This is a genomic window from bacterium SCSIO 12844, from assembly GCA_024397935.1.
Lineage (GTDB): Bacteria > Pseudomonadota > Gammaproteobacteria > Francisellales > Francisellaceae > M0027.
Window position 1 is genome coordinate 346029 of the sequence record CP073743.1, and the last position, 56573, is coordinate 402601.

The window sequence follows — 56573 nt, forward strand, 5'->3', positions numbered from 1 at the left end:
ATTATAAAAACCATACTAAAAGCTATCTTTTTCATCGTTATCAAACCGCTTATGAACAGAGTAGTGATTATAATTTATAATAAGAAGATTGATATTGTGTCATAAAACAGTCATATTTATTTGTTAAAATTTTTAGAAGTCACCAATTTAAAAAAACAAGGATGTAATCGATGAAGCTTAAAAGCTATTTAGGCATTTTTATTTTACTGTGTTTAGGAGTAATCAATTTAAATAACATTGCTTTTTCAAGTCAAACAAAACCCAATGTAATTATTTTTGTTTGGGATGGATTAAGGCCCGATGCTGTTAGTTTGCAAACAACGCCTAATTTATATAGCTTAGCAAAAGAAGGTGTTTGGTTTAATGATAATCATTCCAGTTATCCAACGTTTACAGTAATGAATGCTGCATCATTTGCAAGTGGTGATTTTGCAGGAAAGACTGGCTATTATGGTAATACCTTATGGCAGCCAACTGCGCATGGTAATGACGCATCAGGTAAGGTGGTTGATTTTCAACAGCCCGTTTTTACAGAAGACTATCAAATACTAGAAGACTTAAATCAAGATAAACCATTAGTTGAAGTTGAAACATTATTTCAATTAGCACACAAAAATGGTTTATCAACTGCAACCGTTGGTAAGTCGGGACCTGCTTTTTTTCAAGACTATAAAAAGCAAGGTGTTATCTTTGATGAAAATTATATTTATCCAGAATCGTTGGTAATGGCGCTCTCTAAAGAAAACTATCCATTACCGAAAAACATAATTTATGCTTATCCTGATATGAATTTAAATATAAATAATATGAATCCAACAGCATCTGGTGAAATAAAGCTGCTATCTGATGGTGTTACAAGTAATCCAACTTTAGCTCTTCAGTCGCCCTATAACAGAGATAACACTTATTTAATGAATAGTTACTTATTGAAAGTATTACCTTATGCTAAGCCACAGTTAAGTGTTATTTGGTTAAGAAACCCCGATACAACAGAGCATAATTATGGCGTCGGTGGTAAAGCTTATCTTAGTGCTTTAACGAATCAAGATCAGTTATTAGGAAAATTGATTCATACATTAAAACAAAATGGTAGTTGGGAAAATACAAATCTAATTATCGTTTCAGATCATGCGCATAGTAATGTTTCAGGGCCATTGGATGAATTTCCATTAAGAACTATCAATCAAAAAACAAATACGATTGGTAAAATTGACAATGAAAGTGGTTTTTCTGTTTCAGGTGATTTTCGTCCAGCTGATTTACTTAATCGAGCTGACTTTCAGGCCTATGATGGTGGTGGTTGTGAATATGATCCGGTCTTAACAGGTATCAAAGCAAATGCTAAGAGAGTCTATCCTGTCAAAATTGATACAGATGGCTCTGCTTGTGGTGATATGAAAGTTGTTGATAATAATGGCCATCGTGAAAACTCAATAGGAAAGAAATATACAACACAGGCCTACTATGTGCCTAAGGTATTACCTAAAAATGCAATTATTGTTGCAGCAAATGGCGGTAGTAGCTATTTTTATGTACCAAGTCATAATCAAAAATTAATTAAAAAATTGGTGCGCTTTATGCAATCACGCCAAGAATTTGGTGCTATTTTTATTAGTCAGCGCTATGGTAATATTGCAGGGACATTGCCTTTAACGCTTATAAAGCTTGAAAATAATAATCAAAGAAATCCTGATATTATTGCAGGTAATAGTTTTGATGTTAATGCAAGGATACAGGGTTATCATGGTATGGAATTTAATAGTAGTGGTTCATCGCGTGGTATGCATGGTTCCTTTAGTCCTGTTGATGTACATAATACATTAATTGCATATGGCCCAAGTTTTAAATCACACTTTATAGATACGCTGCCAACAGGTAATGTTGATATTGTGCCAACACTAGCTTATCTATTAGGCTTAAAAGCAACCAATACTGATGGTCGAATATTATTAGAGAGCTTAAAAGATGGTAAAAATATAGATGACTATCAAGTGGTATTAAAGCAGTATCAAGCAACAAAGCCTGCAACTGGGCTAACGTTTTATAAAGCAACTAATCCTGATAATATTGATGTGATTAAAAATAAATCTAACTATAGCATTTATCTTGATACAAAATCCTTAATTCAAGGTAGTCAAAAGTATGTTTATTTTGATCAAGCGAATGCTGTGAGATATTAGTTTAAATAATTCTTGCAAGTGGGGTTGATCTTTTGGCTAATTATCGTGTATAATTCGGCGTCATTTTATAAGTTGTTATTTAAAAATATTTAGCTTAATCAATTTATAAAAAAGATGTTGAATAATAGTAAACAAAAGTGGAGTCATCAATGGCAACAATCAATCAGCTTGTGCGCAAACCGCGCCAGCAAAAAACATCCAAGTCAAAAGTGCCTGCGTTAAAAGCATGCCCACAAAGACGTGGTGTTTGTACTCGTGTTTATACCACCACGCCTAAAAAACCAAACTCAGCTTTAAGAAAAGTTGCACGTGTGCGTTTAACCAGTGGTTTTGAAGTAAGTAGTTATATCGGTGGTGAAGGGCATAACCTTCAAGAGCACTCTGTCGTATTAATTCGCGGCGGTCGTGTTAAGGATTTACCAGGTGTTCGTTATCATACCGTTCGTGGTAGTTTAGATACATCGGGTGTCAGTGATCGTAAGAAAGGCCGTTCTAAGTACGGTACTAAGCGTCCTAAGTCCTAAGTTTAAATTGATTTAAAGAAGGTAGATTACTATGCCAAGAAGAAGAGAAGTTCCAAAACGTGAAGTTTTGCCTGATCCAAAATACAAAAATGTAACTGTAGCAAAATTCGTAAACCATATTATGAAAGATGGTAAAAAATCAATCGCTGAAAAAATCGTGTACCGTGCATTTGACACGATTAAAGATAAAACGGGTAAAGATGAGATTGATACTTTTGATAAAGCGCTTGAAAGTATTGCGCCAATGGTTGAAGTTAAATCTCGTCGTGTCGGTGGGGCAACTTATCAAGTGCCTGTTGAAGTGCGTCCTGAACGTCAGATGGCACTCGCTATGCGTTGGTTAATTGAGGCGGCTCGTTCACGTAAAGAAAAATCAATGGGTTTACGTGTGGCGCATGAGATGATGGATGCAGTAGATGGTCGTGGTGCAGCGGTTAAAAAGCGCGAAGATACACACCGTATGGCAGAGGCAAATAAAGCATTTGCACACTATCGTTGGTAATGGTTTAACAAGCAAATTAAAGAGGAATTAACCATGGCACGTAAAACACCAATTCGTAAATATCGTAATATTGGTATTGTTGCGCATGTGGATGCGGGTAAAACTACGACAACTGAGCGTGTTCTTTTTTATACAGGTGTAACCCATAAAATCGGTGAAGTGCATGAAGGTGCAGCAGTAATGGATTGGATGGAGCAGGAGCAAGAGCGTGGTATCACGATTACTTCTGCTGCGACAACTGTATTTTGGAAAGGGATGGATCGTCAATTTGATGAGCATCGAATTAATATCATTGATACACCGGGACACGTTGACTTTACTATTGAGGTTGAACGTTCATTGCGTGTATTAGATGGTGCAGTTGTTGTTTTCTGTGGTTCATCAGGTGTTGAGCCTCAGAGTGAGACAGTATGGCGTCAAGCAAATAAATATGGCGTGCCGCGTATTGTCTTTGTTAATAAAATGGACCGTGCTGGAGCTGATTTTGAGCGCGTAGTTGAGCAGATTCGTGAACGTTTAAAGGCGCGTGTTGTGCCTGTGCAGCTTAATATTGGTACTGAAGATGAATTTAAAGGTGTGATTGACTTAATTCGCATGAAAGCTATTTATTGGAATGAATCAGATAAAGGGCTTACTTATGACTTAAAAGATATTCCTGATGAACTTGTTGCAAGAGCAGAAGAGCTGCGTGAATACATGGTTGAGTCTGCAGCTGAAGCAAATGAAGAATTAATGGAAAAATATCTTGAAGATGGCGAATTAAGCGTTGAAGAAATTAAAGCTGGATTGCGCCAACAAGTCCTAGCAAATGAAGTAGTACTTGCTTTTTGTGGTAGTGCATTTAAAAACAAAGGTGTTCAAGCAGTATTAGATGGTGTTATTGAGTACTTGCCAGCGCCAGATGAAGTGCCAGCAATTAAAGGTGAGCTTGAAAATGGTGAAGTTGAAGAGCGCCCATCGTCAGATGATGCGCCGTTTTCTGCATTAGCATTTAAAATTGCTAATGACCCATTTGTAGGTAATTTGACTTTCGTGCGTGTTTATTCAGGTGTCTTAAGTTCTGGTGACTCAGTATTTAATCCAGTTAAAGATAAAAAAGAGCGTATCGGACGTCTGGTCCAAATGCATGCAAAATCTCGTGAAGAGATCAAGGAAGTGCGAGCAGGTGATATTGCGGCATGTATCGGGCTTAAGCAAGTAACAACAGGTGATACACTATGTGATACTAATAAACATATCACATTAGAGCGTATGGAATTTCCAGAGCCAGTTATATCTGTTGCTGTTGAGCCTAAGAGTAAGCCGGATCAGGAAAAAATGTCTTTGGCATTAGGTCGTTTGGCTGCTGAAGATCCTTCATTTAGAGTGCAGACTGATGAAGAGTCAGGTCAAACCATTATCTCTGGTATGGGTGAGCTTCATTTGGATATTATTGTTGATCGTATGCGTCGTGAATTTAATGTTGAGGCGAATGTCGGTAATCCACAGGTTGCTTATCGTGAAACTATTCGCTCTTCCATTGAAGAAGAAGGTAAGTTCGTACGTCAGTCAGGTGGGCGTGGTCAGTATGGTCATGTTTGGCTTAAAATTGAGCCTCGTGCATTAGGCGAAGGTTATGAATTTATCAATAAAATTGTTGGTGGTGTTGTTCCAAAAGAATATATTCCAGCAGTTGATAAAGGTATTCAAGAGCAGATGCAAAATGGTGTTATTGCAGGTTACCCTGTTATTGATGTCCAAGTAACACTTTATGATGGTTCATATCATGATGTTGACTCATCTGAGATGGCATTTAAAATTGCAGGTTCGATGGGCTTTAAATCAGGTGCACTAAAAGCTTCACCTGTGTTGTTAGAGCCAGTAATGAAAGTTGAAGTGGTAACACCTGAAGATTATATGGGTGATGTGATCGGAGACTTAAATCGCCGTCGTGGTATTATTCAGGGTATGGATGATGGCCTAGCAGGTAAAGTTGTTCGTGCTGAGGTTCCATTGGCTGAGATGTTTGGCTATGTGACGCATTTGCGTTCCTTAAGTCAAGGTCGTGCTTCATCTTCGATGGAGTTTGAAAAATATGCTGAAGTGCCAGATAATATCGCGCAAGAAGTTATTAAAAAACGAAACGCATAAGGTAATAAAAGAATGGCGAAATTAAATAACCAAAAAATTAGAATCCGCCTGAAGTCATTTGATCATGGTTTGATTGATGCTTCAACGAAAGAAATTGTTGAGACGGCGAAAAGAACAGGCGCGCATGTTCGTGGGCCTATTCCTTTGCCAACTCGCAAAGAACGTTTTACTGTTTTGATTTCACCGCATGTCGATAAAGATGCGCGTGATCAGTATGAAATTAGAACACATAAGCGTTTATTAGACATTGTCGATCCAACTGATAAAACAGTGGATGCATTGATGAAATTAGATTTAGCAGCAGGTGTTGATGTTCAAATCAGCGTAAGCTAAATCTCTAGCTTTTACGATATGCTTGACTATTGTTTATGAATAGTGTTAAATGGCGCATCGATCAATCGTAATCGATGCGTTAAGTATATAAAAAATAGAGGAAAACAGCTATGGCATTAGGTCTAGTAGGTCGCAAATGCGGCATGACGCGTGTTTTCGATGAGGACGGTGCGACAACACCAGTGAGTGTAATTCAAGTCGAACCTAACATTGTCACGCAAATAAAGACAGCTGAAACAGATGGATATGCTGCTATCCAGGTAACAACGGGTACCAAAAAGCGCTCACGTCTTACTAAGGCTATATCTGGTCACTTTGCAAATGCTAAAGCAGAGCCAGGTCGTGGTCTATGGGAGTTTCGCCTAGAAGAAAATGATGACGTTTCTGAAATGGAAATAGGCCATCAAATGGATGCAAGTCTTTTTGAGGTTGGTCAAATTGTTGATGTAGTTGGCATCAGTAAAGGTAAAGGTTTCCAGGGTCCTGTTAAGCGTCACAATTTTAGAACTCAGGATGCGACACATGGTAATTCATTATCTCATCGTGCTCATGGTTCTACTGGTCAAAACCAAACGCCGGGTCGTACATTTAAAAATAAAAAAATGGCAGGCCAAATGGGTAATGTTCGCAAGACAGTTCAAAACCTTGAAGTAGTTCGTGTGGATGCAGAAATGGGTGTTATTTTGATTAAAGGTGGTATCCCAGGTCATCAAAATGCTGATGTTATTATTAAGCCTGCTGTCAAAGCAGCTAAATAAAAAGGAGTAAGAACGTGGAATTGCAAATAAAAGCATTAGATACCGGTTCAGAATCTCCATTGGCAGTTTCTGATGTGGTATTTGGTAAAGAATTTAATGAAGCCTTAGTTCACCAGGTTGTTGTTGCTTATATGGCAGGAGCAAGAGCTGGTACTAAAGCTCAAAAAACTCGCTCTGAAGTCCGTGGTGGTGGTAAAAAACCATGGAAACAAAAAGGTACAGGACGTGCGCGTGCTGGAACAATTCGTAGCCCTATTTGGCGTTCTGGTGGTGTGACATTTGCTGCTAAACCAAGAGATTATAAGCAGAAAGTGAATCGTAAAATGTATCGTGGTGCGATTCAGTCAATTTTGTCTGAATTGATTCGCCAAGAACGTTTAACTGTAGTGAGTAGTTTTGATATTGAAGCACCTAAAACAAAACTGCTTCATGCAAAGTTAAAAGAAGCTAATTTAAATGATGTATTAATCGTTGCTGCTGAAGGTCAGTTAAGTGAAAATTTATATCTTGCTTCTCGTAACCTTAAAAATGTAGCAGTTTGTGATACAGCGATGATTGATCCTGCAAGCTTGATCGTTTTTAAACAAGTTGTAGTCACAGAGGCGGCAATTAAAGAGATAGAGGAGCAGTTGTCATGAATCAAGAAAGATTATATCAAGTAGTTCTTGGTCCTCACGTATCAGATAAAGCATTTCAATGTGCTGATGAATCTCGTCAAATTGCTTTTAAAGTGACAACTGATTCAAATAAGCTTGAAATTAAAAAAGCAGTTGAAAAGCTGTTTGAAGTTGAAGTGGAAGAGGTTAAAACCATTAATGTTAAAGGTAAGTCTCGTCGCTTTGGTAAAATTTCAGGTCGTACTAAAGATTGGAAAAAAGCCTACGTTAAGTTAAAAGAAGGCTTTGATATTAACTTTATGAATGCTGAATAGATGAGGTTTGAGATATGGCAATTGTAAAAGCAAAACCAACCTCTGCCGGACGTCGATTTGTTGTTCAGATTAAAAATTCTGAGCTTCATAAAGGTAAGCCGTTTCGTGGTTTGTTGGCAAAAAAGACAAAAACTGCTGGTCGTAATAATCGCGGCCGTATTACTGTTCGTCATCATGGTGGCGGACATAAACAACATTATCGTATCGTTGATTTTAAACGAAATAAGATAGATGTCGTAGGTAAGGTTGAACGTTTAGAGTATGACCCTAACCGCAGTGCACATCTTGCTTTAGTTTTATATGCTGACGGTGAGCGTAGTTATATTATCGCACCAAAAGGTGTTAAAGCTGGTGACAGTATTGTTGCCGGTGATCATGCACCTATTAGAGCCGGTAATGCGTTGCCAATTCGTAATATTCCAGTTGGTACAACGATTCACTGTATTGAGCTTAAGCCTGGTAAAGGTGCTCAAATTGCTCGTAGTGCTGGTACATCAGCTCAGTTAGTTGGTAAAGACTCAACTTATGCGATTGTTCGTTTGCGCTCGGGTGAAACACGTAAAATATTAGTTACTTGTCGTGCAGTTATTGGTGAAGTATCTAATTCTGAGCATAGCTTGAAGTCATTAGGTAAAGCTGGTGCAAAACGCTGGCTTGGTATTCGTCCAACTGTTCGTGGTGTTGCGATGAACCCTGTAGACCACCCACATGGTGGTGGTGAAGGCAAAACTTCTGGTGGCCGTCATCCGGTAACGCCATGGGGTGTGCCAACGAAAGGGTATAAGACACGCCATAATAAGCGTACAGATAAGCTGATCATGCAGCGTCGTCAACGTCGTAAATAACTAAAGAGGTATTAAGTTGTGGCACGTTCATTAAAAAAAGGTCCTTTTATAGACCATCATTTATTGGAAAAAGTGCTTAAAGCACAAGAAGAAAGCAGCAAAAAGCCAATTAAAACTTGGTCTCGTCGTTCGATGGTTGTACCTGATATGATTGGTTTAACAATTGCTGTACATAATGGTAAACAACATGTTCCTGTTTTTGTAACTGAGAATATGATTGGACATAAACTGGGTGAATTTGCGGTTACGCGTAACTATCGTGGTCATGCCGCTGATAAGAAATCTAAGAGGTAATAGAGATGGAAATACCTGCTCAATTAAAATATGCGCGTATTTCTGCGCAGAAATGTCGCCTCGTAGCTGATCAAGTTCGCGGTATGCCAGTAGAAAAGGCAATGGACTTATTAACATTTAGCCCTAAAAAAGCGGCGCATTTGGTCAAAGGTGTGTTAGCATCTGCTATTGCAAATGCAGAGCATAATGATGGGTTGGACATTGATGAATTATATGTTTCTTCTATCTATGTTGATGAAGGTCCAACAATGAAGCGATATCGTGCGCGTGCTAAAGGTCGCGGAAATCAAATTCTTAAAAGAACTGCTCACATAACTGTGAAAGTTAAAGAGCGAGAAGGGGCATAATTATGGGTCAAAAAGTAAGTCCTGTTGGGATTCGTTTAGGCTACATCAAAGATTGGAATTCAGTTTGGTATGCTGATAGCAAAGATTATGCCACTAAATTACATGAAGATATTAGAGTGCGTGAATATTTACATAAAAAATTAAAGCACGCGGCTTTATCACATGTGAAGATTGAACGCCCGGCACAAAATGCGAAAGTAACACTTTATACTGCTCGTCCTGGTATTGTGATTGGCAAAAAAGGTGAAGATGTAGAAATATTACGCGCTGAATTAAATAAATTTATGGGTGTACCAGTTCAGGTTAATATTGAAGAAATTAAAAAACCTGAAACTGATGCGCAGCTAGTTGCTGATGGTATTGCACAACAACTTGAAAAGCGTGTTATGTTTCGTCGCGCGATGAAACGTGCGATTCAAGCCGCTATGAAAGCTGGTGCGCAAGGTGTTAAAGTAATGGTCAGTGGTCGTTTAGGTGGTGCAGAAATTGCACGTTCTGAATGGGCGCGTGAAGGTCGTGTGCCTTTGCATACATTTCGTGCTGATATCGATTATGCAACATCTGAAGCTTTAACAACTTACGGTATTATTGGTGTTAAAGTTTGGATATTTAAAGGTGAAGTTATACCTGGTGAGAGAAATCAACAGCCAGAGCAGACTGAGAAGAAAGCGCCTAAAAGACGTAGTAGAAGAGGAGCTAACTAATGTTACAACCAAAGCGTACAAAATTCCGCAAGCAGATGAAACTGCGTAATCGCGGTATGGCGACTCGAGGCGATAAGGTTAGTTTTGGTGATTTCGGCTTGAAAGCAACAGGTCGTGGTCGTATTACTGCTCGTCAGATCGAGGCAGCTCGTCGTGCAATTAACCGTTACATCCGTCGTGGTGGTAAAATTTGGATTCGTATTTTTCCAGATAAACCGATTACTAATAAACCGTTGGGTGTTCGTATGGGTAGTGGTAAAGGGTCTGTTGAGTATTGGGTTGCACAAATCCAACCAGGCAGAGTACTTTATGAACTAAAAGGTGTGAATGAGGAAGTAGCAAGAGAGGCGTTTAGATTAGCCTCAGCTAAATTGCCTGTTTCTACAACCTTTGTAACTAAGACGGTGATGTAGTAATGAAAGTAAGTGAACTTAAAGAAAAATCAGTAGAAGAGCTTCAAGCTTATAGGCTTGAGCTTTTAAAAGAGCAGTTCAATTTGCGTATGCAAAAAGGAACCGGCCAATTGACTAAAAAACATTTGTTAACGCAAGTGCGTCGTAATGTCGCGCGCGTTAATACATTAATAACTGAAAAAGAAACAGTCTAGGTAGGTAATTTATGAGCGCTGAAGCAAAAATTAGAACGCTGGCAGGTAAAGTCATCAGTAATAAGATGGATAAGACCGTAACGGTACTTGTTGAGCGTCGTGTTAAGCATCCGATTTATGGTAAGTTTGTTAAAAAATCTACAAAATACCATGCACATGATCAAGATAATGCCGCGAATGAAGGTGATACTGTAACGATTACAGAAACAAAACCTTATTCTAAAACTAAAAAATGGCGTTTGGTTGAGATTGTAGAACGTGCAAAATAAAATGCATTTGTGTTTTTTGTATGTGTTGGTATAATAACGCGTCATTGCGGTATTAACGTAGAAAAATTTAGTTTTGTTTTTTGGAGATTTACAATGATTCAGATGCAGACTGAGCTTACTGTTGCTGATAACAGTGGAGCTCGCCGTGTAGAGTGCATTAAAGTGCTCGGCGGATCACATCGCCGTTATGCATCGATAGGTGATGTAATTAAAGTGTCCGTCAAAGAGGCGATCCCTCGTGGTCGTGCAAAAAAAGGTGATGTTTATAATGCTGTGGTTGTTAGAACGAGAAAAGGTGTTCGTCGTCGTGATGGTTCCGTTATTCGTTTTGATAGTAATGCAGCTGTGTTATTAAATGCAAACCTGCAGCCAATCGGTACTCGTATTTTCGGCCCTGTTACGCGTGAATTGCGTACAGAGCAGTTTATGAAGATCGTTTCATTGGCTCCTGAAGTGCTTTAAGAGTCAAGGAGATTTAGAAACATGAGTATGAGTAAAATTAAATCTGGTGATCAGGTAATTATTATTGCGGGTAAAAATAAAGGTGCTCGTGGTACAGTGTTACGCTCAATGCCTGAAAAAGAGCGTGTTGTGGTTGAAGGTGTTAATATGATTAAAAAACATATGAAACCAAATCCACAGCGTAATGTTGAAGGTGGTATTGTTGAAAAAGAAGCCCCAATTCACGTTTCAAATGTGGCATTGATTAATCCAGCAACTGATAAAGCTGATCGAGTTGGCTTTAAAACGCTAGAAGATGGTAAAAAAGTTCGCTTTTTTAAATCTAATGGTGAAGTGGTAGATATTTAAGGGCATTAAAATGATTAGATTAAAAGATAAATATCATGAAAAAGTCGTACCAGCTTTACTAGAGAAGTTTGGTTATGAAAATGTCATGCAAGTGCCTAAGATTGAAAAAATCACTTTAAATATGGGTGTTGGTGAGGCAACTCGTGATAAGAAAGTAATGGATCATGCAGTAAGAGATTTAGAGGCGATTGCCGGTCAAAAAGTGATTGTGACTAAATCACGTAAATCAATTGCTGGTTTTAAAATTCGTGATGGTTGGCCGATTGGTTGTAAAGTAACATTACGTGGTGAGAGAATGTATGAGTTTTTTGATCGCTTAATTGCAGTTGCAATTCCACGTGTTCGTGACTTCCGCGGTTTAAATAATAAATCATTCGATGGTCATGGTAATTACAGTATGGGAATGCGCGAGCAAATCGCTTTTCCAGAAATTGACTATGACAAAATAGATGCAATTCGTGGTTTGGATATTACGATTACGACATCAGCTAAAACTGATGACGAAGGCCGCGCATTGCTTGAAGCATTTAACTTCCCGCTGAAGTCGTAATAGGAGAATTGTTAAGATGGCAAAAGCATCTATGGTAGAGCGTGAAAAGAAAAGAATGCGCTTAGTCGCTCGTTACAGTCAGAAGCGTAGTGAGTTAAGAGCAATTATTAAAAGCCCAAATGCCTCTGATGAGGAGAAATGGGAAGCGCAAGTTAAGTTACAAAAACTGCCAGTTGATTCATCATCGTCAAGATTACAAAGACGTTGTGAATTAACAGGTCGTCCGCATGGCGTTTATCGTAAGTTCAAATTAGGACGTAATAAATTGCGTGAACATGCGATGGTGGGTAATATTCCAGGCCTTAAAAAGGCTAGCTGGTAATTTTAAAGAGGAATTACATTATGAGTATGCAAGATCCTGTAGCAGATATGTTAACGCGTATTAGAAATGCGCAGGCTGCTGGTAAAAAAGAGGTTTTAATTCCTTTGTCTAAGCATAAGGTTGCTTTGGCTGAATTATTGAAATCTGAAGGCTTTATCCGTGATGTGGTGGCTAATAATGAAGGCCATGGCAGTTTAACTGTTGTATTGAAATATCATCATGGAAAACCAGTGATTGAAATGTTAAAACGTATCAGTCGTCCTGGTCTTCGTATTTATAGAGCCGCTAATGAGTTACCTAAAGTTTATGGTGGCTTAGGTGTAGCAGTTGTATCTACATCAAAAGGGGTGATGAGTGACCGTGAGGCTCGTCGTTTAGGCTTAGGTGGCGAAGTAGTTTGCTACGTAGCGTAATTTAGGAGAATAATAAAAATGTCTAGAATCGCCAGAAGACCGGTTTCTATTCCAACAGGTACATCTGTTGAGATTAAAGGAAACGATCTAACCGTGAAAGGTGCTAAAGGTGTGTTATCACGCGCATTTAACCCTTTGGTTCGTATCGTTGAAAATGATAATCAGATCCAGGTTGAAGCAGTGAATAATAGCAAAGAAGCTAAAACACAGTCAGGTACTGCGCGTGCACTTCTAAACAACATGGTTGTCGGCGTAAGCCAAGGCTTTGAGAAAAAGTTGCAATTAGTTGGTGTTGGATATCGCGCAAAAGCACAAGGCAAACAAGTGAATTTAACATTGGGTTTTTCACATCCAATTAATCATTCACTGCCAGAAGGGGTAACAATTGAAACACCTTCGCAGACTGAAATTGTTCTAAAAAGTGCTGATAAGCAACTATTAGGTCAAGCTGCATCTGATATCCGTGGTTATCGTCCGCCAGAACCCTACAAAGGCAAGGGTGTTCGCTATGCGGATGAGAGAATTGTTACTAAAGAAGCTAAGAAAAAATAAGTGAGTTAACGATGGATAAAAAACAAACTCGTTTACGTCGTGCAAAGCGCTTCCGTATGAAAGTAAAAGAATTAGAACAAGTGCGTCTGTGCGTTCATCGTACACCACGTCATACTTACGCTCAGATTATTTCAGGCGATGGTTCTACTATATTAGCTGCAGCATCTACTTTAGAGAAAGACATTCGTTCTGCTTGTGATTACACAGGTAATGTGAATGCTTCTGTTGTTGTCGGTGAACATATTGCTAAGCGTGCACTTGAGAAAGGTATTACTGAAGTCGCTTTTGATCGTTCAGGCTTTAAATATCATGGTCGTGTTAAAGCGCTTGCAGATAGTGCAAGAAAACATGGTTTGAAATTTTAAGAAATTAAGAAGGTTTAAGCGAATATGAATAATACAACTGCACAAAAAACTGACGGTTTAATTGAGAAGCTAGTTACTGTTAATCGTCATGCTAAAACAGTCAAAGGTGGGCGTATTTTCAGCTTTGCTGCACTGACTGTTGTTGGTGATGGGAAAGGTAGAATTGGCATTGGTCGTGGTAAATCACGTGAAGTGCCTGTTGCTATTCAAAAAGCAATGGAAAACGCTCGTCGTAATATGGTAGAGATTGGTTTAAATGGAGATACATTATGGTATCCAATTAAATCAAAACATAGTGCTTCTAAAATTTATATGCAACCCGCTTCTAAAGGTACAGGTATTATTGCAGGTGGTGCAATGCGTGCTGTATTTGAAGTTATTGGTGTTCATAACGTTTTAGCTAAGGCTTATGGTTCAACTAATCCAGTTAATGTCGTACGTGCAACCGTTAAAGGTTTGCAAGCAATGAACTCTCCTGAAGAGATTGCTGATAAACGTGGCATATCGATTGAAGAAATTCAGGGGTAGGATAATGGCTGAAAAAACAATTCAAGTGACATTAAAGCGTAGCTTAATTGGGCGCTTAAAAAAGCACTTAGCGACAGCAAGAGGTTTAGGGTTAAGAAAAATTAATCAAACGGTTGAAGTGTTAGATACACCTGAAAATCGTGGAATGATTAATCAAATTAGTTATATGGTCGAGGTTAAGGAGTAGTCATGCATTTAAATACTTTAGCGCCTGCTCCTGGTTCAAAGACGACTGCAAAGCGTGTTGGTCGTGGCATTGGCTCAGGTTTAGGTAAAACATCAGGGCGTGGCCATAAAGGTCAAAAAGCGCGTTCAGGTGGTTATCATAAAGTTGGCTTTGAAGGCGGTCAGATGCCAATTCAGCGTCGTTTACCTAAATTTGGTTTTAAATCAAGAAAATCATTCACAGTAGCTGAAATTCGTTTATCTGAATTAGCACTTGTTGAAGGTGATGTTGTTGATTTAGACACTTTAAAGCAAGCAGGTTTAATTCGTAAAGATATGCTTAGTGCACGTGTGATTGCAAGTGGTGAAGTAACAAAAGCAGTTCATGTTGTTGGTCTTCATTGTACTAAAGGGGCAAAAGCACAAATTGAGGCTGCTGGCGGAAAAGTTGAATAAATAAGGCTTAAAATGTCTAGACAAAAAAAGATGATGAATAAAGGCGGTGGATTAACAGAGTTAAAACACCGCCTTCTGTTTGTATTAATAGGGATTATTGTGTTTCGGTTAGGGTCTTATATACCAGTTCCTGGTATTGATCCTCATCAGTTGTCACAGTTTTTTAGCGGGCAGGATAGCACTATTTTGGGCATGTTTAATATGTTCTCTGGTGGTGCACTATCTCGATTTACTATTTTTGCACTAGGCGTGATGCCTTATATTTCTGCATCAATTATTTTTCAACTATTAACACAAGTTGTACCATCACTTGAAGAAATAAAAAAAGAAGGTGAATCAGGCAAGCGTAAAATTACTCAATATACTCGCTATGCAACCTTTGCCTTGGCATTATTTCAATCATTAGGTATTGCTAAATTTTTAGCGGGAAAAGGCCTAATTTTAGCAGGTGTTTCACCGATTATGTTCTATATTTCTGCGGTAGTTACATTAACAACAGGTAGTATGTTTTTGATGTGGCTAGGTGAGCAAATGACAGAACGCGGTGTTGGTAATGGTATCTCTATGTTAATTTTCTCAGGTATTGTTGCAGGCTTACCAACGGCAATTGTTCATACCTTAGAGCAAACACAGCGTGGTGACTTATCTTTAATTGTATTACTGTTTATTGTCATTATTGTATTAGCAGTAACCGCTTTTGTTGTTTATATGGAGCGAGCTCAACGCAGAATTACGGTTAATTATGCCCGTAGACAACAAGGCCGTAAAATGTATGCACCACAAAGTAGCCATTTACCACTAAAAATTAATATGGCAGGTGTCATTCCGCCTATTTTTGCGTCATCAATTTTGCTATTTCCAGCAACAATTGGTCAATGGTTTGGTAGTGGAACTTCAGGATTAACATGGTTGGGTAAAATTGGACTGGCTTTAGCGCCAGGACAACCGTTATACTTAATCGTTTTTGCTATTGCAATTATATTTTTCTGCTTTTTTTATACGGCATTAGTCTTTAATCCTAAAGAAACAGCAGATAATTTAAAAAAATCTGGCGCATTTATACCAGGAATTAGACCTGGGGAGCAGACAGCGAAGTATATTGATGCTACAATGAGTCGCTTGACTCTTGTTGGGTCAATTTATATAACGGCAGTTTGTTTATTACCATTAATTTTAATGCAGTTTTGGAGTGTGCCGTTTTATTTTGGTGGAACATCACTTTTAATTGTTGTTGTTGTAATCATGGACTTTATTGCTCAGGTTCAATCGCATATGATGTCAACAAAGTATGATTCACTATTGAAAAAAGCTAATTTAACGAGCTTTGGTAGATAAAGAGGATTTGATAATGAAAGTAAGAGCATCTGTAAAAAAAATGTGCAGACATTGCCGTACGATTCGTAGAAATGGCGTTGTACGTGTAATTTGCAGTGACCCAAGACATAAGCAAAGACAAGGTTAATATTAATAATCTTGATTTTTTGATCAGTTTGTTATATCTTGAGTGATCTTTGCGTAGATGGGTAATAATTTTAACTAAAAAATAAACTAGGAGATTTGTGAATGGCCCGTATAGCTGGCGTTAATATCCCAGATCATAAACATGCAGATATTGCACTGACTGCAATATATGGCATCGGTCGTCCGAGAGCTATAGAGATTTGTCAAGCGGTTAGTATTGATCCGCAAACTAAAATAAAAGAATTATCGGAAGAGCAGCTCGATGCATTGCGTAACGAGATTGGAAATTATACGGTAGAGGGTGATTTACGCCGTGAAGTATCAATGAACATCAAACGTTTGATGGATTTAGGTACTTATCGTGGCCGTCGTCATCGTCGTAATTTGCCTGTTAGAGGACAGCGTACTAAAACGAATGCACGTACGCGTAAAGGGCCTCGTAAGCCGATTAGAGCGTAAGACAATAATAACGATAGGATAAATAGTGTTATGGCAAAAACATCCAAAACTACATCTTCTCGTAAGAAGGTAAAACGCACCGTAGTTGACGCTATGGCGCATGTTCAAGCTTCATTTAATAACACCATTGTGACCATTACTGATCGTCAAGGTAATGCGCTTGCATGGGCTACTGCTGGCGGCAGTGGCTTTCGTGGTTCGCGTAAGAGTACGCCGTTTGCAGCGCAGGTTGCTGCAGAACGTGCAGGTACTCAAGCACAGGAGTTTGGTGTTAAAAATATTGACGTATTTATTAAAGGCCCAGGCCCTGGTCGTGAATCAGCGGTTAGAGCACTTAATGCGAAAGGATTTAAAATCACCAGTATTACTGATGTGACACCTTTACCGCATAATGGTTGTCGTGCGCCTAAAAAGCGTCGTGTATAAGAATGAGGTTATAAAATTATGGCAAGATATTTAGGACCTAAGTGTAAACTTTCACGTCGCGAAGGCACTGATTTGTTTTTAAAAAGCGGCGTTAAACCATTTGAAGCAAAGTGTAGAGCTAATACAGCACCTGGTCAACACGGTGCTAGACGTGCTCGTTTGTCGGATTATGGTTTGCAATTAAGAGAGAAACAAAAAGTTCGTCGTATTTATGGCGTACTAGAAAATCAATTCAGACGTTATTATACTGAAGCGGCTCGCCGTAGAGGTAACACGGGTGAAAATTTATTAAAACTATTAGAAAACCGTCTTGATAATGTTGTTTATCGTATGGGATTTGGTGCGACTCGTGCTGAAGCTAGACAGCTTGTATCTCATCGTTCAATTTTAGTCAATGGTAAAAGCTGTAATATTCCTTCATACCAAGTAAATGTGGAGGATGTTATTGCAATTAGAGAAAAATCTAAGAAACAATTGCGTATTCAAAATGCTATGGAATTATCTAAGCAACGTGTACCTGTTTCTTGGATTGAGATTGATGAAACGAAGATGGAAGGTGTTTTTAAAAGTGAGCCTGATCGTTCAGAATTATCAGCTGATATTAATGAACAGCTAATCATCGAGTTGTATTCAAAGTAAACTATTAACTTAAAACATAATTAAAAGAGGTCAATCCATGTCAGAGTGTCCTACAGAGCTTTATAAACCAGAGCTGGGTGAAGCAGAGCTGATAGGTACCAATCGTTATCGTGTGGCTTTATCACCGATTGCCGCTGGATTTGCTCATGTGCTTGGGAATTCATTGCGACGAGTACTTTTATCATCAATTCCAGGTGCTGCAGTTGTTGAAGCTCAAATTGATGGTGTACTGCATGAATATTCAACATTAGATGGTGTTCAAGAAGATGTTGTTGAAATTCTATTGAATTTAAAGCAACTAGCTGTACGACTAGAGCCAGGTTATGATGAAGTCTATTTGACAATTAATAAACAGGGACCATGTACAATTACAGCGGGAGATATTGAAACTTCAGGTAAAGCTGAAATTATTAATCCTGACTTTGTAATTGCTCATGTAACTAGTGATCGTGAGTTTGCGATGACTTTACGTTTATTGCAGCGTCGCCGTGGGTTTAGTGTTAATCAAGATGTCAATTTAGCTGAAAGTGAAGTTCGTCCTATTGGTGTGATGACTTTAGAGGCTGGATTTAATCCATTGTCTCAGTGTGCTTTTGAAGTTGAAGCTATCGATGGTAATAGTGAACTATTATCATTGTCTATTTCAACAAATGGTACGATTGATCCACGTGAAGCTGTTGAGCTTGCAATGACTTACTTGTATGAGCAGGTATCTGTATTTGTTGATCTGAAAGCACCAATTGGTTTAGCAAAGCAAAGTGATACACCTGATGTTGATCCAGTGCTATTAAGACCAGTTGATGATTTAGAGTTAACAGTTCGTTCTGCTAATTGTTTGAAAGCAGAGAATGTAAGATTTTTAGGTGACTTAGTACAATATACTGAGTCCGACTTGCTTAAGATACCAAATCTTGGTCGCAAATCTTTGACTGAAATTAAAAGTATCTTATCTGAGCGAGGACTTTCTTTAGGCATGCGACTTGATAGTTGGCCACCTGAAGAGTTAATGGGTAAATAAATAAGTAATAATTTTAACAAGAAGGAATATTACCAATGCGTCATCAGAGAAAAAGCCGTAAGTTTGGACGTACTTCCAGCCATCGCCGTGCGATGTTTCGTAATATGACGGCATCTTTAATTAAACATGAGGTTATTAAAACAACCTTAGCTAAAGCTAAAGAATTACGTGGTGTTGTTGAGCCTTTAATTACATTAGCCAAACGTGAAACAGCTATTCGTCAGGATAAAGAGCTAACTGAACAACAGCGTAATGATAAAATTGTAGCACTTCGTCGCCTTGCATTTGCAAGAATTCGTAACAAAGAAGCGGTTAAGCAGTTATTTGAAACATTAGGCCCTCGTTATAGTGAGCGTCAAGGTGGTTATACACGTGTTTTAAAATGTGGTCATCGCTTTGGTGATTCAGCGCCTATGGCTTTTATTGAGTTAGTTGATCGCCCGATTGAAATTGAAGCTGACGAAGAATAATACTAAAATAAACTTTTCTTATTTAGAAAATTAATTAAAAGCTAAGTGTATTTTAATACATTTGGCTTTTTTTTTGCTTTTTACACTCTTTTTCATTTGATAGTTGAGTTGCATATAGGTATACTATACCTATAGAATACGTGTGCCTTAACTATGTGTATAAAATTTATTTATCTGCATGATAAATTACATATATTTGATTTATTATAATGTTATTATATCATCTATCAATTATAAAAATAAAATCGTTCAGGATTACATGAAATGAATATAAATAAAAATTCAAATACAGATGCAAAAAAGCAAAATACAATGTTTATAATTTTGTTATTATTTATGCCAGTTGTTGGTATGGCTGTTGATTTAGTCGCACCCTCATTACCGGCAATTAGTCAAAGCCTTAATTTATCAGATGCACTAGTAAAAGGAGTAATATCACTTTATTTACTTGGCTATGCATTAGGTAATTTCTTTATTGGGTTTTTAACTGATGCAATTGGTAGGCAGAAACTTCTTCGTATTTCAATGTTTGCATTTGCAATTTTTAGTTTATTACCCGTTCTTTGGCCTGATGTAACAGTATTATTAATTTCACGGTTAGCTCAAGGGCTAGCCGTTGGTGCGGTTGCTGTATTAATTCGTGCTATTTTTTCTGATTCACTAGAGCCAGAACGCTTGGTTAAATTAGGACCAGTAATGGGGGCTATGTGGGGATTAGGGCCTGTTATTGGCCCTGTTATTGGTGGTTACTTGCAATTTTATTTTAATTGGCAAGCAGGCTTTGTTTTTTTCTTACTGGTCGCTATTATGTTCTTTATAGCTATTTTTATGACTGTTCCAGAGACTATTGCTAAAAAGCAAACTTTAAGTCTTAAACAGATGAAAAGTAGCTTAAAAGAAGTATTAGGCCATGATCTTTTTATGGCGTTGGTTATTTCTATGGGCATTACTTATGCGATGATTATTACCTTTCAAACCTTAGGTCCTTTTTTAATTCAAAATGTCTTTGGTCATTCAGCTGCATATTTTGGTAAAATTGCCTTAATTATGGGGGCGGTATTTCTGCCATCTACTTTTCTATGCCGTTATTTATTAAAGCATTTCCAAGTAAAGATATTGTTCTTAAGCACAGTACATATTATTGCGATTGTATTAGTCACTTTATTATTAATTAACCTATTTTTCCCTAATAGCTATGCAATATTATTAATTGCTAGTGTTTTAGTATTTTTTGTTTGTGGTTTTATTTTTCCTTTATCAATGGGTAAGGGTATGTCATTATTTCGCCATATTTCAGGTGCTGCAGCTGCTGTAATGTATTTAGTGAATGTCTTAATTACAAGCTTAGTTTCATTTGTAGAGAGCTTTATCAATGCGGATGTGGTTATTGAAGTAGTGGTGATTTATAGTGCCTTGATGTTATTACTGGTGATCACCTATTGGTGGAAAATACATAAGAATTTGGAAAATTAAAACCAAATTGAATATAATGGTTTATTTGTTTGGGGAAATGCTTTAGTGCTTGAGACGTTATTTACTTTAGGGCTTTTAAATTTATTGGCTGCTATGGGACCTGGTCCTGATTTTGCTGTTGTGATGAAAAACACCTTATTATATGATCGTAAAGGTGGTATTTTTACAGCATTAGGTATAGCTTCTGCTATTTTAATTCACGTCAGCTACTGTTTGTTAGGTTTAGCTGCTTTAATTAGCCATTCTGTATGGCTTTTTGATGCGGTAGCTATATTAGGTGGGAGTTATTTGGTTTATTTAGGTATAGGCGCATTAAAAGAAAAAGTAATACCCATGAAAGCTGTAGAATCGAATCGGCCACAAGCGCGTTTATTCTCACGCTTTAGTCTATATAGAGAAGGCTTTTTAACAAATTTATTAAACCCAAAATGCATTTTATTTTTTATTGCCATGTTTACGCTTATACCTTATCAAGACTTTGGTGTGGGGTTTGGTTTTGCTATTTTAATCGAATTATTTTTAATCGTATTTTTATGGTTTTGTACTTTAAGCTTTATTCTATCTTATCCTAAATTAAAAGCAAAACTTGATAAATATACGATTTATATAGTTAAAGTAACAGGCGTGATTTTAATCATGCTAGGGTTATTTTTGTGGGTTGAGATTTTTTTATAATTTGCTTAAATGATTATTTAATTGCTTAAATGAGTTTAGCGCAATAATAATAAAAAATACTCCTAAAACACACACCATTGCCAATACTGGATTAATGGTTAAATAGCCCATAATAATAACGCCAATGGTTGCCGATACCATATTTAAGAATGACATCATACTAGATGCGCTGGCTTTATCTTTTGCTTTTAGGGTTGCAAAGTAAGAGGCAGAAGGAAAAATAAGTCCAAATGCGGCATATGCACACATAGCAGATATAAAATACCATAAGATGTTATGACTATTGGTTAAGGATAAAATTAATAATGATATAAGGCATGGTATGACTAACACAACGCTTAACTTTAATAAGCGTTGAGCGCCGAGATACTTCATTAAAAATGAACTTAAAATGCCACCTGAAAGCATACCAAATATGGTTAGTAAATTCCATAGACCATAAACACTAGGTGATAAATGCAATTCATTAATTGCAAAAAGTGGTGCGCTATAAGCATAGCCATAACTAAACATAGTCACACTACCAAGCATCAGTGAAAATATCACTAAAGATTTATTTTTTAAAGCAGTAAAATAATCACTAATAATGACGGCTAAATTAATTCTATGGTGAGTATTTTTTACTTTATCAAATATAAAGGTTGTCAGATACATAATGGCACCATGAATAAATAATACGATAAAGCAGTCTTGCCAGTTTAAATACTGTGTTACCATGCCGCCAATAAGTATCGATATGCCTAAGCCTATGGTAAATGAGACGATACAAAAAGATAGTATGCTTTTTGTTTGCTGGTCATTTAAATAAGCATGAATCAGCATAAAGGTGCAACTCAATCCACTTGCAGCCCCTAATGCGGTAATAAAACGACCGATTAAAAGTAGCGTATAGCTTGAAATAATGGTTGCGACTACACAAATGATAATACCCATTAAATTAATAATTAATCCAAACCTTAGTGATTGTAAGCTACCATAGCGGTTGGCTATTGGTCCATAGAGTAATTGTCCAAAAACATAGCCAATTAAAAAAATAGAGATAACCCACTGAATTTGATTGCTACTTAAGTGAAAGCTTTGTTGTATTTGTGTCAATGCTGGTGTAATTATTGTTGCTGAGATTGAAGCAATACAAATATAGCTTAGTAAAATGGTTTTTTTGCCAATATTCATAAGAAATAATCCTATTATTATGTTTTTAGCTCTAGAGGATAGTATGTTTTGATTTGATTGACAATATTGAATATAATTAACTATTGTTAAGAATAAATTTATAATTGATCACTATGAAGCACCAATTACATCATATTGAAACTTTTTTGCAAGTTGCCAAAAATCAGAGTATTACCCAAGCATCCAAGGTTTTAAATGTATCCAAAGCAGCGGTTAGTCAAAGTATTCGTTTATTAGAAGAGTCTTATCAGGTGCCACTATTTATTCGTACTACAAGATCAATTCAGTTAACTGAAGAGGGAAAATTATTATATCGAGAGGCTGTTCGATTAAAAGAGCAGCTTGATCGAATGAATAATTTAGTTTCTGGTTTTACTGATTATCCATCAGGTACACTTAGAGTTAGCTCTAATCCATATTTTGCAGAAGCTCATTTAGTATCTATATTACAAGAGTATTTATCTCAATTTCCCGAAGTGGATGTTGAACTATATACTGAAGAGCGAATGCCTGATTTAAATAAAGAAGCCATTGATATTGTCATTGGTGTTAACTTTCCAGCACCAGATGATATTGTAAGAAAAATTATTGGTAAAACACGTTATATACTTTGTGCATCACCTGACTATTTAGCTAGATATAGTATGCCAGAGACGGTTATGGCGCTTAAAGATCATCACTATATTCCACATTTAGGTAGAAAAATCACAACACCAATTGTTGATCTTAAAGATAATCGATTAATGCCACAATTAGGGGCAAGGCTAAAGTTAAATGATGCACATTTTATGAAACAATGTGCCTTAAAAGGACTAGGTATAATCCAGTTGCATGAGTATGTGATCAAAGATGAAATTGAGTCAGGAGCATTAGTTGAAATATTAAGAGATCAATTTAATTGTGAGATACCCTTATATGCCTATTTTCAAAGACATCGATTTGTACAGCCAAAGATACGTCAATTTATTAATTTATTAGAAAATCGTTAGCTAGAAGTAATATGCTTGATTAAGACATTTTTTATTTGATATAAATAAAGCTATATATAATATAAATTAAGCGATATATGATTATAAGATTTAAGTCATCTAAAACAATGATTATAATGCAATTTGTTTTTTATATTATTGGAATTTATGCAATTAGTGTATTAAATTTCAACTTATGGCTTAAATTGGTATTTATTGCTGTGATAACAGCAATGTTGATATTATTTTGGCTAAGAAGTTATTTAAAAATAGCTAACCATTCAATTCTGTCTTTGTCAGTGAAAAATCATCAGTATCAAATTGAATTAAAAAATGGTCAAATTTATTTGGTAAAGCCATTGCCTAGTACAATGGTAAGTCGTTTTTTTATTGCACTTGACTTAAAAGTTGTTGGTTTAAAAAAAGTATATCGGCTATTTGTTTTAAGAGATAATGTAGTTTCAGAGGCTCATTTTCGCCAGTTAGCAAGGCAGCTAAAAGAATGATATATTACTAATTCTACTTATCTTTTTTCATTTTTGCCTTTGTGTAGGTTTTGCCATGATTTTTGCCATAGCTCTAGATTTTTTTGTGCTAGATTTTGGAAGTAGTCAATTGGATTAAGTTCGTTACTACTTTGATTTAATGGGTTTGTTGCATCAAGCATGGTTGAAACTTTATCTTGAATATTTTTTTGATGTGATAGAAATAATTCAATCGATTCATCAAAATAATTAGTTAAAATATCCTGCATGCTATTACCATATGAACGAATAATTTGTTGTAAAAAATCATTATTAAACATTGGCTTGTCGCTTGTTTCTTCCTGTTCATTAATAATTTGCATTAATACAGTACGTGTAATATCTTCCTTGCTTTTGCTATCAACAATGGCGAAATCCTCACACTCTAGCACTAAAGCTTTTACATCATCTAAAGTGATATAACTAGAAATTGCCGTGTCATAGAGCCTACGATTTGGATATTTTTTAATAACCCTTGCTTTGCTTTGGCTATTTTTTTCAGCTGCTGATCCTGCCATGATAAAGCTCCTTAAAATTTAAATCTGCATTAAATATGATGCTGCAACGATTCTAACACATTACTAAATTTTGTGCAAAGCGATCATATAGCAATTATACGGGATTATCTATGTCGATAAACTTATGTTCTAAATTGAAAAATTGTGCAATATGTTCACCAAGTGCTTTGATACCATAACGTTCTGTTGCGTGATGGCCAGCAGCAATATAATGTATTCCCAATTCTCTTGCAAGGTGTGTTGTTCTCTCAGAAATTTCACCGCTAATATAGACATCTAATTGTGCATTTTTTGCATATGAAATAAAATCTTGTGCACCACCTGTACAGATGCCAATATGCTTAATGCTATTAGGAATATAGTCAGACTGAATGACTAATGGTTTTTTTAGTAAGCTAGACTCTATACGTTCTGCTAAAGTATTCAGTTTAATGCTAGATGTAACTTCAGTAGTTAAGCCAAGTGCCGGTTGTGTGCCAGTTTCGAATGTGCCTGTAATATTTAAATTAAGTTCTTTTGCTAATTGAACATTATTGCCATAAATAGGGTGTACATCTAATGGTAAATGATAGGCGTATAAGCTGATATTATGTTTAATTAATTTTTCAATTCGTTTAAATTTCCAGCTGGTAATTGTCTGTGGCTCGCCTTTAAAAAAAAGTCCATGATGGACGACTAACGCATCTGCATCTTCTTTAATTGCCTGATTGATTAAACTTTCTGAAGCTGTAACGCCACTAATTAGTTTATTAATCGTTTTATTATGACTATCAATTTGTAAACCATTGGGGCAGTAATCTTTTATTAGTTCTTTTTGTAGTAAATCATCTAAGTATTTTGTTAAGTCAAATTGAGTGACAGACATAGTATGATACCTTTAATATGCTTTTATCAAGTGTTATTTACTTATAGTATAAGACTTAAATGCTAGAAATAAATGGTTGTATCTAAGGTGACCGTGTTATTTTCTTGATCATCATAGGTTTTAAGCCATGCATACTCTAGGCTTAATGTTACCGAACTAATAATATTTCTTGAGACAAATACATAAAATTGCTGATGAGGCCCTTTAATAGAGACTGGTTCACCAGCGCTTGCAGCCATTGGAAAGTAGACACCACTCATATTATAGCTTTGTGCATAGGATGCTGAAAACATCGTTGGTTTGCCTAATATTGTAGGTTCATAAACGCCTTGCACATACCAAACACCAGATAAACCATTATTATCGAATACGGGGTTATTGGTTAAGGTAGATTCCCAGCCTGAATAAAGGGTATAATCGCGCCAAGTAATATTACCTTCAACATTTACCAGAGGTGTACGCTTATTCTCTGTATCAGGTGTTGATGTAATACCCATACCAGTATCATTGACATCATGGACATAGCCAATATTTCCGCCTAGAGTCCATTTTGTATTTGGAATATCGTAGCTGTAGAATGAATCAATTAAAAATGTGCCATTACTGGTAGAAGGCTTGATATAAGTGAAGTTAGTAATAAAGTTACCTTTATTATAACCAAGGGTAAGGTTATTAATATAGCCAGGCCTAAATAAGCCTTGTTCAATTGATGCAGCCCAAGGTGCACCTGGAAAAGTACCAAACATTGGGCGGCCTTTACCGACAGTTGCAAAAAATGGTGTTTTATCTAAATTACCAAATGTTATAAATGCACTTTCAGGGCTTGTCTCAATTCCATTACTATCTTGAAAGGTAATCGTTTCAAAATAAATTTGTATCCATTCGCCTGAGTTATAGAGTAAATCAAGATTAGCGCCAGTTAAGAAGGTACCTGAACCATTTTCAATGGTAGTTGACCCACCATCTTGATTGATAACATTAATTTTATCTCCCCACCAGATTTGTGTATCGGTCTCAATTTGACCGCCTAAGACCATGGCATTATTACCAAACTTATTACGTACTTGTAATAAGCTTAATGCTCGAGTTGAGGAAGATAAGCCTTCTAAATAGGTATGATCAACATTATGGTCTAAATAAATAGTGCTTCTAGGCGTTTTATATTTTAAGTTGCTGGTTTCATTTTCATGGTCTTTTGTTTTTACTTGTGCTTTTAATTCATTAACTTCTTGTTGTAATTGTTCAAGTGTTGCCAATTGTGCTTGTGTATCTTTTGCTTGATCTGTATGCTCAGCTGCATAAGTATAGTTCGATGATAATGCGAGGATGGTGCCTAAAAGCACTAGTTTTTTTATCACATTAAAGCTCCTTTGTATCTATCAGAATCTTTCCATGAGTAACAGGTTATTATTTTGATCTAAAATACTATAAGAAGCCAAGTGAAATCTTTAAAAGAAGTTAAAATAATTACTGACTAGTAATTTAACAAGAATAGATTAATTATCTTTGATTATCTCTATTGTCTCAACAAGTTTTAATAGCCAATTTCTGACCTTTCGGGCATTGGTTGAAGGAATTCTTTGCGGTGTATAATGTAAGTAGAATGCATTGCCAGTTGCAACTAAGTTGCCAATAATTTTAATATGCTGATTTTCTATTTCTTGATAAACCAAAGGTAGGTGAGTAACTAAAATACCAACATTATTTTTCACAGCTTCAATTGCTTGAATTGTATTAGATAGAACTAATGTGTTTTTAGGTGGTTGAATTTGATGATGTTGACAAAAAACTTGCCAATCTGAAGTTCTCATAGGGTGGGCAACACTAATCGCTGTATGTTTTTTAATTGCATCAATGATATTTTTTTCTTTTATAAGTGGGGAGGTAATTAAAATGAGTTCATCTAACCAAAGTAAGTGGTGTGGGTTATTTGGTGTATATTTCTCAGGAATAATTGAAATATCAGGTATCATCTGAGATTGTTCAGTTTGTGTATTTACATTTGTCGAAATAATAAGCTCAATTTCAGGATGTTCTAATTGTAGTTTAGGTAAGCTTGGAATTAACCACTGCATTGCAAGTGTTGTGGCAACTTCTAAATGAACAATATTTGACTTAGTTGGCTTTAGTGCTTCTGTAGCTGATGAAATCATCTTAAGTGCTTCATGGATATTTTTATGAAAACGCTTACCTTGTGGTGTTAGACTAACGGATTTATTGTCACGTTTAACTAAAAAGCAACCAAGGTAGTTTTCTAGGATTTTAATCTGCTGGCTGACAGCGCTTGGTGTAATATTTAATTCTTCTGCGGCTTTTGCAAAATGCAGCATTCTCGCAACGGCATCGAAAATAATTAATGATTTAAGCGGTGGTAATTTAAACACGTTAAGTATTCCTAATCATGTATGTAGATATAAATGATTTACGATTATAGCATAATCTAGTAGATTTGTTGGGAATGTAAAGTCATTTGCTTATTTATTATCAATGATTTATTTATTAAATAAATAATAGTAATGTTTAAATAGGAGTAATAAAAAATGAAAAATACATTAATTTTAACTTTAGATTATATTAATGATATAGTAAATCCAAAAGGTAAAATAGCCCATTATGCTGATCGAATTACAGATTATCAGGTTATTGAAAACGCAAATAAGGTGCTTGCTTGGGCTCGAGATAAGCAAATGCCAATCGCGCATGTGAAGGTAGGGTTTAGTCCAAATTATATGGAGTGTCCAAAAAGTTCACCGATGTTTTCAAAGACAGCTGAATTTGGTGCGCTACAATTAGATAGCTGGGGGTGTGATTTTGATGAAAGATTAAATGTAGAAAATGATGATTTTATTATTGTAAAACATAGAGTTAGTGCATTTTATAATACAGATTTAGAAAGTTTACTACGTGCTCAAAAAATAGAAAAAATTATTCTTTTAGGTGTTGCAACTAATTATGCGGTAGATCATAGCGCTCGTGATGCACATGACCGTGATTATCAAGTAATAGTTATATCAGATGCATGTCAGGCACAAAATGACGATGCACATGCAAATTCTTTATCATCAATTGGGCGTTTTTGTGAATTAATTAATACAACTAACTTAGTCCTCTAAAATAATATAACTAGAGTTGTACATATAAATATTGTATAAAAGTCGCACAATTAATTTGTATCGATGGTTGTTTTCTTGTCATGAGTATTATATAATTTCTTCGTTAATAATAATTAGAATAATAAATGTGTGATATTTTAGGGGTTTGTTTCGATGCAAAATTTTCTGGATTTTGTTAAAAAACACGCAGTTATATTAGCTGGTCTTTTTGCTTTTTTGTTAATGGCTATGATTCAATGGAAAGTTCAATATCCTTTGTTTGGTTGGGGATTTGTAATTGTCTTTATTTGGTCATCATTTAGTCTATATATTATTGCACAGATTATCAAATATTTTAAACCTATTCGTCAGAAAGAGCTTTCTACACTAACAGTTAATATTTTGACATTTATTTCAATATCGCTAATAGTTTATCTATTTTGTCGTTATAGTTCAGCAGATTTACCCTTAGTGCCTTATCCTTTAATTGATGCATATCTAGTGAAATTTGATGCATTTTTCCACTTTAATGTTGCAGATATTACAGAATATTTTAGAGTTAATTTGCCATTAGTTAGTGAAGCTTTTCAATACATTTACGCCAGTTTAAAGATAAGCACTATTATAACCTTAATTTTAATACCAATTATTAATTGGAAAAGTTATCAGCGATTAACTTTTATGTTTTTATTCTTGATGGCATTAACCTATATATTTTGCTATTTCTTTCCATCAATTGGCCCTGCTTATTCATATCCTGATGCTTATTTTACAAAGAATGTTATAGCAGTTAAGAATGACTATCTTCAGCTGCGTAGCAATCCAACATCACATGCGGTTAGTGCTTGTGTTTCAATCCCATCTTGGCATGTGATTGGTTCTTTACTGATCCTAATGGCTTGGTGGCCTGTGAAAAAATTTGGCTTTCGTTATTTTGTTGCAATTTATTCATCATTGCTTATTATAAGTATATTTATTACTGGATGGCATTATTTAGCTGATGCTATTGCATCATTTATTTTTATGGGTATAGGGCTTTATACGGCTAAAAAACTAGATATGACTGTACCTACTTATGATTTTTCAATGTTAATGCCGCTATGGAATATTATAAAAGGGTATCGAATTAACAAGAAAATTAAAAAAATAAGTTATGTAGCTGAATAATTTAATTAGTAGTATTTAATATAAATAAGTGGTGGGTTTGTTTAGATGAGAATTTTTCTGGTTTTTTTAAAAAAACATGCAGTTATATTAGCTGGCCTTTTTGCTTTTATGTTAATGGCTATGATCCAATGGCGAGTTCAATATATTAAATTTGATTGGAATTTTGTGCTAATATTTATTTGGTCATCATTAAGTTTATATACAATGGCCCAGGTTATCATATATTTTAAACTTATTCGAAATGAAGAGCTATCCAAGCTAGTAGTCAATATTTTGACGTTTATGTCAATATCAGTAATGGTATTTTTATTTTGTCACTATAGTTCAGCAGATTTACCCTTAGTACCCTATCCTTTAGTTGATACTTATTTAGTTAAATTTGATGCATTTTTTCATTTTAATGTTGCAGATATTACGGATTATTTTAGAAATAATTTACCACTAGTGAGTGAATTTTTTCAGTATGTCTATATGAGTTTAGAATATAGTGCGATCATAACTTTAATTTTAATGCCGATTATTAATTGGAAAAGTTATCAGCGATTGATTTTTATGTTTTTATTTTTGATGGCATTAACCTATATATTCTGCTATTTTTTCCCGTCAATTGGTCCTGCTTATTCATATCCTGCTGCTAATTTTACAAAACAAGTTTTAGCGGTTAAGAATGATTATCTTCAGCTACGTAATAATCCAACATCACATGTTGTTAGTGCTTGTGTTTCAATTCCATCTTGGCATGTAATTGCTTCATTACTTATATTAAGTGCTTGGTGGCCAGTGAAAAAATTTGGTTTTCGTTATTTTGTTACAATATACTCTATGCTTCTTGTTGTTAGTGTTTTTATAACCGGATGGCATTATCTAGCTGATGTTGTCGCCTCATTTATTTTTATTGCTATAGCGCTTTATGTGGCTAAAAAATTGGATATGATCGTACCTAATTATGACTTTTCAATGCTTAAGCCATTGTGGAATTTAATAAAAGGTTATAAAGCGAGTAAGCTTTAAAATAAGTTATATAATTAATTAACTTTAATTATTTGTTTACTTCAGTAGTGCTTTAGCACCTTGCTTTAATAAGGATTCGGCAACTATTTTACCTAGATAGCTTGGGTCATGGCCTAAAGATTCAGCTTTAATTGCATCTCTACCATCAGCACTTAAAACAATTGCTCTTAGAAATAAGTTTTCTCCTTCTTCACTAGCATAAACACCAATGGGTGCATGACAGCTACCCTGTAGATACTCATTACAAGTACGCTCTGCAATAACAGCAGCTTGTGTTTTTCTATCATTGATTGCTGAAAGCATATTAATTAATGATGAATTTTCTTTTAAACACTCAACAGTAATTACACCTTGACCTTGAGCTGGTAGCATTAAATAATCGGGTATGATTTGTTTAATCCGTTCTATTAAGTTAAGACGTTTTAAACCTGCTTGTGCAAGTATTAAACCATCATATTCCCCTTGATCTAATTTACTTAAACGAGTATTAACATTTCCTCGAATTGGTTTGATAATAAGATCAGGGCGGTAGTTTAGAAGTTGTGCTTGGCGACGTAAGCTTGAAGTGCCAATAATAGCGCCTTTTGGTAGACTATCAACTGATGTGTATTGATTAGAAACAAAGACATCAAATGGACTTTCACGTTTGCAAAAGCTAGCTAGGAAAAATCCTTCTGGTAACTGATAAGGTACATCTTTTAATGAATGAACAGCAATATCAGCTTTATTTTCTTTAATTGCAATTTCAAGCTCTTTCATAAATAAGCCTTTACCCCCTATAGCATTAAGTGGTGTTTCTAAGCGTTTATCACCTTCAGTTTGTAATAATACAAATTGAATATCTAATTGAGGGTAATGTTTAAGTAGTTGAGATTTAATATACTCAGACTGCCATAGCGCTAATGGGCTTTTTCTTGTTGCAATTCGAAGCGTATCATTTTTTATCATAAAATAGGCTACTTATAGCGTTTTTAATTTTAGGTTAAATGTATGAGATAAAAACTCTCTAATCATTTGAACTTCTTCTAAGCAAAGGCTATGTTCCATTGGATAGCGATGAAATATAGGCTTAAACTGACAATCAATTAAGGCATGATACAAATGCTCACCTGCTTGAATAGGTACGATCGGGTCATAAAGTCCATGGGCAATGGCTATTGGCATTGATTGATTGATTGTTGTAACATCAGGTTTAAGTTGATTCCAACCAGGTAGGTAAGTAGATAAAGCCATTAATCCTGCAAATGGCTTTGATGAAAAAAGTGCATAATAAGTTGCAATAGCACCACCTTGTGAAAAACCAGCTAAGATAATATTCTCTGAAGCAATACCATTTGTAATCACATAGTTGACCAAATTAGTAATTTGCTCAATTGTGTCTTTAATGCCTGTAATATCAATATTATTGTCAATAGAACCCATATCAGTAATATCATACCAACCTCGCATAGAGTAACCACCATTAATAGTAATAGGGCGAATTGGCGCATGTGGAAAAATAAACTCGATATTAGCATCATTGGGTAAATTTAATTCAGGTATGATTGATTCAAAATCATGGCCATCTGCACCAAGACCATGTAGCCAGATAACTGCATATCGTTTTTCAGTACCAATGGTTCTTGTAATGTATTCTAACATCGTATATCCAAACTATTTTTATATTAAGGGTGTGTTAATTTTAAATAAGCTCAAGTATAGAGAAAAAAAAATTAAATTGAAATGCTTTAAGTAGATATAAATCGTTTAACCTATTCTTATGCTTTATTGATATAATGTAGTTTAATTAGAGGTAATAGTGAGTATTCAATGACTGAGAAAATTAAAACAAATAAACAACGAATAATTGTTGGTATTAGTGGTGCGTCAGGCATAATTTATGGTATTCGCTTATTAGAGACATTAAAACAAACGAACTTTGAAAGCCATTTGATTATATCAAAAGCTGCTGAGCAAGTAAGACATTATGAGAGTAATTATAGTGCTGCTGAATTAAGAGATTTAGCTGATGTATGTTATTCAGTTGATAATATTGCTGCTTGTATTTCAAGTGGCTCATATCATACTAAGGGAATGATTATTGCCCCGTGTTCAATGCGTTCATTAGCTGAAATTGCAAATGGTACCACTACAAATCTTTTAACTCGTGCAGCAGATGTGATTTTAAAAGAGCGTAAGCGCTTAGTATTAATGGTACGTGAATCCCCATTTCATCTAGGTCATATTGAAAATATGAAGAAAGCAACAGAAATTGGTGCAATTATCGCACCACCAGTACCAGCTTTTTATAATCAACCACAAAGTATTGATGATTTGGTCAACCATAGTGTTTGTAGAGTATTAGATTTATTTGATATTGATGTGGAGATGGTTAAGCGTTGGAAAAGTGATGTTTAAGAAAATACTGTCATGATTTGATATATTTATATTGTGTTTATTTTTGATAATGGATAATGACTCAATATGAAAAAGATTTGTATTTTATCAATTTTTGGTGGAGGGGTAAGATCTGTTTTTTCAGCAATGGTTCTTCAGGAATTAGAAAGTAGATTAAATAAAAAATCCGCTCAGAAAATAAGATTAATTGATTATTTTGATTTAGTTGCAGGTACAAGCATTGGTGGTCTAATTGCAGCATTGATTTTATCACCAGTTGATAAAAATAATAAACCATATACGATGAGTACTATTTATGAACTAGTTTGTCAGAGCATGATTGAAAGTTCATTTTTTGACCTAAAAACCAATAAATCAATGCGTAACCCTGATTATTCTTCAAAGCGTTTTATCCAGTGTATGTGTGATATATTTACAGACTTAGAAGTTAGAGACTTTATTAAACCTTCATTAATTACAGCCTATGAGCCAAATCGAAATTGGTTAGCTTTTTTTAAACAGCATCATGCAAAGATACTCCCTGAATATAATTTTTATGTAAAAGATGCTATTGCAGCAACCTGTGCGATGCCATTTTATTTTAATCCTGTAACAGTAAAGTCTTTCTCAGATAAAAAGGTGAGAGAATCATCATTTATAGATGTTTTAAAAAATCTAAATGATAGAAATCATATAATAGAGATATTAAAGGAAAATAAGATTATATCTGATGATGGCATGATTAAGTTAGATATAAATTTAACAGAAAGAAAGTCTTTGCACTTGCCAAGTCAGTATTCATTATATCAGCATAATATTTATGAAATTATTGAGCGGATACAAAATCCTGATATGACTTTTTTAGATGGTGCATTATTTTCGAATAACCCGTCAATGTCAGCGTTGATTGAGGCTAATGTAATGAACAATAATAGTGACTCAAAAGAAGTAATATTGGTATCTTTAGGTAACGGGCGCAGTCAAGTGTATAAACCATACTCATCTGATATTGATAAGCGCTTTGCATCTCAGTTATTGGGCCGCTTATTTTCATGTTCAGAAAAGCTCGGTTACTTTCAAACGTTTCATGCCTTAAATTTATTAGGTCAATCAGAAAATTATTATCACTTTAGCCCAATTATAGATTCATCAGTCAATGATGAAATAAATGACACACGAAAAAGTAATTTTTTAGCCTTAGAAAAGGTTGCTAAAAACTACATAAAGCAAATATCTGAGCATTTAGATCAATTGGTGGATAAGCTTTTGGATTAATTTGTTTTTATAATTTTTAAAAGATTCAGTGTATGTGCTAGATAACCTAAATTTCCCATTGTAATATATATGAAATCAATAATTAATATCAGTTAAGTACTTCTATGTTTTCAACGATCTTAAATGCATTAATACCTGTTGCTTTTGTGATTTTTTTAGGTTGGTTAGCTGGCTTTTTTAAAATTATTGATAAAACACATAGTAAAAGCTTTGCAACCTATGTGATGAATTTTAGCTTTCCCTGTTTATTATTTATCATTACTGCAACAACAAAACTAAGTGTGCTTTTAGATCTTAAGTTTGTGTTTGCTTTTTTTATTGGTTTGATGGGAATGTACTTAATTAGTTTTGTTATTCATAGGATGATGATGAAGCGTTCATCTCATGATGCTGCACAGGCTGCGTTTGTTTGTTCATTTCCAGATATGGCCTTTATGGGGATTCCCATTTTTCTAGAAATTATTGGTTCTACAGCTTTAGTATCTATTGTGATTGGTAATATTATTTCAAGCGTTTTTATGATTCCTGTTACGGTTGTACTACTTGAGTTAAAATCTGGAAATCGTAAACAATTATTTAAAATTTTCATTGAAAATCTTATTAATGTGATCAAAAAGCCTTTAGTATTTGCGCCCATTTTAGGCATTATTTATGCATTTATTGGTATTCCATTACCACATATTATAGAAGATAGTCTTAAGCTAATTGGTAATACTACTTCAGGCGCTTCATTATTTGCACTTGGGTTGATTATGTCGAGCTTTATGATTAAGTTCTCTAAAGGGGTAATACTTAATATTATACTTAAAAATGCCATACACCCTGTGATTATGCTTGGTTTAGTCGCTCTATTTAGTATTCAAGGGTTACTTGCAAAAGAAGTTGTTTTACTCTGTGCTATGCCTACAGCAACAATGACAACGATGTTTGCCTTACGTTATAATGCCTTAACTGAGGAAAGTACCAGTAGTACAATTCTAGGTACTTTATTTGCAATTATTACATTGCCTATTTTTATGGTGATTATGCAGGTTTAGTTGAGGCAATCATTTGCCCCATTTGTATTTTAACTTGGCTTTTAAATTCTGGCGCAAATTCAATTTTGTCTTCTTCAAAACAAGTAATTACTGTCGAGCCAAACTGAAAGTAACCTAATTCATCGCCTTTATTAAAGCTTAAATTTTGATCTTTATACTCCCAGTGCTGTACTTTACCAATTTTATTGGGGGTGACAGTACCGTGAAAATTAAGATAGATACTGGCAACAAAAAAAGCACCTACAAAGATGACAGGCATGATACCAATATCGGTCTCAAAAAATAATACTACACGCTCGTTTCGGCTAAATAATCCATCAATATAACGGGCAGTTGTATTATTAACTGAAAATAATTTTCCAGGAACATAAGTCATTGAAATTAATTTACCTGGATAAGGCATATGAACACGGTGATAATCCTTAGGTGATAAATAGACGGTGATAAAAGAGCCTGATTTTAATTGCTGATGGTAATGTGTTTCACCACCTAATAGGTCTAAAATGGAAAATGATTTGCCTTTAGCTTGTATAATTTGACTGTGATTTATTTTACCCAGTTGGCTAATGGTGCCATCAGCAGGCGATATGACCTGGTCATGCTGCGCTGCGATAGTGCGTGATTGAGGTTTTAATTGACGCGTAAAAAAATCATTAAAAGATAAATAATCATCTATCTCAGCGCTTAATGCTTCTTGTAGATTTACATCATATTGTTTTATAAATAATTTAATTAAAAAGTTTTTGATTTTTTTAGATTTAGAAGATGCAAGTTTACCAACAATCCGTGACAATAAATGCTGTGGCATAATGTATTGCAAGCTAATAAACAGTTTCTCTTTTAACATACAAATAGTAATTCCTTTATAAAAGCAGTAACCTACATTCTAATTAAAAATAAACATAATAGATACCTTATAAGAATAGGGATGGGGTATTTCTTTTAAAATAAAGGAGTAAAAATGTGAGTATTAGTGTTTTTGATATGTATTCGATTGGTATTGGTCCTTCCAGTTCACACACGATTGGGCCGATGAGAGCAGCTAAACGTTTTCTTGATAGCAATCAAAAGCAAATAGATCTTTGTGATCGTGTGGTTATTGATTTATATGGTTCATTAGCGTTAACAGGTAAAGGACACTGTACTGATATCGCAGTTATTTTAGGTTTATTAGGAGAAACACCAGAAGAAATAGACGCAGCAACGGTTAATGAAAAAATTGAATCTGTCCGTACAGAAGAAACACTTAAATTAAATACTAGTAAAGCAATTCAATTTATTGAGACTAGAGATTTGATTTTTCATTTTGATCAAGCGCTACCTGAGCATGCAAATGGCGTTAAGTTTTCTTTTTATCAAGGTGATAAGCTTTTATCAGAAGGCACTTATTTTTCAATTGGTGGTGGCTTTGTTCTTGATGAGAATGAAATTAAAGAGCAGGCTAAAGAAGGTGAACCTGTAGCTGCTGAAAATGATATGCCATATCCATTTGATACAGCAAGAGAGTTATTAGCGCATTGTGATAAACAACAATTATCAATTGCTGAAGTTATGCTTGAGAATGAAAAACAAACTTTTTCAGAAGCAGAGATAACACATAAGTTATTAGAAATATGGTATGTGATGGCCGATTCAATAGAACGAGGCTTAGTAACTGAAGGAAAATTACCTGGTAAATTAAGGGTTACAAGACGTGCAGCTAAATTAAATGAAAAATTAACTCGAGCGAAAACATCATTTACTGATTTGAATTGGTTAAATACTTATGCAATTGCAGTTAATGAAGAAAATGCAGCAGGTAGTAAGGTAGTTACAGCGCCTACCAATGGTGCAGCAGGTGTGATTCCAGCTGTATTATATTATCATTTAAAATCAACAGATTTATCAGAAGCAGAAAAAGAAAAAAATATTGTTGAATATATGCTTACAGCTGGTGCTATTGGTATTTTATTTAAAAAAGGTGCGTCAATTTCAGCGGCAGAAGTAGGTTGTCAAGGAGAAGTTGGTGTTGCAACTTCGATGGCTGCTGCAGGGCTTTGTGCAATTTTAGGTGGTACCAGTGCGCAAATTGAAAATGCAGCAGAAATGGGGATGGAGCATAATTTAGGTCTCACTTGTGATCCAATTGGTGGTTTGGTACAAATTCCATGTATTGAAAGAAATGCAATGGGTGCTTCCCAAGCAGTTAATACGGCTAAATTATCATTATTAGAAACAGGTGAACATAACGTCCATTTAGATGATGTGATTAAATCAATGAAGCAAACTGGTCAAGATATGTCAACCAAATATAAAGAAACATCATTAGCTGGCCTTGCGATTGCTGTGAATTTATCCCAATGCTAAAATTCACTCTCAAAATTAAGCAAAACTGTAGTATACTATTTTTCGATATATTTAAGAGATAAAAGAGTAATGGATTTATGTCTAATATAAAAACAATTCAAATCAAATCAATTGTTAAATGCTTAATTATCGCTGGTTCAACAACTGCGTTAATTGGCTGTAGTATGTTTAGAGATCGTGAAGATGATTATCTAAAAACCGATGTCTATCAAACACAAGGTATTAAAGTACCTGAATCATTAGAGAAAACGACAACGATAAAGCCTACGATGCAAGTACCTGAAGGTAAAGATCAGTACCAACCGGTTAAGACGATGCCAACAGATCTTGTACCACCAAATTACCAAAAACAATATCCTTTAGCGTTATTGAAAAACTTACAAGCACAGTCGGCCGAATCATCATTAACCTTTGTTAAAGGTAAATACGGATTACTCGTTATTGATACTGAGCTTAATAAGGCATACGAAATTGTTGCAAAAGAATTAACCAGTATTCCAGATTTTGAGATCGTTAAGCAAAGTCGAACAGGACATTCTTTTGAAGTGGTTTCTGTAGCAGAACCATCAAAAAAATATTGGCTTTATTTAACTGCAAAAGATAAAAAAACAAGATTATCTGTATTTGATCAAAAAGAAAACTTAGTAGCCGATGATGAAGTTTATGCATTACTAACACAATTAAATAGCCGAATTCAAGCATTATACCAAGGTGGTGATAGCGATATTCAGATTCAATACCCACTGAAACAATTACAAGTAACACAAAATGCTTTAACCTGGAGAGTTTTAGCACCAATGCCAGAATCATTGGCCTATTTTAAAGTGGTATTACAAAACTTAGGTTATGTGCTCGTAACAAAAGATAATTTAACAACAATTACTGTGACAATGCCACAAGTAAATCAGCAAAATAATAATGTGCCGGTTAAAGAGCGTTTTAGTCTCAATGTTGCTGAAGATAAAGCCTTTGATATTACTGATGTTACATTAAAACCAATGAAAGCATCAAAGGATACTCAAAAGCATTTACAGCAACTATCAAATCAAATTAATGCTAAAGCAAAAGAGACATTTATTACTAAAGAAGTAAGTTTATTATCAGTTAGTAGCCAATTATTCATTGATGAGAGTACTAATAAAGCTGCCTTAATTGTGCCATTAGCACAGGCAGAAGTCTGGCCAAAAGTAGAACAGGCAGTTAAAGCTTCAAAGTACCATATTATACGTTCGGATAAGGATAAAGGCTTTTTCTTTATTGCACTTAAAGAAAAAACAAATTACCAGTATTTAGTTTATGTTCGTAATGTCGATACAGCAGATAGTACATCAATAAGTCAATGGCTAACATTTGGACTTTTAACTTCTGATCAAGGTAGTAAAACCTATGTTCAAGTGTTTGATAAAGATGGTCATATCATGCCGATAGAGCAAACAAAAACATTATTATTAACGCTACAAAATAACTTATAGTTAAAGATCATTAAAGGTTGTATAGAATGGAAAAACAAGCACTACTATACCAAGGTAAAGCAAAAAATATTTATCAAACGAATCAAAAAGATTGTTATATTATGCATTATCGTGATGATGCGACTGCTTTTAATGGTGTTAAATCGGCAACATTAAAAGATAAGGGTAAAGTTAATAATGCGTTTAATGCATTTATTATGACTGAACTTGAAAAAAACGGTATTAAAACACATTTTGTTGAAAAGCTATCAGATAATGAATCAGTTGTGAAGTCACTTGAAATGATTCCAGTTGAGTGTGTTGTTAGAAATATTGCTTCAGGGGGAATTGTTAAACGTTTAGGTTTAGAAAATGGTTTTCGCTTTGAAAGTCCTGTGTTTGAGTTTTTTTATAAAGACGATGCATTGGGTGATCCTATGATCAATGAATCTCATATTCTGATGATGAATTTAGCAACAGAAGCTGAAATAGAGAAAATGAAGTTATTAACATTTAAAGTTAATCAGATTTTAAAAGCTTTGTTTAATGATGCAGGTATAGAGCTTGTCGATTATAAGCTTGAATTTGGTCGCTTTGGTGGTGAACTATTATTAGGTGATGAATTTACACCTGATGGTTGTCGCCTGTGGGATAAACAAACACATGAAATCATGGATAAAGACCGTTTTAGACAAGATTTAGGTGATGTTATTGAAGCATATAAAGAAGTATCTAGTCGCTTAGGTATTGAAGTTGAATGAAACTTAGATTATTGGTTTTAAATTTTTTCATTAGTATTTTTAGTTTTACTAGCGTTTATGCTGCAACTTGGCAACTAACGATTAGTCCAGTGCGTAAGCTGCCAAAAGACAGTGGCACTTATCAACATATTACAGTTAATCGTTACAAACATTTTCCTATTGATGTTGATATGATTTTATTAAAAAAGAATCATTATCAAGCACGTTTATTATCCCAAAACTGGAGTGATGCAAAAACACTTGCTCAAGTCAGTGATGAACAAGGTGCGATGGTTGCAATTAATGGTGGCTTCTATCGTGAACAGTTTAAGCCTAATGGCTTATTAATGCTCGATGGTAAAAAGTATACAAGATTTGTATCTAATGATTTATTATCTGCAATTATCAATATAAATAAACAAGGTGAATTAGCAATTTATGCAAAGAAAGCCTATCAGCATGCTAAGTTATATAGCGCATTTCAAGCAGGTCCTTTATTATATGATCAAAATAAAGAAAATGTAGTTTATGGTAATAAATTGCGTCAAAGAAGCATCTTAGTTATTTTTAATAATGGTGATATTGGCATATTTTATTTTTCACCGGTCAGCATTTCAGATGTGATTAGTGTTTTAAATCAAGTTGCACAAAAAATTGATCAAGTAATTAAAAGTGCAACCAATTTAGATGGCGGTGTTGCTTCATCGTTTGTGGTTAATTTTAAGCATAATCCAATCATCCGCTTGGAATCACAGCCTGTTAAAATGGTTCTGTTATTTTTTAACCAATAAATACTTATCTGAATCTACTTTGTGATATACTGATACGCACATTACACTAAGTCATTCAGTTTTAATATTATGAAGGAAATAATTTTACCAGTTTCCCAACCAGTTGAAGGTACGGTAACACTTCCTGGTTCTAAGAGTATGGTCAATCGCTCTTTAATTGTTGCTGCATTAGCTGATGGTGAATCAGAAATTTCTAATATGCTATTTAGTGATGATACAATCGCGTGTCTAAAAGCACTTGAAGCATTAAATGTAAAATTGCAAATAGATAGAAATAACCAGAAAGTATTAATTACAGGTTGTCATGGTCATTTTAATGTTACAGATGCGCATGTATATTTTCATGAGTCAGGTACATTGACACGTTTTTTATTGCCTGTATGTGCAGCAATGAATCAAGCAGGATTTCATTTTTCTGCCTCAAAACGAATGTCAGAGCGACCAATTCGTAATTTGCTAGAAGTGCTAATTGCCCAAGGTTGTCAAATTGACTTCGAAAAACAAGATTATCAAATGCCTTTTTATATGACTGCCAATGGTCTTATTGGTGGTGATATTTTTATTGAAAGTAATGAAAGCTCCCAGTTTTTATCAGGACTTTTAATGGCAGCACCATTAGCAAAAGCTGATGTTTCAATTAATACGTATGCCCATAAACGTTTAACTTATGTCGATATGACAGTAAAAATGATGCAGAAGTTTGGTATTGATGTGACAGTCAATCATGATGATGATAGTTATCAAATAAAAGCACATCAGCAATATCAAGCACAAAATTATACCATTGAACCTGATATCTCAACTGCATCTTATTTCGCTGCAATGGCTGCGATTACGAATGGTAAAGTGACACTTTCTAATATTGATGAAGATACGTTGCAAGGTGATATCCAGTTTTTAAATGTCCTAGAGCAAATGGGATGTCATATCGAGTATCATAGCCAAGGTGTTACAGTAACAGGCACTGAAAAACTTAAGGGTATTGAAGTGAATATGGCGACATTTTCAGATACATTTATGACTTTAGCTGCCATTGCATCATTTGCTGAAACTAAAACTACAATTACAGGTATTGCACATACTCGTCTTCAAGAGTCAGATAGAATTTCAGCAATATCATCTGAGTTAACAATATTAGGTGCTAAAGTGGAAACAACTAATGATAGTATTACAATATATCCAGCAGAGCTCCATGGTGGTGTTGTATCAGGCTGTAATGACCATCGTGTGGCGATGTCTTTAAGCTTAGTTGGGTTAAAAGTTGATGGCGTAGAAATAGAAGGCAGTCAATGTGTTGCTAAAACATGCCCCGACTATTTCCAAAGATTAAAAGCATTAACTAAAAGATAGTCGTTGTATTTTTATAGTTTACATTGAGTAAAGTATATAAAAACATTTATACTTGGAAAGGGTATAGGCAATAATGGTGATTTTGTGAATTTATCTCAATACAATCAACAAGAGCGATTGATGTTAGATAATTTATTAAACGATGTAACAGCTGATGTGGCACTTCTAATTGGTAGTGATGATCATGCCTTACTATCAGGTATCAATGCACGTCACCAGTATACAGGCGGATTTATTTATAATAAAGATAAGTTGCCGGATGGTATATTTTCCCCTGAGGCTTTACCATTTAAAGAAAAAAGCCTAGATACAATTGTATTATATCATATTTTATCAATGTATCGCTTTCCAGGTAAGGTCTTACAAGAAGCATTTTTTTCACTTAAAGAAGGCGGACAACTAGTAATTGTACATGCTAATGCTAAGAACTTAACCGCGCTTGAATGTATGCTGAGACATGCTAAAGAGCAAATTTTAGATAAAGAACAACTTATTTATCATCATCATAGTCTAAGGCGTATAACAGAGTTATTAAAGCTGCATGGCTTTAGTTATGTCAATGCGCAAGCAATACTGCCTGATAATGCATTAAAACGCTTTTTTTGTACGTTATTACCACAGTTAATTTTAGGCTGGGTAATGGTATATGAAAAGCAAGTTGTACCGTTAACTCCATTTGGGGAGAAGCAACGTGTTGAAATGCTAAAAAGCAAATATATCGTTAATGCAGCAACGATGAATCAATATAAAGAAAAATAAAAGGTTATAATAGGCGAATGTTTAAAAAAGCAAATGTCATTATTTATACTGATGGTGCTTGTAAAGGTAATCCTGGTATCGGTGGCTGGGGGGCATTATTAAAGTATAAAGATACAACTAAGAAGATATATGGGGGAGAAAAAAATACAACCAATAATCAGATGGAGTTAACGGCTGCTATTGAAGCACTGAAGTGTTTGAAACGTTCAGCAGTTGTTGATCTTTATACGGATTCTACTTATGTTAAAAATGGAATTTTACAATGGATTCATAGTTGGAAGAAAAATAATTGGAAGACATCACAAAAAAAGCCAGTTAAAAATAAGGAGCTTTGGATAGAGCTTGATCGCCAACTTGAAAGACATCAAGTTACTTGGCATTGGGTTAAAGGACATGCGGGTATTGAAGGTAATGAGATTGCTGATCAACTAGCCAATTTAGGTGTTGATTCAGTCAATAAGTAAAGACTTATAAAGCAATGCATTTTATCATTTGAGTATATTTTGTACATATAATTCTTATTTTTTTCATTTATTATCTAATCAAAGCTTGTTATGATTTCTTCTCTATGGAATTTTTTATCATAAACAAGGAGAAGGGGTAAGTGATTTTAGACCAGAGTCATCAAGTAATTGATGTTGCCAATAGTACAAAAATTGAAATCAATAGCATTCAGCAAGCACAATCTCAGATTGAGCGTAGCATGACATGGACTAACTGGAGTGGTAATCTTCAATATAAGCCAACTTCAGAAGATGGGCAGTATTATTTTTTACCAACCAGTGAAAATGAGCTGAAATTGATTATTAATCAAGTGGCTCAATCACAAGGTAGCATTAAATTACGTGTATCAGGACAACGTCATTCAGCAACGCCGTTAATTGTTAATAGCAATGCAAATAACCCAGATATTAATACACAACATGGTCATCAATGGACGATTGATTTAGCGTGCTATAATGATTTAGGTGATAGTGGTGTACAAGATATTATCATTGATCAAGATAATCTAACAGCCACTGTTAATGCTGGGGTTACAGAAGATGAATTAGATGCTTATTTGACTGCACATAATTTAATGTTAAGCACAGTAACTGCTGGCGGCTTTTTTAGTATTGGCGGTATGGTAGCTGTTGATGTGCATGGTGCATCAGTCGATAGCCCAATTCTTGCAAATACCGTTATCTCTTATACTGTCATGAATGATAAAGGTGAAAAAGTTACTTATGATGCAAATTCACCAGAATTTAAAGGCTATAAACCACTTCAGTTTCATCGTGTCTCTTTAGGTACATTAGGTATTATTACTTCAGTAACTTTTAAAGTACAGCCACGCCCCTATAAAAATACACTAGTACCTTCTCAAGCTTATTATACAATTAACGCTAAAGATGATTTTATTGAGATATATAAAAAATTACTATTTTCAAAAGGTTATCATAGTGTAGAATCTTTCTATAACCCTTATGCAACTTACTATAATGTATTGACATTGCGTTGGAGTATTGATTCAAACCCTAATAATCCTATTTTAAATAACCCAGTTCCTGAAAAAGTAGAAACAGCTTGTGAGATTGCACAAAAAAGACAGTGGGGTGCTCCACTTTTAAATCCATTAGCTGAAACATTTGTTCAAAATACAGGGCAAAGTATCCAAAATAATGGCACAGAGTTAACCGGTAATACTGCTATAAGTGGTGCGATGGCAGAAATTTATGACCAGATGAATGATACGATTGAAGAAAATAAGTCAATGTGGCTAACACAAGCAACAAGAGCTTCATTTATGTCTTATTTTATTCCTTTGCCTGATAATCAAGATCATGGTTTGGATGTTGCCTGGGATGCTTTACAGGTAATTACTAAACGCTTAAAAGAACATCATGATTTTACCATGATTATTCCACCAGAATTTCGATTTGTCAGAGGCAGTGATGCCTTACTTGCAGGTACTTATTCAGATAATCCTGATCAATTATTTATCTCAATTGAGGTTTTAGCAATGACAAAGAAAACTGATGCAATGAATTTTCCTAAAAATATATTAAACTTTTTTGCCAATGTTGAGTATCAGTGGGTGCAATTAGGTGGCGTTCCTCATCAAGGTAAGATGTATGGCTTCTATGATCCATCAACAGCAGATGTTCAAACTAATATTAAAGGCACAGCACCATTTAATCCAGCCTATATCAGTTCATTGAATCAGCGTAGAAGTAAGCGCTTAAAAGTGTTTTCAGATTATAGAAAGATGATTGATCCAAGTGGTATTTTCTCAAATGCTTATACGGATTCAATTACAAATATTTAACGGTTATAAACATCTTCAATTCTAACAATATCATCTTCACCTAAATAATGACCAATTTGTACTTCAATAATTTCACAAGGCGTATCTGTATGGTTTTCCATGCGGTGAATTTGCTCTTTTTGAATATAAACATGGTCATTAACTTGATAGGTTTTTTTATCATCTCCGATGGTAAAAGTTGGGTTACCTTTGACAACAACCCAATGCTCAGCTCTTTTAAAATGCTTTTGTAAAGATAAGATACCACCTGGATTAACTGTAATTGTTTTAACTTGATAGCCGTTGGCTAATGCTAGGGTTTGATAAGTACCCCAAGGGCGATGGTAGGTTTTACCAATTTCATTGATATCATTCATAATCTATGGCTCCGATTAATTGATTTCATGCATTTCATATTCTAGGTGCGCACGCTTTGCTAATGCAAGTGCCCCCATAACGCCAGTATTATCGCCAAGGCTTACAGGGACAATGCTTTCATCTAAATGATTAACCATTTCATTAACAATATAACCGTTTAGTTTTTGTTTTACTTTTTGGCGTATTAATGGAAATAAATGGCGCTGTTTCATCACACCACCGCCTAGGATAATGCGCTGAGGTGATAAAGTCATAATATAGTTACACAGTGCAATTGCTAAGTACTCTGCTTCAGTCTCCCAAGCTGGATGATCATTTGCAAGCTTTAGTGCAGAATCAACCTGCCAACGTGATTTTAATGCAGGGCCTGATGCAAGACCTTCTAAGCAGTTATTGTGATAAGGGCAAATGCCATCAAATGGATCTTTAGCTTTATCTTGTGGAATTAAAATATGGCCCATTTCAGCATGCATTGCACCATGTAGTAACTTGCCATTAATCATTGCACCACCACCAATGCCGGTACCAACGGTTAAATAGATAAAATCACTTAATCCTCGTGCAGAGCCCCAGTAATATTCACCAAGTGCTGCAGCATTCACATCAGTATCAAAACCAACAGGTAGTTGTAAACTTTCAGACAGTGCATCAACAATATTAAAATTCTGCCAGTTTGGCTTTGGCGTACTTGTAATACAACCATAGGTTGTCGATTTTTTATTCGGATCAATCGGGCCAAATGCACCGCAACCAATTGCTTTAATAGGGTATTGATTATTTTGTGATTTAAAAAAGGTAACAACTTCAGAGATAGTTTCTTCTGGTGTTGTTGTATCAATACGAATCTTTTTAAAAATTTTACCTTCTGAGTCTCCCACAGCACAAATAAATTTAGTGCCACCAGCTTCAATGCCTGCCATATATGTCATGATAAATTTAAGGCCTTATGTTTTATATGATTGTGTTTGTTATTATACAATATATTTGCTGAAAGTAATTTGTCAAAAATATTACGATTTTAAATTGCTCATAGATATAGAAAGTAGTGATTCAATATGAATCTTTCTAAGCATTTTAGATAGAAGTAGGGTACAATATGGCCAAAGTTAAGTAGATAGAATAAATTTAGAGGGTAGCTTATTGATGCGATTATTTGTATTGATTTTAGCAGCAGGCTTAGGTAAGAGAATGAAGTCATCTAAGCCAAAAGTGTTACAAAACTTAAGTAATAAACCATTAATAGAGCATGTACTAGAAACACTTAAAAAAATAGATGTTGATGAAATTGGTGTGATTTACGGCCACTTAGCTGAACAATTAAAAGAAACGTTAACTGGTGAGCCAATAACATGGATTGAGCAAAAAAAAACTCAAGGCACAGGCGATGCGGTTAAGTCAGCTCTACCTTATCTTGATAAGAATGATAAGGTTTTAATTCTTTATGGTGATGTACCATTAATCTCATCAGAGACTTTAAAGCGCTTTATTACCCATGTTCAGTCAGATCAAATGGGTATTTTAACAGCGAAGTTTAATGATCCTACAGGACTTGGGCGTATTATCCGAGATGAAAATGATCGTGTTATGCGTATTGTAGAAGAAAAAGATGCAACCCAAAAAGAGCGAGAGATAAATGAAATTAATACAGGCATATATTATTTAAGTGCTGATTTATTACACAAGTGGCTGCCAAAGCTTACTAATGACAATGCGCAAGGTGAATATTATTTAACAGATATTGTGGCAATGGCACAAAAAGATGGCATTGAGATTGTGACTAGTCAGCCTTACAATCACTTTGAAGTTATCGGTGTTAATAGTCGAATTGAACTAGCAAATTTAGAGCGTATTTGGCAGAGGCATCAAGCAGAACTATTAATGGCTCAAGGTGTGAGCTTAAATGATCCAAATCGCATTGATATTCGAGGCAATGTAGAGATTGGTCATGATACACATATTGATGTTAATGTTATACTAGAAGGTAATGTTCAAATTGGTAAGCAATGTATCATTGGTGCAAATTGTATTTTAAAAAATGTTGAATTAGATGACTATGTGATTATCAAACCCAACTCGATGCTTGAAGATGCAGTGGTGAAATCACATGCAGAGATTGGCCCATATGCAAGAATTCGACCAGGTTGTATGATTGATGAATCGGCAAAAATTGGTAATTTTGTTGAAATCAAAAAAGGCTTAATCGGTAAAGGTTCTAAAGTTAATCATTTAAGTTATATTGGTGATGCAATATTAGGTAATGATGTCAATATTGGTGCAGGTGTTATTACGTGTAACTATGATGGGGTTAATAAGCATCAAACAATTATTGAAGATAATGTATTTGTTGGCTCTGACTCACAATTGGTTGCGCCTGTGAAATTAGGTGAAGGCTCTTATATTGGTTCAGGCTCAACGATTACAAAAAATACGCCAAATGGCAAATTAACGGTTAATCGTTCAAATCGTCAAATTACCTTAGATGCTTGGCAAAGACCTAAAAAAGAAAATAAAAAATAAGATGATCTAATTATTGAAGTAGGAGAATCCTTTTATGTGTGGAATTGTTGGTGCAGTTGCTGAAAGAAATGTCGTACCAATTTTATTAGAGGGGCTAAAACGATTGGAGTATCGTGGTTATGATTCAGCTGGCATAGCGATGATTGATAATAAAAATCAACTTAATCGAACACGAGAAGTTGGTAAGGTTAAATTATTGGCAGAGCGCATTAAAAATGAAAACTTTTTAAAAGGCAGTATTGGTATTGCGCATACACGCTGGGCAACGCATGGCGGGGTTACATTAGAAAATGCACACCCACATCAGGGCAATCATATTTCAATCGTTCATAATGGTATAATTGAAAATCATGGTTTATTAAGAGAAGAATTACAACAATCGGGCGTTAAATTTTCTTCTGAAACTGATAGTGAAGTGATTGCGCATTTAGCTGAAAAAATATGGCATGATCAAATAGAGCCACAAGATGTTGCGCTAGAATTAACTGAAAAGTTAGAAGGTGCTTATGGTGCTGTAATTATGAATGCACACTATCCTGATACGCTCATTGCGATTCGCTCAGGCTCTCCAATGGTTATTGGTCTAGGCATTGGAGAGAATTTTATCGCATCAGATACATTTTCATTATTACCGGTTACACGTAAATTTGCTTATATGGATGAAGGTGATATCGCTATTATCAAGCGAGAGGCAGTGAAGCTATATGATGCTTTAGGTAATGAAAAGTCATTATTAACAGAAGTTGTTGAGCAGCAAGATGAAGGTGTTTCGAAACAAGGTTATAAACATTTTATGCAAAAGGAAATGTTTGAACAGCCAGATGCGGTTGCAAGAACTTTAGGTAATTGTTTTTCTTTAGAAAATCAAGTTTTAGTTGAACGTTTTGGTGTCAATGCTGAAAGCTTATTTCATAAGCTTAAACATATTAGAATTGTTGCTTGTGGTTCAAGTTATATTGCAGGGTTAGTGGCAAAATATTGGATTGAATCGATTGCAAATGTTGCTTGTGATGTAGAAATTGCCAGTGAAATTCGTTATCGCAAAACAGTTGTACCTGACAAATGCTTATTTGTTACGATTTCTCAATCTGGCGAAACAGCAGATACAATGGCAGCCTTAAGACAAGCCAAAGAACTTGATTATCTTGGTTATTTGGCAATTTGTAATGTGCCAAGTAGCTCATTAGTACGTGAAAGTGATCTTGTATTTATGACACAAGCAGGTGTTGAGATTGGTGTTGCATCAACAAAAGCATTAACTACACAAATGGCATCATTACTCCTTTTAACCTGTGCTGTTGGAAAGTTTCATGGATTAAATAAAGAAGATGAACAGCAAATTGTAAAAAGCCTACAACATTTACCATTACAGATAAAAGAAGTGCTAGCTTTGGATCATAGTATTGAAGCGCTTGCAAGTCACTTTATTGATAAGCACCATACTTTATTTTTAGGTCGAGGAATTCACTATCCAATTGCGATGGAAGGAGCATTAAAATTAAAAGAGATTTCTTATATTCATGCAGAAGCCTATCCCGCAGGTGAATTAAAACATGGGCCATTAGCTTTAGTTGATAAAGATATGCCTGTGATTGCTGTTGCGCCAAATGACCGTTTATTAGAAAAGCTTGAATCTAATTTAATGGAAGTACAAGCACGAGGTGGTGAGTTATTTGTTTTTGTTGATCATGAGGTTAAAAATGAATTAAAACTTGATCAAGCACATATGATTACATTAGCAAGTATTGATGCTATTATTGCACCAATTGTAATGACTATTCCATTACAACTATTGTCTTATCATGTAGCGGTTCAAAGAGGTACTGATGTTGACCAACCCCGAAATTTAGCAAAATCAGTGACAGTGGAGTAGTATATTTCTTTAAGAAATAACACAGCAGTCAAAACAATTCGATTTATTTTTTTGAACTAAAGGACTTTTTTCATTATGCTGCATAAATAGTGGTTCTGGCTTATCTGATTTAATTCTTTGTTTTTCAAATTCTTTTTGAGTAATAGGAATATAAATTTCAATTTCTCCTTTACTAAGAAACATATCAATATACTCTTGGTTTCTTTTTTCTTTTGTACCCATCATGGTGTCATATGCGATATATTCATCACCTTCAATGCCAATAATTGTTTCAGCATGCGTGCTTCCAGAGCCTAATGCGGGTCGTAGCATAACAATAGGACCATTTACCTTTTCTAGAACTCTTTGTATATCTTTAACTGATTTGATATCGATTTTAATTTTTTCTAATCCCATATCTTCATAGATCTGTTGGTAAGTTTTATCAAGAGGTAATCCATCTTTTTCCATTTGATGGACATCATAGCCTTTATCTGCTAAGAGTTCAGTGTAGTAGTCAATTGCTTCTGTTGCATTTGGATTTGTTGCAATTGAGGCGGATAATAGCCAGCAATTATTATTTGATGTTGTCTCTTTTACTGGTAATTTATTAGTTGATTGTTTAGAGCTTACATATGAATTCATTTGATGAACTCTTTGATTAATTTGAAATTTGAACATGATGCGACCTCCTTAATTATAAGATTTAAAATTATCAGACTTTATGAAATTATTGAAACGCTGTGCCTCTGATTTTTGTAATGATTAATGCAGAAGTTTGTATTTAAGTTGTTATGTTTGATTATTAATTATTCTTGTAATATGAAATATATTTTTGAGAATTTATTTCTTGTAGATTGGATATAGGCGTTTTAGAATCTATAATTGGTATAAAATAATGGTTTTAATGATTATCATAAATGAACTTACAACAATCTCAATTAGGAAAAAACTCAGCTTATCAAACAAGTTATGATAAAAGTCTTTTATTTCCCATTCCAAGGCAACTAAAACGTGATGAGCTTGGCATTATAGATGCACAAGCCATATTTAGAGGGTTTGATCTTTGGACTGCGTATGAAGTTTCCTGGCTTAATGCTAAAGGTAAGCCGGTTGTTAAAATATTAAAATTTATTATTGACTCTAATAGCGAAAATATTATTGAATCAAAAAGCTTAAAGCTTTATTTAAATTCTTTTAATAATACATTGTTTGCATCAGATCACGCAGTCTTAGAGACAATCACTAATGATTTAAAAGAAGCATTATCCGGAAATATTAACATTCAGATGTTTACAATCGATGAATATAGTGATGCATTTAGTAATTCGTTTGATGCACTCTTATTAGATCATATTGATTGTAAAATTGAGCAGTATCAAACCAATGCTGAACTATTAAAGCTAGATGAAGCTTCATCTGAAATTGTTACAGAGCGGTTATCGAGCCATCTATTAAAGTCAAACTGTCTTGTGACAAACCAACCAGACTGGGCAAGTGTTCTAATCGAATATCAGGGTAAAAAAATATCTCATGAAGCATTATTAAAGTACATTGTTAGCTTTCGCGATCACAATGAATTTCATGAACAATGTGTTGAGAGAATTTTTAATGATATTATGACATACTGTCAGCCTGAAAAATTGTTAGTCTATGCACGTTATACTCGCCGAGGTGGGTTAGATATTAATCCACTAAGAGCAAACTATCCAATATCTAAGCACTATCAATCAATACGTTTAACAAGACAATAAGATTGCTTAGAATTTAGGCTATACTTAAGATATAGTTACAATTCACAACTGGGGGTTGTTATATGCTTAAACGGTTAAGTTTTATCAGTGCTTTTTTTTTAATACCCTATTCAATACTTGCATCAGAATTAATTGTCCATGCTCAGGGCTTTGATAATAATGAAGGTCAAGCATTGATTGCAATATATAATTCTCCACAAGGTTTTCCAGAAGATAATAAATACAAGGGTGTTAAAGTACCTATTCAGGATAAAAGAGCAAATTATACATTTAATAATTTACCAAAAGGTACTTATGCGATTGCAGTTGTGCATGATGTTAATGACAATCAAAAATTAGATAAAAATTTTTTTGGCGTACCCAAAGAAGAGTATGGGTTTAGTAATGATGCAAAAGGGCATATGGGACCACCAGAATTTAAAGCTGCTGCAGTCCAACTAAATAAAGATGAGAAAAAAGTTATTAGTATTACGGTGAGTGATTAGTTAATTTGATTTTGATCATATTGTGGCGTTGTGTTTACTTTAGCTGAGTTTTCATGATAGAAATGTTGACTAGGGTCTAAGCTAAATCCTTGTATAGTTTGAACTTCATTCTTTGAGTATTTTGACTCTAAATTATCAAACAAGGTTTGATAATTATTTTCATTAAATATGCCATTTTGCGGAAACTGATAAACAAAGGATTTACATCCTTTTGAAGTAATACCATTATCAATTGTCGTTACACTACGCTTAATAATACAGTGAATATCGCTAAAAAATGAAACTCGATTTCCTATTTGTTTTTGTATTGTTTCTTTTAACAAAATTTGTTCATCAAGTAGTCTTATTATTTCTTCATCTTGGCTATCAATTTTAGCTTTTAATTTGATTGGATTATGTGCTAGCTCAAGTAATGCATCAATTTCATTAAGTTCTGGCTCAAGGGTCGCTAATTCATTTTCAAATATTTCGATATTTTTCATATCTTGATCAGTATATTGCTCATGGTGACTCAAAATATCAATGGCGTGTAGGATTTTATCAATTTTTGTGGTTAGAATCTGTGATTTATTTTCTAGTTTTTTAATTAGTTGATCTCTTTTTGATGATGATTCATCTGATAATATCTCTAATAATTGAGATTGTTTATCAACTTGATTTGTTTGAAATTCAAGCTGTGCTAATGACTCCTGCTCTTTAACACATAGTGTGTTTTCTAACTTTTCTGTATATATGGAATGCATATTATCATTTGCAATAATAACATCTTTATAACCAAGTGTGCAAAGTACAGTATTATTGGTGATATGCAAAGGATCAATAACTTGTTTTAGTGTGCTATGACTATCGTCACTACTTGCTGAATTACAGGATAGTAATTCAAAAATGATATATTGGTTATCGTTTGACTCAATAAGTTCAGATAGCATATGACGGATATGTGCAGTATTAAATGATCCTTTTTGATTATTTGTTGCAATATGATCACCTTCTACTGAGCCATGCCCGATCATGCGAATATGTGTACACTTTTCTAAGCCACTTAGTTCATTTACAGCTTCTTTTAATTTTGTTTTTGAAGCATCTGCGCCATGTTTTTCAATATAATAAGCATTTAGTTTAATAGTACCATCACTGTCAATTTTATAAGCTTGATCTTCTTCATAATGATCAAGATAGATATTGATTATTTTATAGCTCATGCAAACGCCCCTAAGTCAAAATTTTAAAATACCTAGTATATTTTATCATTATAATATTTTTAATCTAATTATAATTATTTCAATAGTTTTATGCTGAATATTATTGATTTACAAGTATAATATTTTAAATTTATTTTATAAATATTGCATGAATTGGTAATAAAAATTAAGAAAAACTTTATTTTTTATGCTCTATTTCAAAACAATAATGAATATTGGGCCTACGTTTAAAATCTTCAGAAAGGCATTGGTCACTTATATTTTTACAGTGGTATTTTTTACTGATTTTAGGGTCGAGTTTAAATTTACGATAATTATTTGAAAAATATAAAGTACCATTTGCTTTTAGGTGGCGCATAGCAAGGTTAATTAATATGATATGATCACGCTGAATATCAAGCGTTTCATCCATACGCTTGGAATTTGAAAAAGTGGGTGGATCAAGGAAAATAATATCATATTTCTCTTTCGTTTGGGCTAACCATTTAAGGCAATCAGCTTGGATAAAATGATGTTTTTTAAGATCAATATTATTCAATTGAAAGTTGCGCTTACCCCAGTTTAAATAGGTGTTTGATAAATCAACGTTTGTAATTTCTTTAGCACCATAAAGTGCAGCTAGTGTACTAGCACTACAAGTATAGGCAAATAAATTAAGTAGTTTTTTATTACAAGCACTTTGTGCTACTTTCAAACGCATAAGGCGATGATCTAAGAATAGACCAGTATCAAGGTAGTCACTTAGATTGACATAAAATTTGGCTTTATCTTCTTTAATGATAGAAAAATTATCATGTTTATTAAGCTTCTGATATTGATTAGAACCTTTTTGTTTTTGACGTACTTTAATAAAAATGGATTCATAAGGAATAGTGAGTAAATGCTTAATTGCACCAATTGCTTCAAAAAAACGTCTCTGTGATTTTTCAGCATCAACATCTTTACCGGCTTTATACTCTTGAATATGGACTTGACTTTTATAGCAATCAATTGCAAAGGCATATTCGGGTAAATCTTGGTCATATAAACGATAAGCTTCAAGTTGATTACGCTTTGCCCAACGACTTAAGTGTTTACTATTTTTCTTTAAGCGATTAACAAACATAGCTAAGTTTTCAGATGGGTTATTAAAGTGTGACTCTGCTTTACGCTTAAGTTTTTCAAATTCTGTTTCAGTCTTTAAAATAGCGTCGTTATTAACTATAAAATTTAATAACTGTGATTCAAGCTTACCATTATATAATTTATAACGTTTGATTGGGCGTAAGCCAATGGCTTTAATACTCTCTGGATTTGCAGTAAATATGCTAACATTCCAATGAGTAAATGATTGTGTTAGGCAATGACCAAAACCTTTAATTAACTGGATTAATTTGTCTTCTTCATTACTTAATAATCGTTCACCATAAGGTGGGTTGGTAACAATTAGTCCTTGCGGGTGCTCTATTTGTTTACTATCTAATGCTTCTAATGACTGTTGTTTTATTTCGATAACCTTTTCTAAACCTATGCGCTTAATATTATTTTTACAGATACTCAGTTGTTCAAAGTTAATATCAAAGCCCTTAATTTCAGTATAAATCTTCGTTAAGTTTTTTTTCTTTTTGTCTTTTGCTTGTAATAAAAGGGATTGCCACAGCGCTTTATCATGGCCAAGCCAATTTTTAAAACCATAGTAATCACGATCAATACCAGGGGCAATCTCATAAGCTATCATAGCTGCCTCAATCAGTAAGGTGCCCGAACCGCACATAGGGTCAATTAGACAAGCATTATCTGAGAGCATTTGTTTAGTAGGCCAGTGACTTCTAATTAATATTGCACAAGCTAATGTTTCTTTTAATGGCGCACTTCCTGTATCTAGTCGATAGCCACGCTTATGTAAGCTATCACCAGATAAAGAAATACTAATTGTAAGTTTATTCTTTGCAATATGTAATTGGACAACAACATCAGGTTTAGATGATTTTATGCTGGGGCGAATACCTTTAATTATTCTAATCTGATCGACAATTGCATCTTTGGCTTTTTGCGCAATAAACTGAGTATTTTTTATAGCAGTATGTTTACCTGAAACATCGATACGAAAACTACCATCATAAGCAATATGCTCAAGCCAATTAATTTGGCTAATTTGGTGATAAAGTTCATCAGCTGAGGCAATTTCTACGGCTTCTTTTAGGATAAGTAATAACTGGTGTGTTAATCGAGACCATAGACAAATTCGATACGCTGTTTCAAGTGTAGCAGTCAATGAAACACCCAAGAGCGTTTCTTTTGTATTGAGTGCGCCTAACTGATTTAATTCATTTAGTAGTAAGGGTTCAATGCCTTTTGCTGTCGTTGCAAAAAACGTATAGTCATTCATCGTATTGGGTCACTTAGTATTATCTATTAAGAGCTGGTGTTTATATTAACCGCTAACTTTGATGATCGCTAGTTATTTGTATTTCAATTTTAGATATACTAATTTGTGTATTTTATTTTCAAAATTATTTTATGAATATAAAAAAATAGCTAAATGGATTTTAAATGAAAAATAAACGTTATATTGTGTTATTTATGTTAGTATTTTCAGTATTTTGCTTATTTCATGGTATTTATATTGTTATTAATAGTTATCAATCACTTGCAAAGCCATTATTAGGAAAGTTTATTACGATAACAGGTATTATTGATAGTTTACCGATAAATTCAGCCAATCGGAGTCAATTTATATTTAAAAGTGATATTGGCAAAATTAAAGTCAATTGGTATCAAAAGCCAGGTAATGTGCAATTAATACCAGGGCAAAGATGGCAGTTTAAAGTAAAGTTAAAAAAGCCAATCATTATGCGAAACTTTTATGGTTTTGATTATGGCCGTTATTTAAGGCAATCTGGTATTGTTGCAACTGGAAATATTCTTAATCATTCAGCTAAATTAATTCAATTTAGTATTTATAACGCACCGATTAATTACTTACGCTATTATCTTAAAGTACATTTAAATGCATTATTATCTAATAAGCAATTTTTAGGCATATTTACGGCACTTATTATTGGTGAAAAAAGTGGCATTGACTTTACTCAAAGACAAGTCTTTCAAAAAACAGCTACTTCTCATTTAATTGCAATATCAGGTTTGCATGTTGGATTGGTTGCATTCTGGGCGTATTTAATGATGCGTATAGTTTGGTCTTTTTCCTTTAAGTTAACACAAGTATTGGCAGCCCAGAAATCAGCTTGGATTTTTGCAGTTGTTGTTGCATTAATCTATAGCTTATTAGCAGGCTTTGCTATTCCAACTCAACGAGCTTTTATTATGTTGTTGTTATTTGCTTTTGCTTATTTGTATAACTTTTCAGTAAGTAAGCGCTATATTTTAATGATTGCAGCATTAGCTGTCATTTTATTTAATCCCTATTCAATTTTTTCACCTGGGTTTTGGTTATCATTTACTGCAGTTGG

Annotated in this window: 69 protein-coding genes (2 of these 69 cut by a window edge); 56 read left to right on the top strand and 13 right to left on the bottom strand. The window is 34.4% G+C overall.

Annotated elements, in window-relative coordinates; translation table 11 throughout:
• The 35 genes from KFE69_01590 to KFE69_01760 form a co-directional block, all read left to right on the top strand.
• Positions 1–80: the end of a hypothetical protein gene (locus KFE69_01590; protein ID UTW42860.1), read on the top strand. It extends 2131 nt beyond the left edge of the window; 80 of the gene's 2211 nt are visible here — the last part of the coding sequence; its start codon lies beyond the left edge, outside the window; the stop codon is at positions 78–80.
• Positions 81–170: 90 nt separating this feature from the next.
• Complete coding sequence (locus KFE69_01595; GenBank protein ID UTW42861.1) at positions 171–2180, top strand: alkaline phosphatase family protein; 2010 nt, start codon at positions 171–173, stop codon at positions 2178–2180.
• Positions 2181–2329: 149 nt separating this feature from the next.
• Positions 2330–2704: a 30S ribosomal protein S12 gene (gene rpsL / locus KFE69_01600; protein ID UTW42862.1), complete on the top strand. Its 375-nt coding sequence runs from the start codon at positions 2330–2332 to the stop codon at positions 2702–2704.
• A gap of 31 nt (positions 2705–2735) precedes the next feature.
• Positions 2736–3206, top strand: coding sequence for a 30S ribosomal protein S7 (gene rpsG, locus KFE69_01605; protein ID UTW42863.1), 471 nt, complete (start codon positions 2736–2738; stop codon positions 3204–3206).
• A 33-nt stretch (positions 3207–3239) separates the two neighbouring features.
• Entirely contained in the window at positions 3240–5336 is a 2097-nt protein-coding gene (gene fusA / locus KFE69_01610; GenBank protein ID UTW42864.1) for an elongation factor G, read from the top strand.
• Between the two features lie 12 nt (positions 5337–5348).
• On the top strand, positions 5349–5669 hold the full coding sequence (gene rpsJ / locus KFE69_01615; GenBank protein ID UTW42865.1) for a 30S ribosomal protein S10: 321 nt from the start codon (positions 5349–5351) through the stop codon (positions 5667–5669).
• A 110-nt stretch (positions 5670–5779) separates the two neighbouring features.
• Positions 5780–6427, top strand: coding sequence for a 50S ribosomal protein L3 (rplC, locus tag KFE69_01620; protein UTW42866.1), 648 nt, complete (start codon positions 5780–5782; stop codon positions 6425–6427).
• A gap of 14 nt (positions 6428–6441) precedes the next feature.
• On the top strand, positions 6442–7065 hold the full coding sequence (gene rplD / locus KFE69_01625; GenBank protein UTW42867.1) for a 50S ribosomal protein L4: 624 nt from the start codon (positions 6442–6444) through the stop codon (positions 7063–7065).
• The gene (gene rplW, locus KFE69_01630) at positions 7062–7358 is read left to right on the top strand and encodes a 50S ribosomal protein L23 (protein UTW42868.1); all 297 of its coding nucleotides are present in this window, start codon (positions 7062–7064) and stop codon (positions 7356–7358) included. Before rplD ends, rplW begins: the two co-directional genes overlap by 4 nt.
• A 14-nt stretch (positions 7359–7372) precedes the next feature.
• Positions 7373–8203: a 50S ribosomal protein L2 gene (gene rplB, locus KFE69_01635; protein ID UTW42869.1), complete on the top strand. Its 831-nt coding sequence runs from the start codon at positions 7373–7375 to the stop codon at positions 8201–8203.
• An 18-nt stretch (positions 8204–8221) separates the two neighbouring features.
• Entirely contained in the window at positions 8222–8497 is a 276-nt protein-coding gene (gene rpsS / locus KFE69_01640; GenBank protein UTW42870.1) for a 30S ribosomal protein S19, read from the top strand.
• 5 nt (positions 8498–8502) lie between these two features.
• Positions 8503–8844, top strand: a complete 342-nt coding sequence (rplV, locus tag KFE69_01645; GenBank protein ID UTW42871.1) for a 50S ribosomal protein L22 — start codon at positions 8503–8505, stop codon at positions 8842–8844.
• A 2-nt stretch (positions 8845–8846) separates the two neighbouring features.
• The gene (gene rpsC / locus KFE69_01650; GenBank protein ID UTW42872.1) at positions 8847–9548 is read left to right on the top strand and encodes a 30S ribosomal protein S3; all 702 of its coding nucleotides are present in this window, start codon (positions 8847–8849) and stop codon (positions 9546–9548) included.
• Positions 9548–9961, top strand: a complete 414-nt coding sequence (gene rplP, locus KFE69_01655; GenBank protein ID UTW42873.1) for a 50S ribosomal protein L16 — start codon at positions 9548–9550, stop codon at positions 9959–9961. The genes rpsC and rplP overlap by 1 nt, the downstream gene beginning before the upstream one ends.
• Positions 9962–9963: 2 nt before the next feature.
• Positions 9964–10155 (top strand): 50S ribosomal protein L29, encoded by a 192-nt coding sequence (rpmC, locus tag KFE69_01660; protein ID UTW42874.1) that lies wholly within the window; start codon positions 9964–9966, stop codon positions 10153–10155.
• Between the two features lie 11 nt (positions 10156–10166).
• Positions 10167–10424, top strand: a complete 258-nt coding sequence (rpsQ, locus tag KFE69_01665) for a 30S ribosomal protein S17 (GenBank protein UTW42875.1) — start codon at positions 10167–10169, stop codon at positions 10422–10424.
• Between the two features lie 93 nt (positions 10425–10517).
• Positions 10518–10886 carry a 50S ribosomal protein L14 gene (gene rplN, locus KFE69_01670; protein ID UTW42876.1) on the top strand — a complete coding sequence of 123 codons (369 nt, stop codon included), beginning with the start codon at positions 10518–10520 and terminating at the stop codon, positions 10884–10886.
• Between the two features lie 27 nt (positions 10887–10913).
• On the top strand, positions 10914–11234 hold the full coding sequence (gene rplX, locus KFE69_01675) for a 50S ribosomal protein L24 (protein ID UTW43943.1): 321 nt from the start codon (positions 10914–10916) through the stop codon (positions 11232–11234).
• 10 nt (positions 11235–11244) lie between these two features.
• Entirely contained in the window at positions 11245–11784 is a 540-nt protein-coding gene (gene rplE, locus KFE69_01680) for a 50S ribosomal protein L5 (GenBank protein UTW42877.1), read from the top strand.
• Between the two features lie 16 nt (positions 11785–11800).
• Positions 11801–12106, top strand: a complete 306-nt coding sequence (gene rpsN, locus KFE69_01685) for a 30S ribosomal protein S14 (GenBank protein UTW42878.1) — start codon at positions 11801–11803, stop codon at positions 12104–12106.
• A gap of 20 nt (positions 12107–12126) precedes the next feature.
• The gene (gene rpsH, locus KFE69_01690) at positions 12127–12519 is read left to right on the top strand and encodes a 30S ribosomal protein S8 (GenBank protein ID UTW42879.1); all 393 of its coding nucleotides are present in this window, start codon (positions 12127–12129) and stop codon (positions 12517–12519) included.
• 18 nt (positions 12520–12537) lie between these two features.
• Positions 12538–13071, top strand: a complete 534-nt coding sequence (rplF, locus tag KFE69_01695) for a 50S ribosomal protein L6 (GenBank protein ID UTW42880.1) — start codon at positions 12538–12540, stop codon at positions 13069–13071.
• Positions 13072–13082: 11 nt separating this feature from the next.
• Positions 13083–13436, top strand: coding sequence for a 50S ribosomal protein L18 (gene rplR / locus KFE69_01700; GenBank protein UTW42881.1), 354 nt, complete (start codon positions 13083–13085; stop codon positions 13434–13436).
• Between the two features lie 24 nt (positions 13437–13460).
• The gene (rpsE, locus tag KFE69_01705; protein ID UTW42882.1) at positions 13461–13964 is read left to right on the top strand and encodes a 30S ribosomal protein S5; all 504 of its coding nucleotides are present in this window, start codon (positions 13461–13463) and stop codon (positions 13962–13964) included.
• 4 nt (positions 13965–13968) lie between these two features.
• On the top strand, positions 13969–14151 hold the full coding sequence (gene rpmD, locus KFE69_01710; GenBank protein ID UTW42883.1) for a 50S ribosomal protein L30: 183 nt from the start codon (positions 13969–13971) through the stop codon (positions 14149–14151).
• Between the two features lie 2 nt (positions 14152–14153).
• Positions 14154–14585: a 50S ribosomal protein L15 gene (gene rplO / locus KFE69_01715; protein ID UTW42884.1), complete on the top strand. Its 432-nt coding sequence runs from the start codon at positions 14154–14156 to the stop codon at positions 14583–14585.
• Positions 14586–14597: 12 nt separating this feature from the next.
• Positions 14598–15920: a preprotein translocase subunit SecY gene (gene secY / locus KFE69_01720; protein ID UTW42885.1), complete on the top strand. Its 1323-nt coding sequence runs from the start codon at positions 14598–14600 to the stop codon at positions 15918–15920.
• Between the two features lie 13 nt (positions 15921–15933).
• Positions 15934–16047, top strand: coding sequence for a 50S ribosomal protein L36 (gene rpmJ / locus KFE69_01725; protein UTW42886.1), 114 nt, complete (start codon positions 15934–15936; stop codon positions 16045–16047).
• Positions 16048–16148: 101 nt separating this feature from the next.
• Positions 16149–16505 carry a 30S ribosomal protein S13 gene (gene rpsM / locus KFE69_01730; GenBank protein ID UTW42887.1) on the top strand — a complete coding sequence of 119 codons (357 nt, stop codon included), beginning with the start codon at positions 16149–16151 and terminating at the stop codon, positions 16503–16505.
• A gap of 30 nt (positions 16506–16535) precedes the next feature.
• Complete coding sequence (gene rpsK, locus KFE69_01735; protein UTW42888.1) at positions 16536–16931, top strand: 30S ribosomal protein S11; 396 nt, start codon at positions 16536–16538, stop codon at positions 16929–16931.
• Between the two features lie 18 nt (positions 16932–16949).
• Positions 16950–17570, top strand: a complete 621-nt coding sequence (rpsD, locus tag KFE69_01740) for a 30S ribosomal protein S4 (protein UTW42889.1) — start codon at positions 16950–16952, stop codon at positions 17568–17570.
• A 37-nt stretch (positions 17571–17607) separates the two neighbouring features.
• Positions 17608–18588 (top strand): DNA-directed RNA polymerase subunit alpha, encoded by a 981-nt coding sequence (gene rpoA, locus KFE69_01745; GenBank protein UTW42890.1) that lies wholly within the window; start codon positions 17608–17610, stop codon positions 18586–18588.
• Positions 18589–18623: 35 nt separating this feature from the next.
• Complete coding sequence (gene rplQ / locus KFE69_01750; GenBank protein ID UTW42891.1) at positions 18624–19058, top strand: 50S ribosomal protein L17; 435 nt, start codon at positions 18624–18626, stop codon at positions 19056–19058.
• Positions 19059–19370: 312 nt separating this feature from the next.
• Positions 19371–20531, top strand: coding sequence for an MFS transporter (locus KFE69_01755; protein ID UTW43944.1), 1161 nt, complete (start codon positions 19371–19373; stop codon positions 20529–20531).
• Between the two features lie 45 nt (positions 20532–20576).
• Positions 20577–21206 (top strand): LysE family transporter, encoded by a 630-nt coding sequence (locus KFE69_01760; GenBank protein ID UTW42892.1) that lies wholly within the window; start codon positions 20577–20579, stop codon positions 21204–21206.
• Here KFE69_01760 and KFE69_01765 read toward each other — a convergent pair.
• Positions 21201–22379, bottom strand: coding sequence for an MFS transporter (locus KFE69_01765; protein UTW42893.1), 1179 nt, complete (start codon positions 22377–22379; stop codon positions 21201–21203). The genes KFE69_01760 and KFE69_01765 overlap by 6 nt on opposite strands.
• 107 nt (positions 22380–22486) lie before the next feature.
• Between KFE69_01765 and KFE69_01770 the strand changes: the two genes are divergently transcribed.
• Complete coding sequence (locus KFE69_01770; protein ID UTW43945.1) at positions 22487–23368, top strand: LysR family transcriptional regulator; 882 nt, start codon at positions 22487–22489, stop codon at positions 23366–23368.
• 116 nt (positions 23369–23484) lie between these two features.
• The gene (locus tag KFE69_01775; protein UTW42894.1) at positions 23485–23853 is read left to right on the top strand and encodes a hypothetical protein; all 369 of its coding nucleotides are present in this window, start codon (positions 23485–23487) and stop codon (positions 23851–23853) included.
• Positions 23854–23870: 17 nt separating this feature from the next.
• Here the strand turns inward: KFE69_01775 and phaR are convergent, their stop codons facing one another.
• The 4 genes from phaR to KFE69_01795 form a co-directional block, all read right to left on the bottom strand.
• A complete protein-coding gene (gene phaR, locus KFE69_01780) occupies positions 23871–24389 on the bottom strand; it encodes a polyhydroxyalkanoate synthesis repressor PhaR (GenBank protein UTW42895.1) in 519 nt (172 codons plus the stop codon).
• A gap of 94 nt (positions 24390–24483) precedes the next feature.
• Positions 24484–25254: a Nif3-like dinuclear metal center hexameric protein gene (locus KFE69_01785; GenBank protein UTW42896.1), complete on the bottom strand. Its 771-nt coding sequence runs from the start codon at positions 25252–25254 to the stop codon at positions 24484–24486.
• Positions 25255–25316: 62 nt separating this feature from the next.
• The gene (locus KFE69_01790; GenBank protein UTW42897.1) at positions 25317–26612 is read right to left on the bottom strand and encodes an LbtU family siderophore porin; all 1296 of its coding nucleotides are present in this window, start codon (positions 26610–26612) and stop codon (positions 25317–25319) included.
• 138 nt (positions 26613–26750) lie between these two features.
• Entirely contained in the window at positions 26751–27638 is an 888-nt protein-coding gene (locus KFE69_01795; protein ID UTW42898.1) for a LysR family transcriptional regulator, read from the bottom strand.
• Positions 27639–27794: 156 nt separating this feature from the next.
• Between KFE69_01795 and KFE69_01800 the strand changes: the two genes are divergently transcribed.
• The 3 genes from KFE69_01800 to KFE69_01810 all read left to right on the top strand — a co-directional run bounded on the left by KFE69_01800 (position 27795) and on the right by KFE69_01810 (position 30524).
• On the top strand, positions 27795–28367 hold the full coding sequence (locus KFE69_01800) for a cysteine hydrolase (protein ID UTW42899.1): 573 nt from the start codon (positions 27795–27797) through the stop codon (positions 28365–28367).
• A 153-nt stretch (positions 28368–28520) separates the two neighbouring features.
• Entirely contained in the window at positions 28521–29513 is a 993-nt protein-coding gene (locus KFE69_01805) for a phosphatase PAP2 family protein (protein ID UTW42900.1), read from the top strand.
• A gap of 45 nt (positions 29514–29558) precedes the next feature.
• Positions 29559–30524, top strand: coding sequence for a phosphatase PAP2 family protein (locus KFE69_01810; GenBank protein ID UTW42901.1), 966 nt, complete (start codon positions 29559–29561; stop codon positions 30522–30524).
• Positions 30525–30560: 36 nt separating this feature from the next.
• On the opposite strand, the gene hemC is transcribed toward KFE69_01810, so the two are convergent.
• Both hemC and KFE69_01820 read right to left on the bottom strand, forming a co-directional pair.
• Positions 30561–31472, bottom strand: coding sequence for a hydroxymethylbilane synthase (gene hemC / locus KFE69_01815; protein ID UTW42902.1), 912 nt, complete (start codon positions 31470–31472; stop codon positions 30561–30563).
• A gap of 12 nt (positions 31473–31484) precedes the next feature.
• Complete coding sequence (locus KFE69_01820; protein UTW42903.1) at positions 31485–32165, bottom strand: dienelactone hydrolase family protein; 681 nt, start codon at positions 32163–32165, stop codon at positions 31485–31487.
• Positions 32166–32333: 168 nt separating this feature from the next.
• Here KFE69_01820 and KFE69_01825 point away from each other — a divergent pair, with 168 nt between their 5' ends.
• From KFE69_01825 to KFE69_01835, 3 genes are all read left to right on the top strand, one after another.
• Positions 32334–32921, top strand: coding sequence for a UbiX family flavin prenyltransferase (locus KFE69_01825; GenBank protein ID UTW42904.1), 588 nt, complete (start codon positions 32334–32336; stop codon positions 32919–32921).
• Between the two features lie 66 nt (positions 32922–32987).
• Positions 32988–34175 carry a patatin-like phospholipase family protein gene (locus KFE69_01830; protein UTW42905.1) on the top strand — a complete coding sequence of 396 codons (1188 nt, stop codon included), beginning with the start codon at positions 32988–32990 and terminating at the stop codon, positions 34173–34175.
• Positions 34176–34279: 104 nt separating this feature from the next.
• A complete protein-coding gene (locus KFE69_01835) occupies positions 34280–35212 on the top strand; it encodes an AEC family transporter (protein ID UTW42906.1) in 933 nt (310 codons plus the stop codon).
• Here the strand turns inward: KFE69_01835 and psd are convergent.
• Positions 35199–36059, bottom strand: a complete 861-nt coding sequence (psd, locus tag KFE69_01840) for a phosphatidylserine decarboxylase (protein UTW42907.1) — start codon at positions 36057–36059, stop codon at positions 35199–35201. The two genes, KFE69_01835 and psd, sit on opposite strands and share 14 nt — an antisense overlap.
• 137 nt (positions 36060–36196) lie before the next feature.
• Between psd and KFE69_01845 the strand changes: the two genes are divergently transcribed.
• The 8 genes from KFE69_01845 to KFE69_01880 all read left to right on the top strand — a co-directional run bounded on the left by KFE69_01845 (position 36197) and on the right by KFE69_01880 (position 44957).
• Positions 36197–37558 carry an L-serine ammonia-lyase gene (locus KFE69_01845; protein UTW43946.1) on the top strand — a complete coding sequence of 454 codons (1362 nt, stop codon included), beginning with the start codon at positions 36197–36199 and terminating at the stop codon, positions 37556–37558.
• A gap of 77 nt (positions 37559–37635) precedes the next feature.
• Complete coding sequence (locus tag KFE69_01850; protein ID UTW42908.1) at positions 37636–39030, top strand: hypothetical protein; 1395 nt, start codon at positions 37636–37638, stop codon at positions 39028–39030.
• A gap of 26 nt (positions 39031–39056) precedes the next feature.
• Positions 39057–39770, top strand: a complete 714-nt coding sequence (purC, locus tag KFE69_01855) for a phosphoribosylaminoimidazolesuccinocarboxamide synthase (GenBank protein ID UTW42909.1) — start codon at positions 39057–39059, stop codon at positions 39768–39770.
• Entirely contained in the window at positions 39767–40540 is a 774-nt protein-coding gene (locus KFE69_01860; GenBank protein UTW42910.1) for a phosphodiester glycosidase family protein, read from the top strand. Before purC ends, KFE69_01860 begins: the two co-directional genes overlap by 4 nt.
• A gap of 69 nt (positions 40541–40609) precedes the next feature.
• Positions 40610–41890, top strand: coding sequence for a 3-phosphoshikimate 1-carboxyvinyltransferase (aroA, locus tag KFE69_01865; GenBank protein ID UTW42911.1), 1281 nt, complete (start codon positions 40610–40612; stop codon positions 41888–41890).
• Between the two features lie 84 nt (positions 41891–41974).
• Entirely contained in the window at positions 41975–42649 is a 675-nt protein-coding gene (locus KFE69_01870) for a hypothetical protein (protein ID UTW42912.1), read from the top strand.
• A gap of 17 nt (positions 42650–42666) precedes the next feature.
• Positions 42667–43113 carry a ribonuclease HI gene (rnhA, locus tag KFE69_01875; GenBank protein UTW42913.1) on the top strand — a complete coding sequence of 149 codons (447 nt, stop codon included), beginning with the start codon at positions 42667–42669 and terminating at the stop codon, positions 43111–43113.
• Positions 43114–43253: 140 nt separating this feature from the next.
• Complete coding sequence (locus KFE69_01880; protein ID UTW42914.1) at positions 43254–44957, top strand: FAD-binding protein; 1704 nt, start codon at positions 43254–43256, stop codon at positions 44955–44957.
• Here KFE69_01880 and KFE69_01885 read toward each other — a convergent pair.
• Together KFE69_01885 and KFE69_01890 are read right to left on the bottom strand one after the other, a co-directional pair.
• On the bottom strand, positions 44954–45313 hold the full coding sequence (locus KFE69_01885; protein UTW42915.1) for a phosphomannose isomerase type II C-terminal cupin domain: 360 nt from the start codon (positions 45311–45313) through the stop codon (positions 44954–44956). The two genes, KFE69_01880 and KFE69_01885, sit on opposite strands and share 4 nt — an antisense overlap.
• 15 nt (positions 45314–45328) lie before the next feature.
• Positions 45329–46243 carry an ROK family protein gene (locus tag KFE69_01890; GenBank protein ID UTW42916.1) on the bottom strand — a complete coding sequence of 305 codons (915 nt, stop codon included), beginning with the start codon at positions 46241–46243 and terminating at the stop codon, positions 45329–45331.
• A 214-nt stretch (positions 46244–46457) separates the two neighbouring features.
• Here KFE69_01890 and glmU point away from each other — a divergent pair, with 214 nt between their 5' ends.
• The gene (gene glmU / locus KFE69_01895; protein ID UTW42917.1) at positions 46458–47831 is read left to right on the top strand and encodes a bifunctional UDP-N-acetylglucosamine diphosphorylase/glucosamine-1-phosphate N-acetyltransferase GlmU; all 1374 of its coding nucleotides are present in this window, start codon (positions 46458–46460) and stop codon (positions 47829–47831) included.
• A 34-nt stretch (positions 47832–47865) separates the two neighbouring features.
• The gene (glmS, locus tag KFE69_01900; GenBank protein UTW42918.1) at positions 47866–49704 is read left to right on the top strand and encodes a glutamine--fructose-6-phosphate transaminase (isomerizing); all 1839 of its coding nucleotides are present in this window, start codon (positions 47866–47868) and stop codon (positions 49702–49704) included.
• Between the two features lie 9 nt (positions 49705–49713).
• On the opposite strand, the gene KFE69_01905 is transcribed toward glmS, so the two are convergent.
• Complete coding sequence (locus tag KFE69_01905) at positions 49714–50364, bottom strand: hypothetical protein (protein ID UTW42919.1); 651 nt, start codon at positions 50362–50364, stop codon at positions 49714–49716.
• A 239-nt stretch (positions 50365–50603) separates the two neighbouring features.
• Between KFE69_01905 and queF the strand changes: the two genes are divergently transcribed.
• Together queF and KFE69_01915 are read left to right on the top strand one after the other, a co-directional pair.
• Positions 50604–51437, top strand: coding sequence for an NADPH-dependent 7-cyano-7-deazaguanine reductase QueF (gene queF / locus KFE69_01910; protein UTW42920.1), 834 nt, complete (start codon positions 50604–50606; stop codon positions 51435–51437).
• Between the two features lie 62 nt (positions 51438–51499).
• Complete coding sequence (locus KFE69_01915; protein UTW42921.1) at positions 51500–51922, top strand: DUF2141 domain-containing protein; 423 nt, start codon at positions 51500–51502, stop codon at positions 51920–51922.
• Here the strand turns inward: KFE69_01915 and KFE69_01920 are convergent.
• Both KFE69_01920 and rlmKL read right to left on the bottom strand, forming a co-directional pair.
• The gene (locus KFE69_01920) at positions 51919–53124 is read right to left on the bottom strand and encodes a hypothetical protein (protein UTW42922.1); all 1206 of its coding nucleotides are present in this window, start codon (positions 53122–53124) and stop codon (positions 51919–51921) included. The genes KFE69_01915 and KFE69_01920 overlap by 4 nt on opposite strands.
• Positions 53125–53302: 178 nt before the next feature.
• Positions 53303–55492 (bottom strand): bifunctional 23S rRNA (guanine(2069)-N(7))-methyltransferase RlmK/23S rRNA (guanine(2445)-N(2))-methyltransferase RlmL, encoded by a 2190-nt coding sequence (rlmKL, locus tag KFE69_01925; protein UTW42923.1) that lies wholly within the window; start codon positions 55490–55492, stop codon positions 53303–53305.
• Positions 55493–55656: 164 nt separating this feature from the next.
• Here rlmKL and KFE69_01930 point away from each other — a divergent pair, with 164 nt between their 5' ends.
• Positions 55657–56573, top strand: partial view of a DNA internalization-related competence protein ComEC/Rec2 gene (locus KFE69_01930; protein UTW42924.1) — the 5' portion only. It continues 1252 nt past the right edge of the window; 917 of the gene's 2169 nt are visible here — the first part of the coding sequence; it begins with the start codon at positions 55657–55659; the stop codon falls past the right edge of the window.

What these genes read in the sequence shown, in the direction of transcription:
- KFE69_01820 (UTW42903.1), bottom strand. Translation starts at nt 32,165, where the DNA reads ATGTTAGAATACATTACAAGAACCATTGGTACTGAAAAACGATATGCA.
- rplQ (UTW42891.1), top strand. Translation starts at nt 18,624, where the DNA reads ATGCGTCATCAGAGAAAAAGCCGTAAGTTTGGACGTACTTCCAGCCAT.
- rpsN (UTW42878.1), top strand. Translation starts at nt 11,801, where the DNA reads ATGGCAAAAGCATCTATGGTAGAGCGTGAAAAGAAAAGAATGCGCTTA.
- KFE69_01825 (UTW42904.1), top strand. Translation starts at nt 32,334, where the DNA reads ATGACTGAGAAAATTAAAACAAATAAACAACGAATAATTGTTGGTATT.
- glmS (UTW42918.1), top strand. Translation starts at nt 47,866, where the DNA reads ATGTGTGGAATTGTTGGTGCAGTTGCTGAAAGAAATGTCGTACCAATT.
- KFE69_01890 (UTW42916.1), bottom strand. Translation starts at nt 46,243, where the DNA reads ATGACATATATGGCAGGCATTGAAGCTGGTGGCACTAAATTTATTTGT.
- secY (UTW42885.1), top strand. Translation starts at nt 14,598, where the DNA reads ATGTCTAGACAAAAAAAGATGATGAATAAAGGCGGTGGATTAACAGAG.
- aroA (UTW42911.1), top strand. Translation starts at nt 40,610, where the DNA reads ATGAAGGAAATAATTTTACCAGTTTCCCAACCAGTTGAAGGTACGGTA.
- KFE69_01905 (UTW42919.1), bottom strand. Translation starts at nt 50,364, where the DNA reads ATGTTCAAATTTCAAATTAATCAAAGAGTTCATCAAATGAATTCATAT.
- rpsQ (UTW42875.1), top strand. Translation starts at nt 10,167, where the DNA reads ATGAGCGCTGAAGCAAAAATTAGAACGCTGGCAGGTAAAGTCATCAGT.
- KFE69_01920 (UTW42922.1), bottom strand. Translation starts at nt 53,124, where the DNA reads ATGAGCTATAAAATAATCAATATCTATCTTGATCATTATGAAGAAGAT.
- phaR (UTW42895.1), bottom strand. Translation starts at nt 24,389, where the DNA reads ATGGCAGGATCAGCAGCTGAAAAAAATAGCCAAAGCAAAGCAAGGGTT.
- rplF (UTW42880.1), top strand. Translation starts at nt 12,538, where the DNA reads ATGTCTAGAATCGCCAGAAGACCGGTTTCTATTCCAACAGGTACATCT.
- rpmJ (UTW42886.1), top strand. Translation starts at nt 15,934, where the DNA reads ATGAAAGTAAGAGCATCTGTAAAAAAAATGTGCAGACATTGCCGTACG.
- rpoA (UTW42890.1), top strand. Translation starts at nt 17,608, where the DNA reads ATGTCAGAGTGTCCTACAGAGCTTTATAAACCAGAGCTGGGTGAAGCA.
- rplW (UTW42868.1), top strand. Translation starts at nt 7,062, where the DNA reads ATGAATCAAGAAAGATTATATCAAGTAGTTCTTGGTCCTCACGTATCA.
- KFE69_01800 (UTW42899.1), top strand. Translation starts at nt 27,795, where the DNA reads ATGAAAAATACATTAATTTTAACTTTAGATTATATTAATGATATAGTA.
- KFE69_01860 (UTW42910.1), top strand. Translation starts at nt 39,767, where the DNA reads ATGAAACTTAGATTATTGGTTTTAAATTTTTTCATTAGTATTTTTAGT.
- KFE69_01595 (UTW42861.1), top strand. Translation starts at nt 171, where the DNA reads ATGAAGCTTAAAAGCTATTTAGGCATTTTTATTTTACTGTGTTTAGGA.
- purC (UTW42909.1), top strand. Translation starts at nt 39,057, where the DNA reads ATGGAAAAACAAGCACTACTATACCAAGGTAAAGCAAAAAATATTTAT.
- KFE69_01915 (UTW42921.1), top strand. Translation starts at nt 51,500, where the DNA reads ATGCTTAAACGGTTAAGTTTTATCAGTGCTTTTTTTTTAATACCCTAT.
- rplN (UTW42876.1), top strand. Translation starts at nt 10,518, where the DNA reads ATGATTCAGATGCAGACTGAGCTTACTGTTGCTGATAACAGTGGAGCT.
- rplX (UTW43943.1), top strand. Translation starts at nt 10,914, where the DNA reads ATGAGTAAAATTAAATCTGGTGATCAGGTAATTATTATTGCGGGTAAA.
- rnhA (UTW42913.1), top strand. Translation starts at nt 42,667, where the DNA reads ATGTTTAAAAAAGCAAATGTCATTATTTATACTGATGGTGCTTGTAAA.
- rpsJ (UTW42865.1), top strand. Translation starts at nt 5,349, where the DNA reads ATGGCGAAATTAAATAACCAAAAAATTAGAATCCGCCTGAAGTCATTT.
- glmU (UTW42917.1), top strand. Translation starts at nt 46,458, where the DNA reads ATGCGATTATTTGTATTGATTTTAGCAGCAGGCTTAGGTAAGAGAATG.
- rplB (UTW42869.1), top strand. Translation starts at nt 7,373, where the DNA reads ATGGCAATTGTAAAAGCAAAACCAACCTCTGCCGGACGTCGATTTGTT.
- rplP (UTW42873.1), top strand. Translation starts at nt 9,548, where the DNA reads ATGTTACAACCAAAGCGTACAAAATTCCGCAAGCAGATGAAACTGCGT.
- KFE69_01785 (UTW42896.1), bottom strand. Translation starts at nt 25,254, where the DNA reads ATGTCTGTCACTCAATTTGACTTAACAAAATACTTAGATGATTTACTA.
- rplC (UTW42866.1), top strand. Translation starts at nt 5,780, where the DNA reads ATGGCATTAGGTCTAGTAGGTCGCAAATGCGGCATGACGCGTGTTTTC.
- KFE69_01835 (UTW42906.1), top strand. Translation starts at nt 34,280, where the DNA reads ATGTTTTCAACGATCTTAAATGCATTAATACCTGTTGCTTTTGTGATT.
- rplO (UTW42884.1), top strand. Translation starts at nt 14,154, where the DNA reads ATGCATTTAAATACTTTAGCGCCTGCTCCTGGTTCAAAGACGACTGCA.
- rpsH (UTW42879.1), top strand. Translation starts at nt 12,127, where the DNA reads ATGAGTATGCAAGATCCTGTAGCAGATATGTTAACGCGTATTAGAAAT.
- KFE69_01810 (UTW42901.1), top strand. Translation starts at nt 29,559, where the DNA reads ATGAGAATTTTTCTGGTTTTTTTAAAAAAACATGCAGTTATATTAGCT.
- KFE69_01885 (UTW42915.1), bottom strand. Translation starts at nt 45,313, where the DNA reads ATGAATGATATCAATGAAATTGGTAAAACCTACCATCGCCCTTGGGGT.
- rplR (UTW42881.1), top strand. Translation starts at nt 13,083, where the DNA reads ATGGATAAAAAACAAACTCGTTTACGTCGTGCAAAGCGCTTCCGTATG.
- rplE (UTW42877.1), top strand. Translation starts at nt 11,245, where the DNA reads ATGATTAGATTAAAAGATAAATATCATGAAAAAGTCGTACCAGCTTTA.
- hemC (UTW42902.1), bottom strand. Translation starts at nt 31,472, where the DNA reads ATGATAAAAAATGATACGCTTCGAATTGCAACAAGAAAAAGCCCATTA.
- fusA (UTW42864.1), top strand. Translation starts at nt 3,240, where the DNA reads ATGGCACGTAAAACACCAATTCGTAAATATCGTAATATTGGTATTGTT.
- rpsM (UTW42887.1), top strand. Translation starts at nt 16,149, where the DNA reads ATGGCCCGTATAGCTGGCGTTAATATCCCAGATCATAAACATGCAGAT.
- rplV (UTW42871.1), top strand. Translation starts at nt 8,503, where the DNA reads ATGGAAATACCTGCTCAATTAAAATATGCGCGTATTTCTGCGCAGAAA.
- rpsE (UTW42882.1), top strand. Translation starts at nt 13,461, where the DNA reads ATGAATAATACAACTGCACAAAAAACTGACGGTTTAATTGAGAAGCTA.
- rlmKL (UTW42923.1), bottom strand. Translation starts at nt 55,492, where the DNA reads ATGAATGACTATACGTTTTTTGCAACGACAGCAAAAGGCATTGAACCC.
- rpsK (UTW42888.1), top strand. Translation starts at nt 16,536, where the DNA reads ATGGCAAAAACATCCAAAACTACATCTTCTCGTAAGAAGGTAAAACGC.
- rpmD (UTW42883.1), top strand. Translation starts at nt 13,969, where the DNA reads ATGGCTGAAAAAACAATTCAAGTGACATTAAAGCGTAGCTTAATTGGG.
- rpsC (UTW42872.1), top strand. Translation starts at nt 8,847, where the DNA reads ATGGGTCAAAAAGTAAGTCCTGTTGGGATTCGTTTAGGCTACATCAAA.
- rpmC (UTW42874.1), top strand. Translation starts at nt 9,964, where the DNA reads ATGAAAGTAAGTGAACTTAAAGAAAAATCAGTAGAAGAGCTTCAAGCT.
- rpsG (UTW42863.1), top strand. Translation starts at nt 2,736, where the DNA reads ATGCCAAGAAGAAGAGAAGTTCCAAAACGTGAAGTTTTGCCTGATCCA.
- KFE69_01765 (UTW42893.1), bottom strand. Translation starts at nt 22,379, where the DNA reads ATGAATATTGGCAAAAAAACCATTTTACTAAGCTATATTTGTATTGCT.
- queF (UTW42920.1), top strand. Translation starts at nt 50,604, where the DNA reads ATGAACTTACAACAATCTCAATTAGGAAAAAACTCAGCTTATCAAACA.
- KFE69_01755 (UTW43944.1), top strand. Translation starts at nt 19,371, where the DNA reads ATGTTTATAATTTTGTTATTATTTATGCCAGTTGTTGGTATGGCTGTT.
- rpsL (UTW42862.1), top strand. Translation starts at nt 2,330, where the DNA reads ATGGCAACAATCAATCAGCTTGTGCGCAAACCGCGCCAGCAAAAAACA.
- rpsD (UTW42889.1), top strand. Translation starts at nt 16,950, where the DNA reads ATGGCAAGATATTTAGGACCTAAGTGTAAACTTTCACGTCGCGAAGGC.
- KFE69_01775 (UTW42894.1), top strand. Translation starts at nt 23,485, where the DNA reads ATGCAATTTGTTTTTTATATTATTGGAATTTATGCAATTAGTGTATTA.
- KFE69_01845 (UTW43946.1), top strand. Translation starts at nt 36,197, where the DNA reads ATGTATTCGATTGGTATTGGTCCTTCCAGTTCACACACGATTGGGCCG.
- KFE69_01850 (UTW42908.1), top strand. Translation starts at nt 37,636, where the DNA reads ATGTCTAATATAAAAACAATTCAAATCAAATCAATTGTTAAATGCTTA.
- KFE69_01805 (UTW42900.1), top strand. Translation starts at nt 28,521, where the DNA reads ATGCAAAATTTTCTGGATTTTGTTAAAAAACACGCAGTTATATTAGCT.
- psd (UTW42907.1), bottom strand. Translation starts at nt 36,059, where the DNA reads ATGTTAAAAGAGAAACTGTTTATTAGCTTGCAATACATTATGCCACAG.
- KFE69_01830 (UTW42905.1), top strand. Translation starts at nt 32,988, where the DNA reads ATGAAAAAGATTTGTATTTTATCAATTTTTGGTGGAGGGGTAAGATCT.